This window comes from Klebsiella sp. GW_Kp181, assembly GCF_040062315.1.
GTDB classification, from domain to species: Bacteria; Pseudomonadota; Gammaproteobacteria; order Enterobacterales; family Enterobacteriaceae; genus Klebsiella; species Klebsiella oxytoca.
Genome location: NZ_JBEAFR010000042.1, coordinates 1 through 55,893, shown reverse-complemented (window position 1 = coordinate 55,893; position 55,893 = coordinate 1). Strand labels below are relative to the sequence as shown.

Sequence of the window (55,893 nt, the reverse complement as noted above, 5' to 3'; positions counted from 1 at the left end):
GCCGGTGAAGGGTTCGTCCAGCAGGATGACTTTTCCCTGCTGAGCGATAGCGCGGGCCAGAAAGACGCGTTTTTTCTGGCCGCCGGAGAGTTCGCCGATCTGACGATGGCGGTACTCGCTCATGCCGACCCGCGCCAGGGCGGCGTCGACAATCTCATGGTCACGCGGTTTGGCCCGCCGTAGCCAGCCCATATGGCCGTAGCGCCCCATCATTACCACATCCTCCACCAGTACCGGGAAGGACCAGTCCACCTCTTCCGCCTGCGGAACGTAGGCGACGAGGTTCTGCCGCAGAGCGCGATTAACCGGCTGACCGAGAATCGCAATATCGCCCTTTCCGACGCGCACAAAGCCCATCAGCGCTTTAAACAGCGTCGATTTTCCCGAGCCGTTCACGCCGACCAGCGCGGCGATAGAGCTGCGCGGGACGCAGAACGAGGCATCGCGCAGCGCGGTGTGGCCGTTGCGGTAGGTGACGCTGACGTTGTTGACCGCGAGGCCCGGCTGCTCATGGCTCATGCCTGTTTCCTTAGTCCGTCGTTGATGCCCTGGACGATGGTTTGGGTCGTAACGCGCAGCAGGTCGAGGTAGGTCGGCACCGGGCCATCGGCGGTACTCAGGGAGTCGACGTACAGGACGCCGCCGTAGTGGGCGCCGGCTTCCCGGGCCACCTGACGCGCCGGTTTATCGGAAATGGTGCTTTCGCTAAAAATGGTCGGGATACGCTCTTTCTTCATGGTGTCGATGGTTTTGCGCACCTGCTGCGGGGTACCCTGCTGGTCGGCGTTGATCGGCCACAGATAGCGCTCCTGCAGGCCGTTATCGCGGGCCAGGTAAGAAAACGCGCCCTCGCTGGTCACCAGCCAGCGCTTATCCTGCGGCAGCTTCGCCAGTTCCGCCTTCAGCGGCTCCATGGTCTGACGGATCTTCTCTTTGTAGGCTTCGGCGTTGTGGCGATAGGCGTTGGCGTTTGCAGGATCGTATTTCACCAGCGCGTCGCGAATATTATCGACATAGATCAGCGCGTTGTCCGCCGACATCCACGCGTGCGGGTTGGGTTTGCCGTTATACGGCCCTTCGCTGATGCCCATCGGCTGAATGCCGTTACTGACCACCACTTCCGGTACGCCGTTTAAGTGCTGATAGAAGCGGGCGAACCACAGTTCAAGATTCAGGCCGTTGGCGAGGATGAGCTGCGCGCCCTGCGCGCGTTTGATATCCCCGGGGGTCGGCTGATATTCATGGATCTCGGCCCCCGGTTTGGTGATGGAGCTGACGTCGGCGGCGTCGCCCGCGACGTTTTGCGCCATGTCGGCGATCACCGTGAAGGTGGTAATCACTTTAAATTTCTCTTTGGCCTGGACGGGGGCGACGGCCAGCAGCGCCAGAGTCGCGGCAAACATCAGATGCTTCAAAGGTGGCAGGTGCAGCATAAGGTCCCTCACAACGTTGCGGTTAATTAATCAGCATTTATAGCCATTGCTATGTTATATAGCATAAGCTATTTATAAATGAAAATAATTCTTATTTAGATGTGAGGCGAATGATTAGCGTGGAAACCAGCGGCGCGTGCGGAAAAGGCCCGGCCAAAGGGCCGGGCGCTAAAATCAGGAGAGATCGGCCACCGACTGGCGGGGGATCAGGCGGCCCGCCAGCGTGCGCCCTTCGGGGGAGAAAGCGGGGCGCTCATCAATCAAATTGCGGATACGCTGCAGGCAGTTCTCCATCAGCTGCTCCAGCGGCCAGGAGATACAGGTCAGCGGCGGATTCAGCAGCGAGGCGAGGGGAGAATCCTCCAGGCTCAGCAGCGAAACCTCCTGCGGTACGGCGATGTTGAATTCGCGCAGCAGGCGCATCGCTTCGGCGGCGTAGCGGTCGCGTTTCACGATAATCACCGAGTATTTGCTGAAGCTGTTGATCAGCGTCAGCAGCGCCTGTTCAACGTTGTCGTTGGCCGCCAGCATCAGCTGCCGGTTAAAAGGGATGGAGTAGTTTTGCAGGACGTTGCGATAGCCTTCGAGCATCTGGCGGCTGGCGTCATCGCTGTCGCTATCAATAAGCAGAGCGATATTGCGATGGCCTTTGCCGATCACGTAGCGGCAGGCGCTTTCGGTAGCAAAAGCGTAGTCATAGCCCTGATTATTGACCCCGGCAATGCTGAAACGGTCAAAAGAGATCACGTTGCGCGGCGCATCCGCCGGGACGGCGCCGAGTACCACTACCGCCACGCACTGACGCTGTAGATCATCGACGACCGCTGCCTGTTCCGCCGCATCCGTGACGTACTGAACAATCAGGTTCTTATTCAGCCCCTTCAGCGCTAATGAAAGCATCGGCAGCAGGCGCGCGCCGCTGCTTTCATCGTTTGCCGGGATCACCAGCCCCACGTGATTGGATGTTTGACTGGCGAGGTTTTGCGCGGCAAAGCTCGGGCGGTAGTTAAGTTCTTCTACCGCGCGCAGCACCGCTTCCCGGCTCTCTTCGCGCACGCCCCGGGTGCCGGTCAGCACGCGGGATACCGTCGCTCGGGAGACATTCGCTAATCTTGAAACATCATCAATGGTTGGCATGGCTTTTTCTGTCTGAATATTTTCGCCTAGCTTAGCATACCTGCTGAAAAAAGTGTCTACCGGCGGGGGCCTTCAGCAGCGGCCAGAACCGGCAGCCAGGCCGCGCCGCGCACGCCGCTGGCGTCGCCGAAGCGCGCCTTTTTGATCTGCGTTCGGCAGCTGTCGGAAAAGAGATACGGGACGATGGCCGACGGCAGCTGCTCGTAGATTTGCCCGACGTTGGAGAGCCCGCCGCCCAACACAATCACCTGCGGATCGAGGATATTGATTACCGAGGCCAGGCTGCGGGCGAAAGCGTCAATAAAATGCCGCCAGTGGGCCAGCGCCTGCGGTTCGCCGTTTTGCGCGGCGGCGATAATCGCTTCCGCAGGCGCCTGTTCGCCGTAGCGGCGGGCAAAGCCGGTGCCGGAAATAAAGCTTTCGATGCAGTTCTCTTTGCCACAGTAGCAGGGCTGCGCCGGACCGTCGCGCTCGGGGCAATAGCCCGGCAGAGGATTGTGTCCCCACTCGCCAACGATGGCGTTAGGCCCGCTGAGTAGCCGTTGGTTCACCGCGATGCCGCCGCCGCAGCCGGTACCGATAATAACGCCGAATACGGTCGTTGCCCCTGCGCCCGCGCCGTCCACCGCTTCAGAGAGGGTGAAGCAGTCGGCATCGTTCGCCATCCATACCGGTTGACCAAGTTCCCGCATCAGGTCATGACGCAGGTCGTGGCCGTTGAGCACCAGACAGTTACAGTTTTTAATCAGGCCGCTTTGCGGGTCGATAGCCCCCGGTAGGCCGATGCCGATAGTAAACGGCCGTTCGCTCCAGTCGCTGACGGTCGCAATCAGCCCGAGCAGCTGCTGCATAAACGCCTGATAGCTCTCTTTATGCGTCGGACGGCGCTGGCGATAGACGCATTCGCCCGCCGCGTTGAGCAGGACGGCTTCCATTTTGGTGCCGCCAATGTCTAAACCCAGATGTAGCATAGTTATCCTTAATCGTGGTCGACGGTTTCCCGGGCCGCGACGTTATCCGCGATGCCAGCCGGTTTTCTCCGGGAGGGCGCTACGCGTGCAGTCCGGGTAGCCCGGCTAAGCGCAGCGCGAGCCGGGAAGTCAGCCAGGTGACATGAGCATTTACCGTTTTCCCGGGTTGCGGCGTCAACGCCTTACCCGGGCTACGTCATCCGCGATGCAGGCCGATTTTCTTCTCTCCCCTGGAGAGGGGAGCCCTACGCGTGCAGCGGCCGCGAGCGGTAAATGGCGATCAGTTCGCCGATCAGCTCTTTCGCCAGAATCGAGGTCATCAGATGATCCTGAGCGTGAACCATCACCAGGGTCATTTTGGTTTTACCCTCGCCTTCGTCGGCTTCAATCAGCTGGGTCTGTACCCGATGCGCTTCGCGGGCAAAATGCGCCGCTTCTTTCATTTTTTCGTCGGCGGCGGCGAAGTCCCCCGCTTTAGCGCAGCTCAGCGCTTCGTAGCACAGGCTGCGCGACTGCCCGGCGTTGATGATAATACCCATCACCTGTTCTTCTAATTCCATGACAAACCTCTGAATAGTATGAATTATGCGGACTGCGGCGCGCCTTCAGCCTGGGCGGCGGCGTTAGCGTGCTCCTGCTCCAGCAGCTGTTTTTCGTAGGCTTTGAGGAACGGCAGATACATCACCATCGCCGTCGCTATACAAATCAGGCACATGATCACCGGGCTAAAGCTCCAGTTTGCCGCCCAGGAGGCGCCGATAGGGGCTGGCGTTGTCCACGGCGTCATCGACACCACGCGGCTGACCAGGTCCAGCTTCAGCGCAAAGTAGGCCAGGGTCGCGTTGACCATCGGCACCAGCACGAACGGCAGGAAGAACAGCGGGTTCATGATGATCGGCGCGCCGAACAGAATCGGTTCGTTGATGTTAAATACGCCCGGCACCACGCCCATCCGGCCAATCGTCCGCAGATGCACGGCCTTGCTGCGCAGCAGCATCAGCGCCAGCGGCAGGGTGGAGCCGACGCCGCCGATCAGCAGATAGTGATCCCAGAAGCCCTGGACATAGATATGTGGAATCGCGGTCCCTGCGGCCATCGCCGCCTGGTTGATCGACAGATTCGCCATCCAGAACGGATTCATAATCCCGGTGACGATCAGCGCCCCGTGAATGCCGGCAAACCACAGCACCTGGCACACCAGTACCGACAGCAGGATCGCCGGTAGGGTATCGGACGCCGCCACCAGCGGTTTCACCAGCGACATGATCGCTTCCGGAATGATCATGCCCAGCTGCGCTTCGATAAACAGGTTCAGCGGATGCAGCGTCAGCACGATCGCCAGCACCGGGATCAGGATCTCGAACGAGCGCGCCACGCCCGCCGGAACTTCAGGCGGTAGACGGATCGTAATGTTGTGGCGTTTGAGAAAGGCGTACAGCTCGGTAGAGTAAATCGCCACCAGAATTGCGGTAAAGATCCCCTGGCCGGAGAAGTAGGCGGTAGAGATCTGGCCATCTTTCAGCGGCGCGGCCACCAGCAGAAATGACATCAGCGACAGCATCCCGGCGGTCAGCGAGTCCAGGTTATGGTGCTTCGCCAGGCTGGCGGCGATCCCGACGGCGATAAACAGCGTCATCACCCCCATGCTGAAGTTAAACGGCAGCATCAGCGCATCGCGATGATCGAGCGAAAATTGCAGCCAGGCGCGGGCAAAGCCCCACGTCGTATCCGGGGAGAACGGCGGGAAGATAAACACCAGCAAAAACGAGCCAACGATCATAAAGGGCAGGGCGGTAATGAAACCGTCGCGGATGGAGGTGACGTATTTTTGCTGGCCGATCGCCCCCGCCATAGGCGTGATCTTCTGTTCAATCACGGCGATCAGCTTCGCGTACAGAGAGCTCATGATCTTTCCTTAGTTTTTGTTATCGATAAGGGAAAGCGCGAAATCCAGCACGACGCCGCCTTTCTGCATGCCGTAATCCATCATGTTGATGGGTTCCACGCGGATCCCGTATTTATCAGCCTGTTTTTGCAGATCTTTCTGCATGTATTTCACCTGCGGCCCCAGCAGGACCACCTGGTAATGGCCGACCTGTTGATCGAACTCCGCGACGCCAAAGGCGTTGATCTCTACCGGCAACCCGCGCTGCTCGGCCTCGGCGATCATTTTTTTCACCAGCAGGCTGGTGGACATGCCCGCGGAACAGCACAACATTATCTTTTTCATATATCGCTCCTGATGAGTGGGATGCGCCGACTATAGTCACAACGGATATAAAACGGAAAGCGCTTTCCGTTTGTGGATTTATTTATTGTGACCACGATCACCTATGACGGGCTTTTACTTTACACAGGAGTGCGCGATCATCCTGGCGACTACTCTCTTCTGAAAGGCAGGATTATGAACATTCAGTTAATGAATGTTGCCGTCGATATCATCGAGCAGCGGCTGGCGCCGCTGGCCAACGTTCTGACGCGCAATAACCACATTACGGCGATGCGCGACAGCTTTGCGCTGGCGATGCCGTTTGTGATCGTCGGAAGTTTGCTGGTGCCGATTTTGTTTCCGCCCGTTTCCATCGACGGCGCATCGGCCTTTGGCCAGTTCTATTTCCAGCTGCGGCCTATTCTGCTGCCGACTTTTGAACTGACTATCGGGCTGGTGGCGCTGATTGTGGCCTTCGGCGCCAGCGCCAGTCTTGCCAAGCAGTACCGGCTACCGGAGCGGCTCTGCGGGCTGACCGGCTGCCTGGCGTTTTTGCTGTTTATCGGCTTTCGCGACAACGGCGCGACCAATATTTTTCTTGGCGGAATGGGGATTTTTACCGCGCTGATATCGAGTACTTACTCCATTGAAATTGTACGCTTTTTCTATAAGAAAGGCTGGTGCATCCGCCTGCCTGAAGAGGTACCGGTGATGACCCGCAACGGCTTTCAGCTACTGATTCCGCTGCTGGTGGTGATGCTCTCTATTAGCGTCATTAACGCGCTGCTGTTGCAAAGCACCGGGCGCATTTTACCGGAGCTGATTAGCGAAGCGGTGCGGCCGCTGGTGGTGGCCTCCGATACCCTAACCGCGGTTTTAATATCGTTATTTATCTGCAACCTGCTTTGGTTTGTCGGTATTCACGGCGCGCTAATTATCACCGGGATTATGAACCCGTTCTGGATGACCTATCTGTTTGAAAACCAACAGGCGCTGGCCGCCGGTTCCGCCACGTTACCGCATATTTACCTGCAGGGATTCTGGGATTTCTACCTGCTAATCGGCGGTATCGGCTCGACCCTGCCGCTGGTTTTTATGGCGATGCGCAGCCGTTCCCGGCAGTTGAAAAGCGTCGGGAAAATTGGCCTGCTTCCCTCGCTGTTTAACATTAATGAGCCGATATTGTTCGGCTTTCCGATTATCATGAACCCGGTTTTTCTGCTGCCGTTTATTTTTGTGCCGCTGATAAATGCCTGTATCGCCTGGTATTTAACCCATTTGGGGATTCTCGACCGGGCGGTGGCGATGCTGCCGTGGTCGATGCCGGCGCCGCTCGGCGCGGCGTGGTCAGCCAACGGTAGCTGGAAAAACTTATGCATGTGCCTGTTCGCTATTTTTAACGCCTGGATGCTCTATCGCCCGTTCTTTAAGGTCTACGAACGCCAGCTTGCCGACGCTGAACGCTAAGCTTTTCGCCTGTCTGCCCCAGCCCGCCCTGCGCGGGCTTTTTTATTTCTGCCAGAATATGTGAACTCCATCACGAATATTTGCCCGCTATCGTTAAATTTGTGAACTCATCCGGCAATTACGGAAAGCGCTTTCCGTTTGTGGATGTACATTTCCTTTTTTGATCCGTAAATTTCCTCCCGTTCTCAGGCAGTGTTAATAAAAAAATAACCAAGGATAAAAAATGATCAGGCTAAATCATTCAATACCTCTGTCTTTACTTGCCCTTGCGGTGATGAGCGACTGCGCCAGCGCCGATCCGAAGTACGATTTTATGCTCCATGGCTATATCCGTTCAGGGATCCTCGCCAACGCCGACGGCAATCGCGCTGACTCCGTTGGCCTGATGCCGGACGGCAAGTGGCGTCTGGGCAACGAAGAAGATACCAAGATCGAACTGATCCCAACGGTGACGTTAACCTCGGACAGCGGCGTGGTGGCAAAAGTCCAGGCCAACATCACCCATCAGTCAAAATGTACCTCTGACTGGAACTGTCAGGACGACGACGGGCATGATGTGCAGTTCCGCGAAGGTTTTGCCGAACTGTCCAACCTCGACTTCGCCCCGGAGATGACCTTCTGGGCCGGAAAGCGCTACAGCAGCTCCAACACCTCCAGCCATCAGTTCGACTGGGAGTATATTCAGTACAACGGCACCGGCGGCGGCTTCGACAATATGGATCTTGGCTTCGCGCGCTTCGATGCCGGGGTTTACGCCTTCTCGCCGACGGACGAAACCAAAGCCTACCCGGTCGACAAAGGCGATCAGGGCTATCCGGATGACTACTCGCTCAACCTGTGGCTGAAAAAGATCGGCGGCACCGGCTTCGATCTTGAGCTGATTGGCCACCACATGAACCGCAACGAGAAGCACCCGACCTCGGCGGAAAAAGGCTACGGCGTGACCGGCGTTTACAACTTTGACGGCTTTTACGGCCTGACCGGCGGCTACTCTCGCGCGGTCTTCCAGTACGGGCGCGGCCTGGCGGCGGGAGACTCGCTGGGTAAAAACGGCTGGGGCTGGGCAAACCTCGACGATACCCAGTCCTGGCGCGTGGTGCTGGATAACATGGCCTCGCTCGGCGACTGGGAAATCTCCACGTTTGCCTACTATCAGAAAGACAAAAACTACCGCTGGTGGACGGAAGACGCCGAAGGCTGGGGGCGCACCAGCTGGGTGGCGGGGATCCGCCCGTATCAGCAGATCACCAAAAACTTCGCCATGCAGTACGAGCTGGGCTACGAATATCTCGACGATAAAAACTATAAAGGCGTGGACGGCAAGGGCAAAGGCGGCCTGACTAAAGTGACCATCGCGCCGACCCTGACCTTTGATTCCGGCTTCTGGACGCGCCCGCAGCTGCGCTTCTTCGTCACTTACGCGAAGTGGGATAAGGGGGTGTCCGACGCGCTGGACGGCAACTACGACTGGAGCACCAATACCCTTTCCGCCGGTAGCTACTCGCGCAGCGGCGATACCGACACGCTGAACTTCGGCGTGCAGGCCGAAGTCTGGTTCTAAGGAGAGATAACGATGATTAAGCCGGTGAAAAAACTGATGCTCGTCGCGCTGCTTTCGGCGCTGGGAAGCGCAGGCGCGATGGCCGCAGAACAGTCGCACTTTGAACACTTTATTACCCGCGACGGCGCAACGTTAAAAGATGGCGACAAGGTGTTCCGCTTTGCGGGCATTCATGCGCCGGAGCTGCATCGTATTGAAGACGACGCGCGCGGCACCTGTAAAGCCGACTCGCGCGGCTGGGGGCAATACTTCCGCTGGCCGACGGCGGAGGAACAGGAAAACTGGATTAAAGCGCTGGTGCAAACCGGCGCCAGGGCGCAGCGGGTATACGTGCTCTCGGTGCAGCAGACGTTTGACGAGGCCTGCGGTCGCGAAACCCATATTCTGGCCCCGGAAACCGCCGACGGCATGCCGCGCCTGAACGAAAAGGCGATGCGGGTGTACGACAACATGATCGCCGAGGCGGACAAACAGGGGCTGCGACTGATTCTACCGTTTATCGATCACTGGTGGTGGTGGGGCGGTCGCGAGCAGCTGGCGGCGTTCTACCACGAAAAGCCGGAGGATTTTTACCGTACCGATAGTAAAACCTTCAAGGCCTATCTGGACGTGATTCGTCAGGTTATCACCCGTACCAACAGCGTAACCGGGCGCCCTTACTATGACGAAAAAGCGATTATGGCCTGGGAGACCGGCAACGAGCTGGAGGATACCAATGCGGCGTTCCTTCAGCAGACCGCCGCATGGATCAAAAAGTGGGCGCCGCATCAGCTGGTGGTGGATGGCACCTATAAGAAAATTAATGCGTTTGCGCTTAACGATCCCCATGTCGATATCGTCAGCAACCACTACTACACCAATGCCGATAACAACCATCCCGATCAGGTGAAAAAAGACCTGACGGCGGCCGCGGGTAAGAAAGTCTACATGGTGGGCGAATTTGGCCTGCTGGATGCGCAGCAGCTTAACGCCATTATGCAGTCGATCGTCCATAGCGAAGTCAACGGCGCGCAGGCGGCGGGCGGTTTAATCTGGGGCTTCCGCGGTCATCGTCACGATGGCGGTTTCTACTGGCATAAAGAGTCCACCGGCCACTACAGCTACCATTTGCCGGGCTTTCCGGTCGACGGTAAAGCCAATCAGGAGATGGAGGTGGTCGATCTGGTGCGGACCGCCGCGGCGCAGATGAACGGGCAGGAGAAAGCGCCGCCGCTGCCGAAGCCGGATGCGCCGACGCTGCGGGCGACGGACTCACCGTTTGCGATCAACTGGCTGGGGGCGGCGGTAGGGCGCGCTTATGATGTCGAGCGCGCCGATTCGGCATCCGGACCGTGGAAGGTCGTGGGGCGCGATATTTCGGACGGAGTTAACGAGTGGAACCCGCAGACGATGGATCTGTTCCGCGATGACTATCGCAGTCTGCAACTGGGGAATACGTACTATTACCGCGTCATTGCTAAAAACGAGAGCGGCAGTTCATCGCCTTCGAACGTGATTAGCGTGAAGCACACCCAGGCGAATCAGACGCCGGAAGTCACGCTGGTGGAAACGCTCACCACCAGCCAGGACCAGGGCGTGCAGCTCAGCGCGAGCTGGCGCGATGACGGGCTGCCGGATGGCAACGTTAAGGTGAGCTGGAGCAACGGCGGCAACGCGCAGGCCCATATCTGCGCGACGGATAAAGCCGAAACCCGCGCCTGGTTTAGCGCCCCCGGTGAATACGCGCTGACCTTTAGCGCCGATGATGGTCTGCTCAAAAGCAGTAAAACCGTAAAGGTCACGGTGACAGAAGCCGTCGGGAAAGCGCCCGCTGATTACTGCCGTTTTAGCGCCGGGGTTGTGAACGTGACCGATGGCAAGATCGAGGCGGGGAAAAGCGAGAAAGACGCGCTGACGATTGACGAAGACGGCTTCCTCGGGCCGTTCGCCAACGATGGCGATAAGGTGAGCTGGCAGGTTGCCGCGCCGTGGGCCGGCAAGTATCAGCTGCAGGTGACGTTCAGCGGCAAATGGGGCGGCAAGAAAAACTCGTTTATCGTCAACGGCGGCGCGCCAATCGCGGTTGAATTCCCGCAAACCGATGAACAGGGCCAGCAGCTGCGGGTGCCGGTGGAGCTGAAGGCTGGCGATAACCGCATCGACTTCGGTAAATTCGCCGGCGACTGGGGCTACATGTTTATCAAATCGATTGAAGTGGTTGCAGAGTAGTGCTTATTGGCTGCGCCCGTTGGGCGCGGCCTTTTTTAACTTACAGGAGGCGTTATGACCCGGTATCAGTTTCCGGAAGGTTTTTTTTGGGGCGCGGCGGCATCCGGTCCGCAAACGGAAGGGATAAGCAACAAGCCGCATCGTTCTATTTGGGATAGCTGGTTTGCCGAACAGCCGGAACGTTTTTATCAGCAGATTGGGCCGCAAACGGTTTGCGACACTTACCATCAGTATCCCCAGGACGTGGCGTTGATGAAGCGGACCGGGTTCAACTCTTTTCGCACCTCGATTCAGTGGTCGCGTCTGATTGACGACTTCGAAACCGGCGCGCCCAATGCGGACGCGGTGCGTTTTTATCATGCCTACCTGGATGAGATGATTGAAAACGGCATCGAGCCGATGATCAACCTCTATCACTTTGACATGCCGGAAGCGCTGCAAAAGCAGTACGGCGGCTTTGAGTCGGCGCACGTGACCGATCTTTTCGCGCGTTTTGCCCGTACCGCTTTTGAGCTGTTTGGGCACAAAGTGAAATACTGGATCACCTTCAACGAGCCGATTGTGCCGGTTGAGGGCGGCTATCTGTATGACTTCCACTATCCCTGCAAGAAAGACGGCAGTCTGGCGGCGCAGGTGGCGTTTAACATTATGCTGGCCCACGCCAAAGCGGTGCGCGAGTTTCGCGCGCTGGCGCTGGAAAGCGAGATTGGCGTGGTGCTGAATCTGACGCCGTCCTATACCCGCAACGACAGCGCGGAAGACCAAAAAGCGGCGTGGTATGCGGATCTGTTCTTCAACCGCAGCTTCCTCGACCCGCTGGTGAAACATCAGTTCCCGAAAGCGCTGTGCGAAATTCTGGCCGCGCACGACTGTTTGCCGGAGGTGACAAAAGCCGACGTTGAGCTGATTACCGGATCGCGCGTCGATTTTCTCGGCGTTAACTATTACGTTCCGCGGCGGGTGAAAGCGCGCGAAAGCGACTATACGCTGGACTATTTCACCCCGGAGTTCTATTTCGAAAACTATGTGAATCCGCAAGGGCGTTTTAATCCTTATCGCGATAATAATGAGATTCTGCCGCAGGCGATTTATGACATTGCCGCCAATATTCGCGATAACTACGGCAATATAAAGTGGTTCCTCGCGGAAATTGGTATCGCGATGGATATCGAGTCGGAAGGCGAGCCGGGCGAGGACGGGGTGATTGACGATTCGTTCCGCATCGGCCTGATGGAAGAGCATCTGGTGCAGCTGCATCGCGCCATTGCCGACGGCGCGAACTGCTTTGGCGTGCATCAGTGGACCTTTATCGATAACTGGTCGTGGATTAACTCATTCAAGCGCCGCTACGGCTTCTGGCGGCTCGACCTGCAAACCGGAGAGCGGCTGATAAAGCGCAACGCGCTGTGGTTTGCCGAACTGGCGACCAGCAACGGCTTCAGTTCTGATAAATAGCCCGGCAAAATCCCCCCGGAGGCGGCGCTTGACGCGCCTGTCCGGGCTACCAAACCGCACGAACTTGTAGCCCGGACAGATGCGCAGCATCGCCTCCGGGAAGTCATCCCCACCGGGGCTTCAGATGCCCTCCCCGGTGGCGGCTGACGCCTTACCGGGGCTACGAGGCCCCCACCGTCTGTGGACAGGTAGCCCGGCTAAGGCGTCAGCCGCGAGCCGGGGATTATTGGCGCGATTTGTTCATTTCCGCCAGCGAAGCTATCCAGTTCATCGCCAGCTGCGGCCATTCGGCGGCGGGCAGGCCCCGGGTCCCGCGAATACCAAATCCGTGTTTCCCCTCGGCGAACAGATGCAGCTCGGTCGGCACCTGCTGCGCGCGCAGGGCGTTAAACATCACCAGCGCGTTATCCACCGGCACGGAAGGATCGTCTACCGCGTGGAAAATAAAGGTTGGCGGCGTCTGCGGCGTGACGTGCTGCTCCGGTGAATAGCGATGCTGCCGCTCCGCCGTCGGCGTTTCGCCAATCAATGCCTTGCGCGATCCGGGATGGGCAATCGCCGGATCCATCGAAATCACCGGATAGCCGAGCACCGCGAAGTCCGGCCGCGCGCTCTGCCGATCAACCGCGTCCACGGCGACGTAAGCCGGTTCGCTATACCGGGTCTCCAGGCTGGCCGCCACGTGCCCCCCGGCGGAAAAGCCCATAATGCCGATTTTATGCGGGTCGATATGCCACTCGGCGGCCCGCGCCCGCAGGGTACGCAGCGCGCGCTGCGCATCGGCCAACGGTGCCTCGCTGCCTTCCGCGTGACCGTCCGCCGGCATCCGGTAGGTCATGACAAACAGGGTATAGCCACGGGCGTTAAATACCGGCGCGAGATCGCTGCCCTCTTTATCCAATACCACTCGCTGGTAAGAGCCGCCCGGCGTCACCAGCAGCGCAATACCGTTGGGCTTCTCCGGTGCGTAAACGGTAATTGTCGGAGCACGAATCCCGGTGACCGCGCGATCGGGCAGCGAGGGATCTTTGCTGCGCTCTACCAGCGATTCGCTCGCCGGGCTGTTTTTCGCGCCGGGGGCTTCACCGTCGGGCCAGACAGAAAAGGTGGGGAGAGAGGAAAATGCCGCCGGAGAAGCCAAAAGCAAAGCGATGGCGGCGGCCAGAGGTAAACGCGTCATAAGCATCTCCATTAAGGAAAAAGCTTATTTATCATTCATCAGCAACGGGTAAAGCGAGTTGTCTCACAGAACGCTGTTTCATTAAAAATAAAATGAAACAGCGTTTTAAGGTTATGCCTACTGCAGCTGGTCTTTATTAATACCCAACCGTTTCATGCGCGAAAGCAGCGTCGTGCGCTTTAATCCCAGACGCTGGGCCGCGCCCTTCGGCCCGGCGACCACCCCGTTACTCTCTTTCAGCACCCGGACAATGAGCTGGTATTCGTCTTCGCCCTCTTCCGGCAGCACTTCTGCCGGCAGCGGCTCAGTCTCGAGGCTCATTTCCGGCAGTGAAAGCTGCAGCACGCTGCCGCGGGTCAGCAGCACCGCGCGTTCAATGACGTTCTCCAGTTCGCGCACGTTACCCGGCCACTCCATGCGGCTAAGCAGGCGCAGCGTCTCCGCCGGAATGCTGTCGATATTGCGTCCGAGACGGCGGGCGATTTTAAAGGTGAAGGCCTTCACCAGCAGAGGAATATCCTCCGGCCGTTCGCGCAGGGGCGGCAGATGGATCGGGAAGACGTTCAGCCGGTAGTAGAGATCGCTGCGAAACTCGCGATCGGCGACCATCTGTTTAAGATCGCGGTTGGTGGCGGCGATCAGGCGCACGTCGGTGTGAATCAGCTTATTGCTGCCGAGACGCTCGAACTCCTGCTCCTGCAACACGCGCAGCAGTTTCGGCTGTAGTTCAATCGGCATATCGCCCACTTCATCGAGAAACAGCGAGCTTTTGTCCGCCAGTTCGAAACGGCCGATACGCTGGGCGCTGGCGCCGGTGAAAGCGCCGCGCTCGTGGCCAAACAGGTCGCTTTCCAGCAGCCCGGCTGGCATCGCCGCGCAGTTCATTTTGACCATCCGGCGGCTATTGCGGCCGCTCAGGTTATGAATAGCGCGGGCAATCAGCTCCTTACCGGTGCCGGTTTCGCCTAGGATCAGCACCGTACTGTCGCTCTGCGCCACCATCTCCACCTGCTTGAGCACGCTGTTCATGGCCTCGCTGCGGCCAATGATTTCGCCAAACTCGCTCTCAACGTTGTTGAGCTGTTCGGTCAGGGCGAGGTTCTCATCGACCAGCCGCTCTTTCAGCCGCTGAATCTCGCGGTAGGCGAGGGCGTTGTCGATGGCGATCGAGACGCGCTCGGCGATTTGCCGCAGCAGCTTGAGGTTGGTGGTGGTGAAGACTTTTTCATCGCACTGCGCCAGCTTCAGCACCCCAAGCAAAGTATTACCGGACATCAACGGCAGCAGGCACAGGGTCTGGATTTTGTTATCCCACATCTCGAAAAGCATTTTTTCGTACGGCGCCAGCGGGTCGTGCTCGTGGAGATTGAGCAGCAGCATCTCTTTGCTTTTGAATACCCGCTCGGTCAGGGTACCGGCTTCGTCCACTTCGCTCTGGTCATGTACCGGATGGCTGGCGTCGAGGTAGTGGGTGGAGTAGATATTGAGCTTACCTTTGCGGTTGCTGCGCAGTACCACGCTGATGGCGTCGATGCGGAAGTAGCGGTGGATCTCTTTGGCCACTTCGCTGACCAGCTCATCGATATCCAGCCGCGAGAGCACCGCGTTGGTGATCGCCACCAGGATGCGGAAGTTATCGCGTTCCCGGCACAGCAGGTCGTAATCGACGTTGTTGCTGACCCGGCTTTGGATCTGTTCGGTGACCACGGCAACGATTTGCGTAAAGGTGTGCAGCCGCTGGTACTCTTTTTCGGTCCACGGCCGGTTGTCGTCGCGAATAAATTCGCAGCCGCCGAAGATACGCCCTTCCGCCGCCAGCGGCAGCAGGCAGTAATAGCCAAAGTTGGGGTAGAGTCCGCTTACGGCGAGCTGCGGCCAGGTTTCGGCAAAGGTGGCGCTATCGCAATGCAGCACATCCGGACGCGATAGCAGGCGTCGAACCGGGCCGTTGGCGAGGACGGTTTCATCTTCGTAGCTCACCGGCTGCCCCGCGTCGTCGCAGGCGTGCCGGATAGCGCGATGATTGCCGGAATGCCACAGAATAATCGCCGCCCGGTCGGCGAGCGCGGACTGCTGCACCAGGCCGGTCAGCGTCTCGCTCAGCGCGGCCAGGTCCGGCTGCTGTAATAAAATGCGGGTGATATCAAACAGACCCTGCTGCCCAAGATCGCCCATCGGTGTATACGACATTGCTTAAGTCCAAAAGCGCCGCAAAGCGGCGCAGAAGAAAGTGATGACACAAATAATAGTCTGTTAATAAAGCGGTTGTGACCGCCATTAACCCATCCGTGGGTGCCCGCTGGTTTGGGCTGGATAATCATACAGAGATCCTGATTTTTCCCCGGAGGCGATGCTGCGCATCTGTCCGGGCTACAGGTCCGTGCGATCCGGGTTAGGGTAGCCCGGACAGGCGCATCGCGCCGCCTCCGGGAAAGCGCCTGAATCTCGTTAACAAATTCTCGGCAGCGGCTCGGCGTGAGGAAGATCCAGCGTGCGTTTGACGCCGTACAGACCGACAGAGCGCACGCCCGCGCGCGGCACAACGTCGCCGATTATCGCCGCATCGCGGCCTAATGGATGAGACCGTAAATGCGCAAGTACGCTTTCCGCCGCCTCGCGGGCAACGGCGATCAACAGCTTACCCTCGTTGGCGAAATTAAGCGCGTCCAGCCCCAGCAGCTCGCACACGCCGCGTACGGTATCGTTAACCGGCAGCTTTTGTTCATGCAGCTCTATTCCGCAGCCGCTGGCGGCGGCGAATTCATGGGCCACCGCGTTAACGCCGCCGCGGGTGGCATCGCGCAGGGCTTTCACGCCAGCTACGTCGCGCAGCGTCTGAATCAAGGGCGTCAGCACCGCGCAGTCGCTGGACAGCGCGCCGTCCAGCCCCATCTGTTCGCGCAGGTTGAGGATCGTTGCCCCGTGATCGCCAAGCGTGCCGCTGACCAGCAGCACGTCTCCCGCGCTAATCTGTTGCGCTCCCCAGCGAATACCGGTGGGGATGACGCCGATCCCGGCGGTATTGATAAACAGCTTATCCGCCGCTCCGCGCGGCACCACTTTGGTATCGCCGGTCACAATGGCGATACCGGCTTCCCGCGCGGTCTGCGCCATGCTGCTCACCACCGCTTCGAGGGTGGCCATCTCCAGCCCCTCTTCGAGAATAAACCCGCAGGAGAGATAGCGCGGCAGCGCGCCGCTCACCGCCACATCGTTCGCCGTGCCGCAGACCGCCAGCTTGCCGATATTACCGCCGGGGAAAAACAGCGGATCGATAACGTAGCTGTCGGTGGAGAAGGCGAGCCTGTCGCCCTGCGCGCTAAGCTGAGCGAGATCGAGACGCGCCTGATCTTCCTGCTCCGCCAGCCAGGGGTTGGCGAAAGCCTGCATAAACAGGTCGCCGATCAGCTGCTGCATCGCCTGACCGCCGCTACCATGGGCTAACTGAACGCTTTTCATGCTTCGATTTCCTGACTGCGATATTGATACCAGGCGGCGCAGGCGCCTTCCGATGAGACCATCAGCGCGCCGAATGCGCTCTGCGGGTTGCAGGTATTGCCGAATAGCGGGCACTGGTGCGGTTTACAGCGACCGGTCAGCACCTCGCCGCAGCGGGCGCGCGGGTCGTCGCAGACCCGCTGCGGCGCCGGGCGGAAATGCGCTTCTGCGTCGAAACGCTGATACGCGGCCGTCAGGTGCACGCCGGAGTCGTTAATCACCCCCAGACCGCGCCACTCGCTATCGCCGCTGAGGCAAAACACGTCGGCGATGGCCGACTGCGCCAGCGGGTTGCCCTCATCGGGCACCACCCGGCGATACTGGTTCTCCACTTCGCTGTGCTGCGCTATTGTCTGCTCAACCAGCATCATCGCGCCTTGCAGTAGATCAAGCGGTTCGAATCCGGCCACCACTAATGGACGGTGATAGTCGCTGGCGATAAACCCGTAAGCATCGGTGCCAATCACCATGCTGACGTGACCGGGGGCGAGAAAAGCGTCGATACCGTTATCCGGCTGGTCGAGCAGGCTGCGCAGGGTCGGCAGCAGGGTGATGTGCTGGCAGAAAAAGTAAAAGTTCCCGACGCCGCGCTCCCGGGCCTGACGCAGGGTCAGGGCGGTGGCGGGCATCGTCGTTTCAAAGCCGAGACCGAAGAATACCACTTCTCGCTCGGGGTGCTGCTGCGCCAGTTTCAGGGCGTCCATCGGCGAATAGACGATGCGGACGTCGGCGCCGCGCGATTTTGCCTGCAGCAGCGAGCCGTTTTTTCCCGGTACGCGCATGGCGTCGCCAAAGGTGCAGAAAATCACCCCCGGACGGCTGGCGATATCGATACAGGCGTCGATACGCCCCATCGGCAGCACGCACACCGGGCAGCCGGGGCCGTGGATAAATTCAATATTTTCCGGCAGCAGCTGATCGAGGCCAAATTTAAAAATAGCGTGGGTATGGCCGCCGCACACTTCCATTATGCGCAGCGGACGTTCGGCGGTATGCGGCAGCAGGCGCGCGCGCAGCCGGAGATGTTCCACCAGCTGCATCACCTGTTCCGGAGCGCGGTATTCATCAACAAAACGCATTTACCGCTCCTCGCCGTACAGCAGCGCGCCGACATCCGGCTCGACTTCAAACATATTTTGCAGCGCATCGAGGGTGTCGCGGGCTTCGGCTTCGTTAATCACGCTCATGGCAAAACCCACGTGGACCAGCACCCACTGGCCGAGACGCGGCTGACCGCGCTCGTCAACCGCGCCCACCAGGGTCAGGTCGACTTCGCGTTGAATGCCGCACACTTCGACCTTCGCCAGATTGCCGTCAATAGCGCAGATTTGTCCGGGTATGCCTATGCACATTGCTGCGCCTCCAGCCAGCGAAGCCACTGGTCCATGCCTTCGCCGCTGGTGGCGGAAAGCAGAATAATGTCAATATCCGGGTTCACCTCGCGGGCGCAGGCCAGGCACTTCTCTACGTCAAAGTTGAGATACGGCAGCAGGTCAACCTTGTTAAGCAGCATCAGGCTGGCGGCGGCGAACATATGCGGATACTTCAGCGGTTTGTCTTCGCCTTCGGTTACCGACAGCACCGCCACTTTATGACGTTCGCCGAGGTCGAAACTTGCCGGACACACCAGGTTGCCGACGTTTTCGATAAACAGAATGCCGTGGTCCGCCAGCGGCAGGCGCGGCGCGGCGTCGGCGATCATCTGCGCGTCGAGATGGCAGCCTTTGCCGGTGTTGACCTGAATCGCCGGAGTACCGGTGGCGCGGATGCGCGCGGCGTCGTTCACCGTTTGCTGATCGCCTTCAATGACCGCGCAGGCGGTTTTCTCTTTCAGCCGCAGCAGGGTTTCCGTCAGCAGGGTGGTTTTGCCGGAGCCGGGGCTGGAGACCAGGTTCAGCACCAGCTGGCTCCTGGCGGCGAAGCGCGCGCGGTTGCGGGCGGCCAGACGGTTGTTTTTATCCAGGACGTCGATTTCCACTTCCAGCATCCGCCGCTGGCTCTGGCCCGGCGCATGGGTACCCGCTTCGCCATGACCGTAGTGCAGGTCGCCAGTCTCCGAGCGGGTGGGGGAAAAGTTATCGGTTTTCACGCCGGTAATGGTCATCATCTGGCGCGGGGCGGGCGCGAAGGGGGCGCTGCGAAACGCCGAATGCGGGTTATGCTCGTCGCCTTCTATATAAAGGTTGCCTTCACCGCAGCCGCAGGTTGTACACATAATCTTATTACTCCACTTCTAGTCGCTGAATCTGTAAGCCGTCATCCGCCACAATTTGCAGCCGGTCGCTCTGACACTGCGGGCAGCGGCGCACGTGCTGTGAGATGAGATGCACGTACTGCTGGCAGGATTCACACCAGCATTCAGCCTGTTGTTCGGCGATATGCAGCTCACAGCCTTCCGCCAGCGTGCCGCGACACACCAGCTCAAAGCAGAAGGTCAGCGCGCTGGCTTCCACGCAGGAAAATGCCCCCACTTTCAGCCACACGCCGGTGACCCGACGCGCGCCGGCCTGCTGCGCCTGCTGTTCGATAATTTCCAGCGCCCGCTGGCTAAGGGTGATTTCGTGCATGGTGCCTCCGTATCGCGATGGCTCATTAATGCAATAACGATGCCAGGTCATAAGTAATGTCATAAAAATGTCGATGACACCGCTCAGACATCGTCATCGACATGTCTTTCTTACAGGGTAAATTTATTAAACCCGTTAAAAATCAATTAATTAATTTTTGGCATGAAAAATGCTTAACCGGTGCATCTCATACAACGGGGGATCCGGGATGACTATTTGGGAATTAAGTGAAAAGGCGGACTACATCGCCGATCGTCACCGCCAGCATCAGGAGCAGTGGCATACCTACTGCAACTCGCTGGTACAGGGGATAACCCTGTCGAAAGCGCGTCTGCATCATGCGATGAGCTGCGCGCCGGATAAAGAGCTGTGCTTCGTATTGTTTGGCCATTTTCAGGTTTACGTGGCGCTGGCGGAGGGCTTTAACAGCCACACCATCGAGTATTACGTAGAGAGTAAAGACGGCGGCGACAGACGGCTGATTGCCCAGGCCACGCTGGGCTCAGACGGCATCATTGATGGCCGGATCAGCAACCGCGATCGCGAGCAGGTTCTGGAGCACTATCTGGCGACTATCGCCAGCGTTTATGACCGTCTCTACGAGGCTATCGAACAAGACCAGCCGGTGGATTTAAACCACCTGACGCTGGCCCGTTAATCGTCAGGTGTCGACAAGTGTCGAAGCTGACACCTGCGCAACCTGTTTTCGTCAAAAATGACTTTCACCTGAGGACGACCCGGTGAACCGTTTTGTAATTGCTGACTCCACCGTCTGTATCGGCTGTCGCACCTGCGAAGCCGCCTGCGCTGAGACTCACCGCCAGCAGGGCCTGCAAGTCATGCCCCGGCTACGGCTGATGCGCAATGAAAAAGAATCCGCGCCGCAGATGTGCCACCACTGTGAAGATGCGCCCTGCGCCGCCGTCTGCCCGGTTAATGCCATTAATCGCGTCGATGGCGCGGTGCAGCTCAATGAGAGCCTGTGCGTAAGCTGCAAGCTGTGCGGCATCGCCTGTCCGTTCGGCGCCATTGAGTTTTCCGGCAGCCGCCCGCTGGATATTCCGGCTAACGCCAATACGCCGCTGGCTCCCGCCGCGCCGCCGGCCCCGGCGCGCGTCAGCTCGCTGCTCGACTGGGTGCCGGGCGTACGCGCTATCGCCGTCAAATGCGACCTGTGCCACTTCGATGAGGAAGGCCCGGCGTGCGTGCGCACCTGCCCGACCAAAGCGCTGCTGCTGGTGGATATCCGCGATATCGCCCAGGCCAGCAAGCGTAAGCGGCAGCTGACTTTTAATACCGACCTCGGCGATCTGTCGCTGTTCCAGGCGCAACAAGGGGACGTGAAATGAGTGTGATTTCCTTAGTGAATCAGGCGGTGGCCTGGTACGCCGCCAGCGCGGTGCTGGCGTTTTTGTTCGCCCTGCGCAAACCGCTGAGCGGGGCGATTGCCGGGATTGGCGGCGCGGTCGCCAGCGCGATGCTGGTGCTGGCGGGCGGAACGGCGCTGCTGATGCCGGATCGCGTCAGCGCCGGCATGCTGCAAATGCTGCACCTGCCCCTGCGCGTTGGCGGCGTCAATGCGCTGTGGCTGCTGGCAATCGGCCTGTCGGCGCTGCCGATTTCGCTGTTCAATATCGCCTGGCATCGTCATCCGCAGGTTAAAGCCAACGGTCTGCTGGTGAATCTCCTGCTGGCCGCCGCCGTCTGCGCCGTGGTGGTGACGAACTTCGGCGCGCTGGTGGTGATGGCGGAGATTATGGCCCTTTGCGCCGCGTTTCTTACCGGCTGCGCGCAGTCCGGCAAGCTGTGGTTTGCGCTGGGACGCCTCGGTACGCTGCTGATGGCGTGGAGCTGCTGGCTGGTCTGGTCGACCTACGGCACCCTTGAGCTGGGGCAGATTACCCGGCTGGCGGTGGCGGCGCCGCAAAACGCGCTGCTGTGGCTGCCGGGGCTGATCGGATTTGCGCTGCTGGCCGGGGTCATTCCGCTGCACGGCTGGGCGCCGCAGGCCCACGCTGGCGCCAGCGCTCCGGCTGCCGCGCTGTTTTCTACGGTAGTGATGAAGGTCGGTCTGTACGGCATCCTGACGGTCTCGCTGGCCGGCAGCGTTCCGCCGCTGTGGTGGGGCGTGATGCTGCTGGTGCTGGGGATGATCACCGCCTTCGTCGGCGGGCTGTACGCCCTGATGGAGCACAATATTCAGCGCCTGCTGGCGTACCACACCCTGGAAAACATCGGCATTATCCTGCTCGGCCTCGGGGCATTCGTCACCGGCGTGGCGACCCATAACCCAACCCTGATGGTGCTGGGCTTTATCGGCGGCATGTATCACCTGATCAACCATAGCCTGTTTAAAACTACCCTGTTCCTCGGCGCGGGAGCGGTGTGGTTCCGCACCGGCCATCGCGATATCGAAAAGCTTGGCGGGATCGGCAAGAAAATGCCGCTGATTTCCCTTTCGATGCTGGTGGGTCTGATGGCGATGGCCGCGCTGCCGCCGCTGAACGGCTTCGCCGGAGAGTGGGTTATCTATCAGTCCTTCTTTAAGTTGAGCACCGGCGACGCGTTTGTTGGCCGCCTGCTTGGGCCGCTGCTGGCGGTGGGCCTGGCGATCACCGGCGCGCTGGCGGTGATGTGTATGGCGAAAGTCTACGGCGTCACCTTCCTCGGCGCGCCGCGAAGCAAAGAGGCGGAAAACGCCACCTGCGCGCCGGGGCTGATGACCTTTAGCGTGGTGCTGGCCGCCGTCTGCTGCGTGATTGGCGGGGTTGCCGCGCCGTGGCTGCTGCCGCTGGTGAGCGGGGCGTTTCCGGTGCAGGCGGAGGTCTCCAGCGTGGTGTCTCAGCCGCTGATCGCCATTCTGCTGATTGCCTGCCCGCTGCTGCCGCTGCTGCTGATGATCTTCTTTAAGGGCGATCGCCTGCCGGCGCGCTCGCGCGGCGCGGCCTGGGTCTGCGGCTATGACCATGAAAAATCCATGGTGGTGACCGCCCACGGTTTCGCCATGCCGGTGAAAGAGGCTTTTGCGCCAATTCTCAAGCTGCGCCACTGGCTGAACCCGGTGCGCCTGGTGCCCGGCTGGCAGAACGCTTCTGCGCCCGCGCTGTTTCGCGGCGTGGCGCTGGTGGAGCTGGCGGTACTGGTGGTGATTGTGATTTCCCGAGGAGCCTGAGAATGAGCGTATTAATTGCATTGTTGCAGGCGCTGGTGCTGTTCGCCGTCGCGCCGCTGTTGTCCGGGGTGACCCGCGTCGCCCGCGCGCGTCTGCATAATCGCCGCGGCCCGGGCGTACTGCAGGAGTACCGGGATATCCTGAAACTGCTGGGGCGCCAGAGCGTTGGCCCGGATGCCTCCGGCTGGGTCTTCCGCCTGACGCCGTACGTGATGGTCGGCGTGATGCTGACCATCGCTACCGCGCTGCCGGTGGTGACCGTTGATTCGCCGATGGCGGGGCTGGGCGACCTGATTACCCTGATCTACCTGTTCGCCATCGCCCGTTTCTTCTTCGCTATCTCCGGCCTCGATACCGGCAGCCCGTTTACCGCTATCGGGGCGAGCCGCGAAGCGATGCTCGGCGTGCTGGTGGAGCCTATCCTGCTGCTCGGCCTGTGGGTCGCGGCTCAGGTCGCCGGGTCCACCCATATCAGCAGTATCACCGACACCATTTATCACTGGCCTGTCGCCCGCACTCTTCCGCTGATTCTGGCGCTGTGCGCCTGCGCCTTCGCCACCTTTATCGAAATGGGCAAGCTGCCGTTCGACCTGGCGGAAGCGGAGCAGGAGCTTCAGGAAGGCCCGCTCTCGGAATACAGCGGTAGCGGCTTCGGCGTGCTGAAGTGGGGCATCAGCCTCAAGCAGCTGGTGGTCCTGCAAATGTTCGTCGGCGTATTTATCCCGTGGGGACAGATGACCAGCTTTAGCGTCGGCGGTCTGCTGCTGGCGCTGGTGGTTGCCGTCGCCAAGCTGGTGCTTGGCGTGCTGGTGATTGCGCTGTTCGAAAACAGCATGGCGCGTCTGCGCTTTTGCGCCACCTCCCGCGTCACCTGGGCCGGGTTTGGTTTTGCCTTTTTAGCCTTCGTCTCCTTGCTGGTGGCGTGATTTAAGAGAGTTTGAGCATGTCTGAAGAAAAAATCGGTCAACACTATCTCGCCGCGCTGCATCAGGCCTTTCCGGGCGTGGTGCTGGATGAAGCCTGGCAGACCAAAGACCAGTTGACGGTCACGGTAAAGGTCAACTATCTGCCGGAAGTGGTCGAGTTCCTGTACTACAAGCAGGGCGGCTGGCTGTCTGTGCTGTTTGGCAACGACGAACGCAAGCTCAACGGCCACTACGCCGTCTACTACGTGCTGTCGATGGAGCAGGGCACGAAATGCTGGATCACCGTGCGCGTGGAAGTGGACGCCAATAAACCGGAATATCCGTCGGTGACGCCGCGCGTGCCGGCGGCGGTGTGGGGCGAGCGCGAAGTGCGCGATATGTACGGCCTGGTGCCGGTGGGGCTGCCGGACGAGCGCCGGCTGGTGCTGCCGGACGACTGGCCGGATGAACTCTATCCGCTGCGAAAAGACAGCATGGACTACCGTCAACGCCCGGCACCGACCACCGATGCTGAAACCTACGAGTTTATCAACGAGCTGGGCAGCAAGAAAAACAACGTGGTGCCGATTGGCCCGCTGCACGTCACCTCCGACGAACCGGGCCACTTCCGCCTGTTCGTTGACGGCGAGAATATTATCGACGCCGACTACCGCCTGTTCTACGTCCATCGCGGGATGGAAAAGCTGGCGGAAACCCGGATGGGCTACAACGAAGTCACCTTCCTGTCGGACCGCGTGTGCGGTATCTGCGGTTTCGCCCACAGCACCGCCTACACCACTTCGGTAGAGAACGCGATGGGCATCGTAGTGCCGGAGCGCGCGCAGATGATCCGCGCCATTCTGCTGGAGGTGGAGCGCCTGCACTCGCACCTGCTGAACCTCGGCCTCGCCTGCCACTTTACCGGCTTCGACTCCGGGTTTATGCAGTTCTTCCGCGTGCGCGAAACCTCGATGAAGATGGCGGAAATTCTTACCGGGGCGCGTAAAACCTACGGTCTGAACCTGATTGGCGGCATTCGTCGCGATCTGCTGAAAGAGGACATGATCCAGACCCGCCAGCTGGCGCAGCAGATGCGTCGCGACGTGCAGGAGCTGGTGGATATGCTGCTCAGCACGCCGAATATGGAGCAGCGTACCGTGGGCATTGGCCGTCTCGACCCGCAAATCGCCCGCGACTTCAGCAACGTTGGCCCGATGGTGCGCGCCAGCGGGCACGCCCGCGATACCCGCGCCGATCACCCGTTTGTCGGCTACGGCCTGCTGCCGATGGAAGTGCACAGCGAACAGGGATGCGACGTCATCTCGCGTCTGAAGGTGCGCATCAACGAGGTCTACACCGCGTTGAACATGATCGACTTTGGCCTCGATAACCTGCCGGGCGGCCCGCTGATGGTGGAGGGCTTCACCTATATTCCGCACCGCTTCGCGCTCGGCTTCTCAGAAGCGCCGCGCGGGGATGATATCCACTGGAGTATGACCGGCGATAACCAGAAGCTGTACCGCTGGCGCTGCCGGGCGGCGACCTACGCCAACTGGCCGACTCTGCGCTATATGCTGCGCGGCAATACCGTCTCCGACGCGCCGCTGATCATCGGCAGCCTTGACCCGTGCTACTCCTGTACCGATCGCATGACGGTGGTCGACGTGCGCAAGAAGAAGAGCAAAGTGGTGCCGTACAAAGAGCTGGAGCGCTACAGCATCGAGCGTAAGAACTCGCCGCTGAAATAAGGAATCGCCATGTTTACCTTTATTAAAAAAGTCATCAAAACCGGCACCGCGACGCACTCATACCCGCTGGAGCCGATGCCGGTGGATAAAAATTTCCGCGGCAAACCGGAGCATAATCCGCAGCAGTGTATCGGCTGCGCCGCCTGCGTTAACGCCTGTCCGTCGAACGCCCTGACGGTAGAAACCGATCTCGCCACCAACCAGCTGGCGTGGCAGTTCAACCTCGGGCGCTGCATTTTCTGCGGACGCTGCGAAGAGGTCTGCCCGACGGCGGCGATTAAGCTCTCTCAGGAGTACGAGCTGGCGGTATGGAAGAAAGAGGATTTTCTCCAGCAATCGCGTTTTGCCATTTGCCACTGCCGGGTGTGTGAACGCCCATTCGCCGTACAGAAAGAGATCGACTATGCCATCGCGCTGCTCAAACACAACGGCGATAGCCGCGCCGAGCTGCATCGCGAAAGCTTCGAGACCTGCCCGGAGTGCAAACGCCAGAAGTGCCTGGTGCCGTCCGACCGTATTGAACTGACTCGCCATATGAGAGAGGCCAGCTGATGAGCAACTTATTAGGCCCGCGCGATGACAACGGCATTCCGGTGCCGATGACGGTGGATGAGTCCATCGCCAGCATGAAGGCATCGCTGCTGAAGAAAATTAAGCGTTCCGCCTACGTTTATCGGGTGGACTGCGGCGGCTGCAACGGCTGCGAGATCGAGATTTTCGCCACCCTGTCGCCGCTGTTCGACGCCGAGCGCTTTGGGATCAAAGTGGTGCCGTCGCCGCGTCACGCCGATATTCTGCTGTTTACCGGGGCGGTGACCCGGGCGATGCGTTCTCCCGCGCTGCGCGCGTGGCAGTCCGCGCCGGATCCGAAAATCTGCATCTCCTATGGCGCCTGCGGCAACAGCGGCGGCATCTTCCACGACCTTTATTGCGTGTGGGGCGGAACCGATAAAATCGTGCCGGTGGATGTCTATATTCCCGGCTGCCCGCCCACCCCGGCCGCGACGCTGTACGGCTTCGCGATGGCGCTGGGCCTGCTGGAACAGAAAATCCACGCCCGCGTGCCGGGCGAGCAGGACGAGCAGCCGACCGAACTTCTGCACCCGGATATGGTACAGCCGCTGCGGGTGCGCATCGATCGCGAAGCGCGCCGGCTGGCGGGCTATCGCTACGGCCGGCAGATTGCCGATGACTATATGCGCCTGCTGGGGCAGGGCGATAGCCAGGTGATGCGCTGGCTGGAGGCGGAAAAAGATCCGCGTCTGACCGAGATCGTCACCCATCTGAACCAGGTCGTAGAAGGAGCGCGTATCCGATGAGCGAGACGGTGGTGTTCAGTCAGCTGAGCCGTAAATTTATTGATGAGAACGACGCGACGCCTGACCAGGCGCAGCAGGTGGTCTATTACAGCCTGGCGATTGGCCACCACCTCGGCGTCATCGACTGCCTCGAGGCGGCGCTGAGCTGCCCGTGGCAGGCGTATCTGGCGTGGATTGCGACCCTCGAAGAGGGCAGCACCGCGCGGCGTAAAATGGAAGGCGTGCCGAAGTACGGCGAGATTGTTATCGACAGCAATCATGTGACGATGCTGGCTAACGCTTTTGATAAAGCGCTGGCGCGACAGACCCCCGAGCAGCAGGCGTGGAGCAAAACTATGCTCAGTATGCTGCATGATATTCACCAGGAAAGCGCCATCTATCTGATGGTGAGGAGACTCCGTGACTGACGTTTTACTCTGTGTCGGCAATAGCATGATGGGCGACGACGGCGCAGGCCCGCTGCTGGCGGAGATGTGCGCGGCTAATCCCGTCGGTGATTGGGTGGTGATTGACGGCGGCAGCGCGCCGGAAAACGATATCGTCGCCATTCGCGAGCTGCGCCCCGAGCGCCTGCTGATCGTCGATGCCACCGATATGGGTCTGAACCCCGGCGAGATCCGCATCGTCGATCCGGACGATATCGCCGAGATGTTTATGATGACTACCCACAATATGCCGCTCAACTATCTGATCGATCAGCTAAAAGAGGATATCGGCGAGGTGATTTTCTTGGGTATTCAGCCGGATATCGTCGGCTTTTATTACCCGATGACCCAGCCGATTAAGGACGCGGTCGAAGCGGTGTACGCGCGGCTTGATGGGTGGCAGGGGCAGGGTGGTTTTGCGGCACTTGAAGCCGCAGAGGAGCCGGCGTTCCCCGGCTAAGCGCAGCGCGAGCCGGGAGTTCGATCAGGGGGAGCAGGTTTACTTTTTCCCCGGGTCGCGGCGTAAACGCCTTACCCGGGCTACGACGACTTTTGTCACCCTGGCGTTTGCCATTCCCGGAGGCGATGCTGCGCATCTGTCCGGGCTACCGGTCCGCGGACGCTGATGAACCTGTAGCCCGGCTAAGCGCAGCGCGAGCCGGGAAAATTTCCGTGTTGCAGGTGTTTGTCAGGCTGAGTATCCCTCAGCCTGCGGGGCGCGCTACGCCAAATCTTCCCCGTTGCTGGCAATCACCTTCTTATACCACCAGAACGACTTTTTGCGCTTTCGCGCCAGCGTGCCGCAGCCGGCATCGTCGCGGTCAACGTAGACAAAGCCGTAGCGCTTGCTCATCTCACCGGTGGAGGCGGATACCAGGTCGATACAGCCCCAGCTGGTGTAGCCTATCACCGGAATGCCGTCCTCGATGGCGTCACCCATCGCTTTAATATGCTCGCGCAGATAGCTGATGCGATAGTCGTCGTTAATCTCGCCGTTAGCCTCCACCTCATCGCGCGCGCCGAGGCCATTTTCCACAAGGAACAGCGGTTTCTGGTAGCGGTCATACATCATATTCATGGTGATGCGCAGGCCGAGCGGGTCGATGCCCCAGCCCCATTCGCTGGCCTTGATGTGCGGGTTTTTCAGTGATTTAACGATATTGGCGGCGCTGGTGTTGCCGGCATTCATCTCCGCCGATGCGCAGCGCGAAGCGTAGTAGCTGAAGGAGACGAAATCGACGGTATGGCGCAGGATCTCATCATCGCCGGACTCTTTGGCGATAGTCACGCCTTTCTCGCGGAATACCCGCGCCGCCCACACCGGATACGCGCCGCGCGCCTGGACATCGATAAAGAACAAGTTTTCGCGATCTTTTTCCAGCGCCATCCACACGTCTTCCGGTTTACAGGAGTAAGGGTAGAAATTGCCGCCCGCCAGCATACAGCCGACCTGATTTTGCGGATTCACCTCGTGGGCGATTTTGGTCGCTAAGGCGCTGGCGACCAGTTCATGATGGGCGGCCTGGTATTTCACCTGCTCCTGATTTTCCCCCTCTTCAAACACCAGACCGGCGCCGGAGAACGGGCTATGCAGCATAATGTTGATTTCATTGAAGGTAAGCCAGTATTTCACCAAACCATCAAAAGCTTCAAAACAGGTACGGGCGTAGCGGGTGAAGAACTCCACCATTTTTCGATTGCGCCAGGAGCCGTATTCGGTAACCAGGTGCATCGGCACGTCGAAATGGCACAGCGTCACCAGCGGCTCGATGCGGTGCTTTTTGCACTCCTCGAACAGCGAGCGATAAAAGGCGATCCCTTCCGGGTTCGGTTCCAGCTCATCGCCCTCAGGAAAGAGGCGGCTCCAGGCGATAGAGGTGCGGAAGACGCTAAAGCCCATCTCGGCCATCAGGGCGATATCTTCTTTATAACGATGATAAAAATCGATCGCCTCGTGGCTCGGGTAGAACTCATCGTCGCGTAGCGCGAAGCGTTTCTCCTGCCCCAGCTTGACCGCGAGGCGGTGAGCCCCGTGAGGAATCATATCGACGGTGGTCAGCCCTTTGCCGCCCTCCAGATATGCCCCTTCGGACTGGTTGGCGGCCAGCGCGCCGCCCCATAAAAATCCCTGTGGAAAAGTCGCCATGCGTTACCTCGTTAACAAAATGGTGTTCAGGCGTGAGAAGCCTGGGTGCCGGCCTGACGCTGTCTGGCGTCGGCGGCGGCTTCTTCTTGCGGAATATCTTCAAAGCCGAGCATCAGCGTCAGGACAAACGACAGCACCACCGCCAGCGCCATGACGCCAAACACCCAGACGATGGTCATCGGATTGGCCGGGTCGAAAAACTGGACGCTGGTGAACAGGCCCGGCGCCGCCATTGAGTGGCTGGCGAGCCCGGCAATGCCGGCCACCGCGCCGCAGATAAAGCCGCTAATCAGGCTGGCGATCAGCGGTCGCTTCAGCCGCACCGCCACGCCGTACAGCGCCGGTTCGGAAATCCCCGCCAGAATTGCAGAAGCCGCGGCCGCCAGCGCCGTCTGGCGCAGCTCCGGGTTTTTGGTTTTCCACGCCACCGCCAGCGACGAGCCGCCCAGCGACAGATTAGCGCCGATTTCCGACGGCATCACCATGCCCTCTTTGCCGGTTTCGGCGATAGTCTGAATGATCGTTGGGGTAAAGACCCGGTGCATCCCGGTCATTACCAGCAGCGGCCACAGGGCGCCCATGATCGCCACCGACAGCCAGCCGAGATAGCTGTGGATCGTATAGACCAGCGCGGAAATGGCGCTACCGATCCAGATGCCGAGCGGGCCGATCAGCAGAATCGACAGCGGAGCGGCGATCAGTACGATCAGCATCGGTTTAAGGAAGTTTTTTGTCACCGCCGGGGTGATACGGTCGACCCAGCGTTCGATATAAGAGAGGCACCAGGTCATCACCAGCGCCGGGATCACGGTATAGGTGTATTTCACCGCCGTCACCGGAATAAAGGCAAACTCCACGTGCTCGCCCTGGGCGGCTTTGGCCATCAGTTCGATAAAGCTCGGGTGCACCAGCACCCCGGCAATGGCAATCGCCAGCGACATATTGGTTTTGAACTTCACCGCTGCGGAAGCGGCGACCATCAGCGGCAGGAAGAAGAACGCGCCGTCGCCGATCACCGTCAGAATAGTCAGCGTTGGCGCGCCTTTGGGCAGAGCGCCGGTCATCTCGAGGATCATTGCCAGCAGCTTAACCATCGATCCACCGATAATCGCCGGGATCAGCGGCGACATGGTGCCGATCAGCGCGTCGAGGATCCCGGCGCCGATGCGTTTCAGGGTAATAGGCGGTTTCCCCTGCGGTTCGGCCGGGCGCAGATCCCCCGGCAGCAGCGCGACCACTTCGCGATACGCCTGGGAGACGGTATTGCCCACGATCACCTGGCACTGGTTATCGCTACGCACCACGCCGAGCACGCCTTTCAGCCCTTTGAGGGTGGCGCTGTCGACCCGCTCGTTGTCTTTGACCACGAAACGCAGGCGGGTCATGCAGTGGGTGACGGCGGCAACGTTATCTGCGCCACCGATTGCCGCGATAATCTGCTGCGCCAGAGCTGCATAATTTTTAGACATCGGATTTTATCCTGTTTATCAATGGGGTACTGGCTTGTCACCGCGCCGGAAAGCGGAGCGGCATCATGCATACATAGGAAACCGGTTCCACAAAATCATGATTAGTTTCATGAATGCATACAAGAAATAAAAAAATAAGATCTCGATTTTGTGATTTCGATCGCTGTGTGCGCATCCGCGCGGGCGACGCGCAAATGCTGAAAAAGCGCAGCGCGTGCAGTACACTGCGGGCAACATTGGCAACAGGAATAACCACATGGCAACGATGCTGGAGGTAGCGAAGCGGGCGGGGGTGTCAAAGGCCACCGTTTCGCGGGTGCTGTCGGGGAACGGCTATGTCAGCCAGGAGACCAAAGATCGCGTCTTCCAGGCGGTGGCCGAAAGCGGCTACCGGCCGAATCTGCTGGCGCGCAACCTGGCGACGAAAAAGACGCAGACCCTCGGGCTGGTGGTGACCAACACCCTTTATCACGGCGTCTATTTCAGCGAACTGCTCTACCACGTCGCGCGGATGACCGAAGACAAAGGGCGGCAGCTGATCCTCGCCGACGGCAAGCACAGCGCGGAGGAGGAGCGCGAGGCGATTGAGTATCTGCTCGATCTGCGCTGCGATGCGATAATTATCTATCCGCGCTTTCTCAGCGTTGATGAGATGGATGAGATTATCGAAAATCATGAGCGGCCCATCATGGTGCTCAACCGCCGCCTGCGCCGCAACGCCAGCCACTGCGTCTGGTCCGATCAAAAAGCTTCGGCGATGATGGCGGTGGAAAAGCTTATCGCGCTGGGCCATCGGGAAATCGCGTTTATTACCGGTTCGCTGGATTCGCCAACCGGCGTTGAGCGTCTCTCGGGCTATAAAGACGCGCTGGCCCGCGGCGGCATTGCCCTGAATAACGATCTGATCGTCGAAGGCCGCTGGACGCCGGAAACCGGCGCGGCGGGGGTCGAAACGCTGCGCCAGCGCCGCGTCGGCTACAGCGCGCTGGTGGCGAGCAACGACGATATGGCGGTTGGCGCGATGAAACAGCTGCATCAGATCGGCGTCAAGGTTCCGGAGCAGGTCTCGGTCTTGGGGTTTGACGATATCGCGCTGGCGCCGTATATGGTTCCGGCGCTCTCCAGCGTCAAAGTTCCGGTGACGGAGATGATCAAAGAGAGCATCAACCGGCTGATCTTTATGCTCGACGGCGACGATTTTAAATTTCAGCAACTCTTCCCCGGCGAGCTGATTGAACGCGACTCGGTGGTCCCCGGCCCGCATGCCTGACGTCGTCAGCTGTCATCGTCACAACTGACGATGACAGTATCTTCCGTATTTATCTTGTTTAATATCAATTAGATAAAAGTTGGAACGTATTATGCATACTCCGGCGCGTAACCTTTTTACTGCTGGAGAAATGGATGAACCGTTTCATTATCGCCGACGCAAGCAAATGCATCGGCTGCCGCACCTGTGAAGTGGCCTGCGTGGTCTCTCATCAGGAAAATCAGGACTGCGCCGCGCTGACGCCAAAAAGCTTTTTACCGCGTATTCACGTGATCAAAGGCGTTAACGTGTCGACGGCCACCGCCTGTCGTCAATGCGAAGACGCGCCGTGCGCCAACGTCTGTCCGAACGGCGCGATCAGCCGCGACCAGGGCTTCGTCCACGTGATGCAGGAGCGCTGTATTGGCTGCAAAACCTGCGTGGTGGCCTGTCCGTACGGCGCCATGGAAGTGGTGGTGCGCCCGGTTATCCGCCACAGCGGCGCGGGGCTGAACGTGATGGCGGAAAAAGCCGAAGCCAACAAATGCGACCTTTGCCACCACCGTGAGGAAGGCCCGGCCTGTATGGATGCCTGTCCGACCCACGCGCTGATTTGCGTCGACCGCAACAAGCTCGAACAGATGAATATCGAAAAACGCCGCCGCACCGCGCTGGCCTGGTAAGCCGGTCGCGCAATGAACGGGGTGCAGATCCGCATTCGCGGTAAAGTGCAGGGGGTGGGATTCCGCCCCTTCGTCTGGCAGCTGGCGCAGCAGCTGGGGCTGCGCGGCGACGTGTGCAACGACGGCGACGGCGTGCTGGTGCGCCTTGTCGGCGGTGATGCGCCATTTCTCGCCGCGTTAACCCGGCGCTGCCCGCCCCTGGCGCGTATCGACAGCGCGGCAGCGGCGCCTTTTGTCTGGGACGCTGCGCCGCCAGGCTTTACCATTCGCCAAAGCGGGGCCGGAAGCATGCGCACGCAGATTGTGCCCGATGCCGCTACCTGCCCGGCATGCCTGGCGGAAATGAACAACCCGCAGGAGCGCCGCTACCGCTATCCGTTTATCAACTGCACCCACTGCGGGCCGCGTTTTACCATTATTCGCGCCATGCCCTACGACCGTCCACTGACCTCTATGTCGCCGTTTCCACTCTGCACCTCCTGTGCGGCGGAGTATGGCGACCCCGCCGATCGCCGTTTCCACGCGCAGCCGGTAGCCTGCGCCGAGTGCGGGCCACGGCTGGAGTGGCGCGGGCCGCAGGCGCATTCATTTGGCGAGGCGGCTCTTGAAGCGGCGACGGCTCGCCTGATGGCGGGCGATATAGTGGCGGTGAAAGGGCTGGGTGGTTTCCATCTGTTGTGCGATGCCGGAAATCCTGAGGCCGTCGCGAGGCTGCGGACGCGTAAGCATCGGCCGGCGAAACCGCTGGCGGTGATGCTGGCGACAACGGCGGGGCTCGATGAACCGGCGGTGACGCTGCTCACGTCCCCCGCCGCACCGATCGTGCTGCTGGATAAAACGCAGGTGGCCGGGCTGTGTGACCAGATTGCGCCAGGGCTTGCGGAAGTAGGGGGGATGCTGCCGTCTAATCCACTGCAGCATTTACTTTCGCAGGCGCTGGCGCGCCCATTAGTGATGACCTCCGGCAACCTTAGCGGTCGCCCGCCGGCGTTAACCAACGCAGAGGCGCTGGCGGATTTAGCCGGGATTGCCGACGGTTTTCTGCTGCATAACCGCGAGATTGTGCAGCGGATGGATGATTCCGTAGTGCGGAAAAGCGGCGAGATGCTGCGTCGCGCCCGCGGCTACGTGCCGGACGCGCTGGCACTGCCGCCGGGGTTTCACGATGCGCCTCCCCTGCTGGCCCTCGGCGCGGATATGAAAAATACGTTCTGCCTGCTGCGCGGCGACGAAGCGGTGCTCAGCCAGCATTTTGGCGATCTCGACGAGGAGGGCGTTGAGGCGCAGTGGCGGCAGGCGCTGCGCCTGATGCAGGAGATCTACGCTTTTACGCCGCAGCGGGTGGTTGCCGACGCCCATCCCGGCTACCGCGCTTCGCGGTGGGCGGCGTCGCTTATGCTGCCGGTGGAGCGGGTGTTGCATCATCATGCCCACGCTGCCGCGTGCCTGGCCGAGCATCGCTGGCCGCTGGAGGGCGGCGACGTGATTGCCCTGACGCTCGACGGCATCGGGATGGGGGAAAATGGCGAACTGTGGGGCGGCGAGTGCCTGCGGGTCAACTATCGCGAGTGTGAGCATCTCGGCGGTCTGCCGTCGGTGGCGCTGCCCGGCGGCGACCTCGCGGCGCGTCAGCCGTGGCGCAATCTGCTCGCCCACTGCCTGGCGTTTGTCCCTGAATGGCAGAATTATGCCGACACCGCCGCGCTGCGCCAGCAAAACTGGCCGCTGCTGGCGCGAGCAATCGAGCGTGGTATTAATGCGCCGCAGGCATCGTCGTGCGGCCGTCTGTTTGACGCCGTCGCCTGCGCGCTGGGCTGTGCGCCGCTAGCCCTGAGCTATGAGGGGGAGGCGGCATGCCGTCTGGAAGCGCTGGCGGCGACCTGCGAAGGCGTGGATCATCCGGTGACCCTGCCGTGGCGCGAAGGTAAACTGGACCTGGCGACGTTCTGGCGGCAGTGGCTGAGCTGGCAGGCGGGCCCGGCGCAAAAAGCGTGGGCCTTTCATGATGCGCTGGCCCGCGGGCTGGCGGCGATGATGCGCGATTGCGCGAACACGCGGAACATTCACACGCTGGCCTTCGGCGGCGGGGTACTGCACAACCGCCTGCTGACGGCGCGATTGACCTTTTATCTGGCCGATTTTACTCTGCTTTTTCCGCAGCAGCTGCCCGCAGGAGATGGTGCGATTGCCCTCGGCCAGGCGATCGTCGCTGCGGCCCGCCTGCAGGCTTAAAGGATACCCATATGATAGTGACGATTTTGCGTCAGCAGCCGCGCGCAGCGGCGCTGGTGCTGGCATTAATTGCCGCCAATTTGCTGGCCTGGGGCTGGGCTTTTGCGGCGTTCGGCGGCAGCGGCGCGCTGATGGCCGCCAGCCTGCTGGCCTGGGGATATGGTCTGCGCCACGCGGTGGACGCCGACCATATCGCGGCGATCGACAACGTGACCCGCAAAATGATGCAGCAGGGGAAGCGGCCTTTTGCCGTTGGCGCGTGGTTTTCTCTGGGACACTCGTCGATTGTGGTGCTGGCTTCGGCGGCGATTGCCGCGACCGCCACCGCGTTTGGCCAGCAGATGAGCTGGTTTCACGAGACCGGCAGCGTTATCGGCACCGCCGTATCGGCGCTATTCCTGCTGGTGATGGCTCTTATCAACCTGGTCATTTTGCGCAGCGTCTGGCGCAGCTTTCAGGCGTGGAAGCAGGGCGAAAAGGTGAGCGATGAGATTATGACCGGCGGCGGTATGATGAGCTGGCTGTTCGCGAAAACATTCCGCCTGATTAGCCGCAGCTGGCAGATGTATCTGGTGGGCTTTCTGTTTGGCCTCGGCTTTGATACGGCGACGGAGGTCGGCGTGCTGGGGATCTCCGCCGCCAGCGCGTCGAGCGGGGTATCGATTTGGTCGATTATGGTTTTTCCGGCGCTGTTCGCCAGCGGAATGGCGCTGGTGGATACGCTTGATAACGTGCTGATGGTCGGCGCCTACGGCTGGGCGTTCAGCAAGCCGCAGCGCAAGCTCTATTACAATATGACTATTACCGGCACCTCGGTGGTGGTGGCGCTATTTATCGGCGGCCTGGAGGCGCTGGGGCTGTTGATGGATAAGTTCTCTCTGAGCGGCGGCGTCTGGCGCTGGGTCGGCGCATTGAACGACCATCTCGGCGACGCCGGTTTTGCAGTGGTCGGGCTGTTCGTGGCCTGCTGGGTGCTGTCGGTGCTCAACTACCGCTGGCGCGGGTACGATAACCTGGCGCGGTAGGTTGGGCTTTCCCCGGCTTGCGCTGCGCTTAGCCGGGCTACAGGTTAACAGCCGTCTGCTGGCGGTAGCCCGGACAGATGTGCAAGCATCGCCTCCGGGAAATTATGCCACTCTGCGCGCTGCTCCCGGGGACGGCGCAAGGCGCCTGCCCGGGCTACTGCCGTCTGAGATCCGGTAGCCCGGGTAAGGCGTTTACGCCGCGACCCGGGAATAACCTCATTTCATCGAGGTTAACTCACCAGCTGCCTGAGCAGGGCAAAAGCATCTTTCATGCGATCTTCGCTAACCACAAACGCGCGCAGCCGGTTTTCGGCGTCAACGCCTTTCGCGACCAGGCCATCTTTGGCGGCAACGATATTCCACGTCAGATCCTCACGCCGGGTATCGCCCGCCAGATGCAGCGGTAAATCCGGCGTTTTGACCTTCACCAGCATCGGCGGCAGCTTGAGCTCGCCCTGCTGGGCCAACAGGTTTTTACCCAGACACATGGCGCTTAGCAGAATCGGCTGCAGAAAAGGCAGGACCATGCCGTTGATTTCCGCGCAATCGCCGAGGGCGTAAATCGCCGGATGGCTGGTTTGCAGCTGGCTGTTCACTACCACGCCACGGTGAGTTTTCAACCCCGCATGCCGCGCCAGCGCCGTTTCCGGGCGCAAACCGGCGGCCGCCACTACCGCATCCACCATCACCGTACGCTGGCGGTCGAGGGTGACGCGAATCCCGTCGGCGCTCTGCTCCAGGCTTTCCAGCTGAGTCTTCAGCATCAGATGCACGCCCATGTCGGTCAGACGATGCTGCAGTCGACTGCTGGCTTCCGGCGGCATCAGCGCCGACAGCACGCTGGCGGAGTTATCCACGACCGTCACCGCTTTGCCGGCGCGGCAGAAATCCATCGCCAGTTCGCAGCCAATCAGACCGCCGCCAACGATCAGCACTCTTTTTGCATCGCGCAGCTGGCTTTGCGCCGCGCCGTATTCACGCTGGCTGTTCAGGGTCAGCATCAGCTCGCGGCCCGGCACCGGCGGGATAAACGGCGTCGCGCCGGTGGCCAGTACCAGTTTGTCATAGCGCCACTCGCGGTCCTGGCTCTTCACCCGCTGATTATCAGCGTCGATATCGCTGACCCAGGTATGCGGAAACAGGCGCAGATTGTACTGCTCGGCAAACTCACCCGCCGTTTGCAGGGTCAGGTCGTCGGCGTTCTGGCCGCGGCTGACCACATGGCTGAGATCCGGCTTGTTGTACTCATCCATACTGTCGGCGGCAATCAGGGTCAGCGGGATGTTCGGGTCCTGCTTGCGGATATTTTTCACCAGCTGACGGGCCGCGAAGCCCGAGCCGATGATGACGATGCCATCACTCATTTTGCCTCCGATGCCAGAACATCAAACACATCTTTACCCAGTGAACACTCAGGACAGAGGAAGTTATCCGGCACATCGCTCCACGGCGTACCCGGCTGGACGTCCTGGTTCGGCTCGCCTTGTTCCGGGTCGTAAATCCACTGGCAAACGCTGCACTGCATTTTCGGGCCGAGATCGGCAGTGGCTGCTGCTGCGCAGGACGTTGCTTCTGGCGCAGCTTTGGCCTCACTGGTGACCGGCAGCGGGGAGAGTGCCCACTGGCGGGCGATTTCGCGACCGTGTTCACGGCACAGCTCCAGCGCGTCGAGATCCGGACGCCATTTGGCCTTCAGGCTCAGGGACATTTCAAAGCCCGCATCCTGTAAACGCGTGGACAGGCGATCAACCGCGCCGCCGCTCCAGCCGTGGGAGCCGAAGGCGCTGGCGTGCTTATTGCGAAAACGCAGGCCGGTCATCTCCTCCACCAGCCCGGCGATTTTCGGCATCATCACGTTATTCATGGTTGAGGTGCCGACCAGCACGCCTTTCGAGCGGAACACGTTGGTCAGAATGTCGTTTTTATCGCTGCGGGCGACGTTGAAGATTTTCACCGCCACGCGCGGATCCACGTCGGTAATGCCCTGAGCGATCGCATCGGCCATCATGCGGGTATTGTTGGACATGGTATCGTAGAAAATCGTGATGCGGTCTTCCTGATAATCCGCCGCCCACTCGAGATATTTTTCGACGATTTGCGTCGGATTATCGCGCCAGACCACGCCGTGGGAGGTGGCAATCATATCTACCGGCAGGTTAAAGCCGAGGATTTCGGTAATTTTCGGCGTCACCAGACGGCTGAACGGGGTCAGAATGTTGGCGTAGTAGCGCTGGCACTGCTCATAAAGCTCAACCTGGTCAACTTCATCATTAAACAGATGTTCATCGCAGTAGTGCTGGCCGAAGGCGTCGTTGCTGAATAGCACCGCGTCGCCGGTCATGTAGGTCATCATGCTATCCGGCCAGTGCAGCATCGGGGTTTCGACGAAAATCAGCTGCTTGCCGTTGCCGATATCCAGGCTGTCGCCGGTTTTCACCACGTTGAAATTCCACTCCGGGTGATGATGGTGTCCGGTGATGGAGTCGATGGCGTTGGCGGTGCAGTAAATCGGCGTGTCCGGAATTTGCGTCATCAGTTCGGTGAGCGCGCCGGCATGGTCCTCTTCCGCGTGGTTGATAATGATGTAATCGATATCGGCGAGGTCGATTTCGCCGCGCAGATTTTGCACGAATTCACGGCTGAATTTATGATCGACGGTATCGATCAGCACATTTTTTTCTTCCCGGATAAGATAGCTGTTGTAGCTGCTGCCGCGCAGCGTTTTGTATTCCGTCCCGTGGAAGTCACGCACTTCCCAGTCGCGTTGACCAACCCAATGAATGTTATTTTTAACCAGAATAGACATAGCAACCTCAATTAATTCAGCATTGTTCAAATAGGATGTTTTGCTTATATCAAGTTGCGTGCCAACTTTTTAATTTATTGAATTTAATAGTTTTTATATTTTTATTAAAATTCATTGATGTCAAAATGACAATGGTTAAAATAGTCGATATGACTATGTTAAATGTCAAAATGACTATGAGGCGAACATGAGTTTCTCCGTCGAGGCCCTGGCGAAAATCGCCATTGATTTACAAAGCGATCTCGGCCATGCCGACCGTTTCTCGCGTTTGATTACCACCCTGCGGCAGATACTCGGCTGCGATGCCTCGGCGCTGCTGCGCTATGAGGCGCACCAGTTTGTGCCGCTGGCGATTGATGGCCTGGCCCAGGACGTGCTTGGCCGGCGCTTTGCCCTTGAAGGCCACCCGCGGCTGGAGGCGATTGCCCGGGCGGGGGACGTGGTGCGGTTCCCGGCGGACAGCGATTTGCCGGACCCTTACGATGGGCTGATCCCCGGTCAGGAGAGCCTGAAGGTGCACGCCTGCGTCGGCCTGCCGCTGTTTGCCGGACAAACCCTGATCGGCGCGCTCACCCTCGACGGGATGGATGCGGACCGTTTTGACAGCTTTAGCGACGAGGAGCTGCGCCTGATAGCCGCTCTGGTCGCCGGAGCGCTCAATAACGCGCTGCTGATCGCCAGGCTGGAGAATCAAAACGTGCTGCCGGAACAGGCTATCGCGTATCCGGTATCCGAACGTCAGGAGATCATTGGCCTGTCGGCGCCGATGCTGCAGTTGAAGAAGGAGATCGACATCGTCGCGGCCTCTGACTTAAACGTGCTGATTAGCGGCGAGACCGGCACCGGCAAAGAGCTGGTGGCGAAAGCGGTGCATCAGGGGTCGCCGAGGGCGGCCAATCCGCTGGTCTATCTCAACTGCGCGGCCCTGCCGGAGAGCGTGGCGGAGAGCGAACTGTTTGGCCACGTCAAAGGGGCATTTACCGGGGCGATCAGCAACCGCAGCGGTAAGTTTGAAATGGCAGATAACGGAACGCTATTTCTCGATGAAATTGGCGAGCTTTCGCTGGCGCTCCAGGCCAAGCTGCTACGGGTACTGCAGTATGGCGATATTCAGCGCGTCGGCGACGACCGCAGCCTGCGGGTCGATGTGCGGGTGCTGGCGGCCACTAACCGCGATCTGCGTCAGGAGGTCGTGGAGGGGCGTTTTCGCGCCGATTTGTATCATCGGCTGAGCGTGTTTCCGCTGTCGGTTCCGGCGCTGCGCGAGCGGGACAATGACGTGGTGCTGCTGGCCGGTTATTTTTGCGAACAGTGCCGTGTGCGCATGGGGCTGGCGCAGGTGATTTTAAGCGAGGCGACGCGCGGCAGGCTGCTTGCGTGGTCATGGCCGGGCAACGTGCGCGAGCTGGAGCACGCTATTCATCGGGCGGTGGTGCTGGCGCGGGCGACGCAGGCGGGTAATGAAGTGGTGCTGGAGCCGCAGCATTTCCAGTTTGCCGAGGAAACGCCGGCCTTGCCGACCGTTACCCCGCAGCCGTCGGAGGGAGCGGTAAGCCTGCGCGAGGCGACAGAGGCGTTTCAGCGCGAAGCGATCGCCAGAGCGCTGGCGGATAACCGTCGAAACTGGGCCGCAGCCGCCCGCGCGCTGGAGCTCGACGTCGCCAACCTGCACCGGCTGGCGAAACGTCTGGGGCTTAAAGGATCCCGGCCTGATAAAAGTTTTGCAGGTTAATCGCGCCGACCAGCTGGCCGTTTTCATCCACTACCGGAGCGGCGCTGATTTTGTGCTTCATCAGGCGCTCCTTGGCTTCTATCGCGCGGCTTTCCGCTTGCAGAGTGACGCCGTTGCGGGTCATTGCCTGGCTGACGATATCCTGTAAGCTGCCGCCGCCCACCAGCCAGCGGCGCAGGTCGCCATCGGTAAAGACGCCCTGCACGTGATTGCGTTCATCGCAAACCGCCACCAGCCCCAGGCCGGTGCGGCTGAGTTCGAGCATCGCGTCCATGACGCTGGTGTCGTTAGCGACGCGCGGCACGTCGCCATCGCGGCGCATCAGATGATGGACTTTGTTCAGCAGCCGCGCGCCCAGCGCGCCCGCCGGGTGCGAACGGGCGAAATCTTCTTCGTTAAAGCCGCGGGCCTGCATGACCGCCATGGCCAGCGCGTCGCCGAGCATCAGGGTATTGACGGTGCTGGAGGTGGGCGCGAGGTGCATCGGGCAGGCTTCGCGCTCTACGGCGATATCGAGCACCGCTTTGGCCGCCAGCGCCAGCGGTGAAGTGGATTTACCGGTCATCGCCAGCAGCGGAATGGATTTTTCTTCCAGGCGCGGAACGATAAGATCCAGCTCTTTGGCGCTGCCGGAGTAAGAGATAAACAGCATCACGTCGCGGCTGTCGAGCATTCCGAGGTCGCCGTGCAGCGCTTCCGCCGGGTGAACAAAAAATGCCGGGGTGCCGGTGCTGGCGAAGGTGGCGGCCAGCTTTTTACCAATATGACCCGATTTACCGATACCGGAGACGACCAGTTTGCCCTCGCAGTGGATGATGGTTTCCGCCGCGCGGATGAAGTCGTCGCCCAGGCGTTCAGGCAGGCGGCTCGCCTCCTGAAGCTCCAGCATCAGGGTCTGGCGTCCGGCTTCTAACAGAAAGTTACTCATGATGTTCTCCAGTAATAATGACTTCGATGCCTTTGTCTTCCAGCGCCCGCTTAAATTCCGGGCTGATATCGGCATCGGTAATCAGTTTGTCCACGCTCTCCAGGCCGCAGACGATATTGGGACTTTTGCGGCCAAACTTCGACGAGTCGGCCATCAGGATAACTTCGCGGGCGGCATTGCACATCGCTTTGCTGACCGTATAAACCTCATTAAAGGTGGTGACGCCGGCGATTAAATCAATGCCGTCGGTGCCCATAAACAGTCGATCGAAGCTGAAGTGTTCGAAGGCGTTTTCCGCCAACTGGCCGTGAAAGGAGGCCGATTTTTTGCGAAACGTGCCGCCCGGCATCAGGATGGTTTGTTCGTTATCCAGTTCAGAGAGGGCGTTGACGATATGCAGGCTGTTGGTCATCACGGTAATGTTATTGAAGCGGCTGAGCATCGGTACCATTTGCAGCACCGTACTGCCGGCGTCAAGAATGATCGAGTCGCCATCGTGAATGAAGCTGACGGCGGCTTCGGCAATCCGCTCTTTTTTATGGGTGTTAATCAGCGTTTTGTGGTCGATGGGCGGATCGGCCTCGTCTTTATTTAACACCACGCCGCCGTAAGTACGGATAACGGTACCGGCATTCTCAAGGATCACCAGATCCTTACGGATGGTGGTACCGGTGGTGTCGAAGTGTTGCGCCAGCTCTTCGACCGAGCATTTGCCCTGCGATTGCAGGTGCTCGAGAATGGCTGCCTGGCGCTGACGTGGTTTCATAAGCGTTGTATCCTGCGTTTAAAGTTTCGAAATGATAATTTCGCAAGATATTAACGTTCACAACGAAATTATCCATGTTTCGGATTAAGCGCTAATGATAGTGCATTCTGACAAAGCGGATCATTGGGAAAGATCACATCAGGCTGCAATTCCTTAAGATGTTTACCGGTCAGGACGGGGATTTTTTGCGGCCTGCCGAAGACGGTGAGGCCTTTCATTAGCAGCGTATCGCAAATGCGGTCGTTTTCGTCGACGGCGATGGCGACGACGGCGCGCGGCTTGAACCGCCCCGAGGAACGGCCGACGCCGACGCGTCCCTGCTGGCACAGCCGATCGAACGCGCGATTGAACTGCCTGATTTGCCAGCCGCCAAAGGCGAGCTGGGTTATCCAGGCGATGGCGGCGACGGTGATAAGTGCGGTAACCATAAAGTCTCCTTAAGGCGTGTGCGATATTTCCCCGGAGGCGGCGCGTTGCGCCTGTCCGGGCTACCAGACAGCCGCATAATCGGTAGCCCGGACAGATGCGCAGCATCGCCTCCGGGGAAACAGTGCGCAACGTTTTAAAACATCACCTGCCCGCCGGTGACGTTGATGGACTGCCCGGTACAGTATGAAGCCTGCGGGCTGGCGTAAAACATCAGCACGTTAAGTACGTCCTGGTAATCGCAGCCGCGCTTTAGCGGGACTTTATCGATGTAATACTGCTCGACCTGCTCTTCGGGGATCCCCAGCTTGGTGGCGTACTGCGGCAGCAGCGACTGGAACATCGGCGACTTCAGCAGGTTGCCGAGCATCAGGGAGTGCACGGTAATACCGTACTCCGCGAGGTCCAGCGCCAGCGACTGCGTCAGCCCCACGCCGCCGAACTTCGCCGCGCTATAGCCGGAGTTATGTTTGCTGCCCACTTTGCCGGATTTAGAGTTAATCTGGATGATGCGACCTTTAATGCCGTCGCGGATCATCAGGCGGGAAAACTCGCGGGCGCAGAGGAAGTAGCCCACCAGATTCACCTGCAGAGAACGGTCGAAATCCCCCAGCGCGAAATCGCTAATAAAGGCCGCTTTAGCGATCCCGGCGCTATAGACCAGCAGATCGACGCGGGAAAATATTTCATCCACTCCGCGAGCAAGGGCGACCACGCTGGCTTCGCTGGTGGCGTCCGCGCCGAAGCCCCACGCAGTGCCTTCGCCATACTCCGCGTTGATGGCCTGGGCGACGCGGGTCGCTTTATCGCTCTGAATATCGACTACCGCCACGCGATAGCCTTCTGCGGCAAGCCCGCGGCACAAAAACTCTCCTAAGGTTTGTCCCCCACCGATGACAACAGCAACCTGATTCATAATTTTCTCCTTACAACTTAAGCAACAAATTTCAGTACGCAGCCGGTGGCGATGCCTTCCGGCACCGGGCCCGCCACGTGTACGGTCCCGGGGAATTCCGCTTCGCGGTGACCATCAAAGCGCAGCGTGATATGGCCCAGCTCGCGTAGGTTCTGTTCGGCAACGTCGCCGACGGCGGTGACCGGGTAGCGCAGCTCGCCAAGCAGCAGTTCCGCGCCCGGCGCCAGCGCGCCGGACAGCTCACCGTGGTTGTGAATAAAGCAGTACTCTTCGATATCGGCCGGGGCGCCTTCGCGGAAGGTGATCAGCATCTGCTCCTCCAGCGCCATCGTCGCGCTGGCGCCGATATGGGTAATCGTGGTCTGGTAAATCACGGTCATCTTCAGGCACCTCTTATTGATAAATAAATCCGGAAACGAACCAGGCGATGAGCACCGTTGGCGCTCCGGTCAGGAAACGGCTCACCAGCACCGACGGTACGCCGACGCGCACCGTATCCTGGCGAGCTTCCGCCAGCGACAGGCCAACCGGGATAAAGTCGCAGGCGGCCTGGGCGTTGATGGCGAACAGCGCGGGCAGGGCGAGATGCGGCGGAATATTGCCGAGGCCAATCTGCACGCCAATCAGCACGCCGATAACCTGGGCGATGACCGCGCCGGGGCCGAGAAACGGCGACAGCAGCGGGAAAGAGCAGATCAGCGCCAGGGTGACGAGGCCCAACGGATGGCTGGCGAGCGGCGCCAGGCCATGGGCTACCCAATCGCCGATGCCGGAGGCCATGATGATGCCGATCAGCGCCGCGACGAAGGCCATAAACGGCAGAATGGTTTTCAACACCGTATCGATGGTGTCGCGCCCGGCCTGGAACAGCACCGCCACGACGGAACCCATCCCCATGCCGACTTTGGCCAGCAGGCCGTCGCTCTGCTCGGTGATTTTCTTGCTGGTGTCATAGTCGCGGATCGCCGGCTGGGCTGGCGCGGCCTGCGGGGCCGGGGAAGGGCCATCTTCCAGGGCGAAAATGTTCTCTTCTTTGACGCCGGAAACGTAAATATCTTCGACGATATACTGCGCCAGCGGACCCGATTTGCCGGTCGCGTGAATATTAATGGTCGGGATGCGGCGCTTCGGGTAGATACCGCAGCGCAGGGTGCCGCCGCAGTCGATAATCGCCACGCCGATTTCCGCTTCCGGCGGCTCGCCCTCTTTGAAACCATCGACCGCCTGCCAGCCGGTGAGGTGGGCAATTTTATCGACGATCGCCGGACGGGTGCCCGCGGTGATATAGACAATTTTTTTACCGGCAACGGCGTCCAGTTCGAGCGGTCCGCCCCAGCCGCCGGTGCCTTTTTCAATGCGAATACGGGTCATGATGTCGCTCCTGACAGGTGGACTTTCTGCTCAAGCTGGATGGCCATTTTTTTCTCAAAAATCGACGTGGTCAGATCGGTTACCCAGCCGCGGAAGAAGTTCGTCACCAGACCCACCAGCAAATAGCTCACCGCCAGTGGCCCTAACGGCAGGCCGAGGGTGGTCAGCCCGTTGGCGATCCCCAGATAGACGAACAGTTCGCCGGGGTTGATATGCGGAAACAGGCCGTTCATTGAGTGGCAGCTGTAGGAGGCCGCCGCGTAGTAGCTCGGTTTGTATTTCTCGGGCATAAAGCGCCCAAGGCTCAGGGTCATCGGGTTACAGAAAACGAAGGTGCCGATGCAGGGCAGCAGCAGGTAGCGGGAGATCGGATTACCGGCGCAGCGCTGCGCCAGCTTTTCGATCCGCTGCTGACCGATAAAGTTGATCAGCGCATTCATGATCACCAGCAGGCTGATCAGCAAAGGCAGGATCCCGGTGACCATTCCGGTGAATACCTCGCCTCCCTTCTGAAACAGGCCGATAAACCACTCGGCGCCGTGGGTAACGACTTCAATCATTGTTCTCTCCTTCAGCGTGTTATTTTTCTTGCTAACTGGCGGCTAATTTTAATCATTTTAAAAGGTTTAAAAGTGTTAAACTGATCGCATAATGAAAGATAAATATTTTATTTTGAAAGTTTATAGCTGAAGTGAAAGAAAGATCCGGCGAGGCATAAGCAAAAACGGCAAGAAAAAAGAATTTACATCGTCGCCGCTTCCTTGTGAGCGGGCGCATGCTTTACCATAATTATCCCTTGCCGATTTGTTGAATGGATGTCCCATGTTGAAGCGTCGTTATCTGGCTTTACTCCCTCTTTGCGTTCTACTCGCTGCCTGCAGCAGCAAACCTCAAACCCCCGCGGAAAAGGAAATGGCGGGCGGCACGGGCGGTTTTTTACTTGAGCCGCAGCATAACGTGATGCAAATGAGCGGTGATTTCGCGAATAACCCGGCGGCGGAGCAGTTCATCGACAAGATGGTGAGCAAGCACGGCTTTGACCGACAGCAGCTGCATGAGATCCTCTCGCAGGCTAAACGTCTGGACTATGTTCTGCGTCTGATGGACCGCCAGGCGCCGACCGGGCTGCCGCCGTCAGGGCCAAACGGCGCCTGGCTGCGCTATAAAAAACAGTTTATTACCCCGGATAACGTGCAGAACGGCGTGGCGTTCTGGAACCAGTATCAGGATGCGCTCAACCGCGCGTACCAGGTTTACGGCGTGCCGCCGGAAATTATCGTCGGGATTATTGGCGTTGAGACCCGCTGGGGCAGGGTGATGGGTAAGACCCGTATCCTCGATGCGCTGGCGACGCTGTCGTTTAACTATCCGCGCCGCGCCGAATACTTCTCTGGCGAGCTGGAAACGTTCCTGCTGATGGCGCGCAGCGAACAGGATGACCCGCTCGATCTGAAAGGCTCCTTCGCCGGGGCAATGGGCTATGGTCAGTTTATGCCCTCTTCTTATAAGCAGTATGCCGTGGACTTTAACGGCGACGGGCATATCAATCTGTGGGATCCGGTCGATGCCATCGGCAGCGTGGCGAATTACTTCAAGCAGCACGGTTGGGTGAGCGGCGATCTGGTCGCGGTACAGGCGCTGGGCCAGGCTCCAGGCCTGAACAATGGGTTTAAAACTAAATACAGCGTCTCGCAGCTGGCGGCGGCAGGATTAACCCCGACCCAGCCGCTGGGTAACCATCAGCAGGCGAGCCTGCTGCGTCTGGATGTCGGTACCGGCTATCAGTACTGGTACGGCCTGCCGAACTTCTACACTATCACCCGCTATAACCACAGCACCCATTACGCGATGGCCGTCTGGCAGCTGGGCCTGGCGGTTTCTCAGGCCCGGATGCAGTAATCCCGCCTTCTGCGCTCCTCTCCGTCCGGAGAGGAGTCTGTAACATTTTGCAGCATTTCCTTTTGTTGACGCCAATTTACAATCTACGCTTCTTTTAATATTGTTATGTTATAACGTTTTATTGAGGCGTAAACATTGACTACCTTATTGATGACTTCAGGCATCGCCCGGCTGACGATGGCCTGCGTAGTGCTGGCCGCGCTGTGGCTGGCAACCTGGTGGGCGGTATCCCTGCCATGATTAAGCTCGACCACCTGGTGGCTGGCTATGAAGGGCTGGCGATCACACCGTCCCTTAGCGGCACGATTGCAACGGGGAGTATGACGGCGATTGTCGGCCTTAATGGCTGTGGGAAGTCGACGCTGCTCAAGACGCTGGCCGGCTTTATTCCACCGGTTAGCGGCCGTCTGAACTGGCGCGGTGAACGACCCGTTATCGGCTGGCTGGCGCAGCGTCATGCCCTGGAGTCGCAGTTTCCGTTGACGGTGCAGGATGTGGTCAGCCAGGGGGCCTGGCCCCGGGTATCGCTGTTGCGCGGGCTTAGGGGAGAGGGGCGTCAGCGTATCGTCGCATCCTTAGAGCGGGTGGGACTGTTAACGATGGCGAAAACGCCGATTGAGGCGCTCTCCGGCGGCCAGTTTCAGCGCATGCTCTTCGCAAGGGTCATGGTGCAACGCGCGCCGCTGGTAATGCTTGACGAACCGTTTACCGGCATCGACGAAGCTACCTGTCGTGAGCTGATGGCGCTGATCCTCGAAATGCACCAGCAGGGACAGACGATTCTGGCGGTGCTGCACGATAACCAACGGGTCGCCGACTATTTCCCGGAAACGCTGCTGCTAACGTCGCAGCACGCCCGCTGGGGCTGTACGCCTGATGTACTGCCCGCCTTTCACTCCGCGAGGCTGGCATGATCTGGCACACCTTTATTCAACCCTTTATCGAGTTTGGCTTTATGCGCCGCGCGCTGGTGGTGTGCCTGGCGCTCTCCCTGAGCACTACGATGCTCGGCGTTTTCTTACTTTTACGTCGCATGAGCCTGATGGGCGATGCGCTCTCGCATGCGATTTTGCCCGGCGTGGCGGCGGGCTACCTGCTTAACGGGATGTCGCTGCTGGCGATGACCGTCGGTGGTTTTATTGCCGGCATTGCGGTGGCGCTGGTGGCGGGATGGGTCAGCCGACGCACGCCTTTAAAAGAGGATGCCAGCTTCGCCGGGTTTTATCTCGGCTCCCTGGCGCTGGGCGTTACGCTGGTCTCGCTGCGCGGTTCTAACGTCGACCTGCTGCATCTGCTGTTTGGCTCGATTCTGGCGGTAGACCGCGATTCGGCGCTGTTTGTCTCCGCCGTTGCCAGCCTGACCCTGATTTGCATCGCGTTGTTTTATCGCGGCCTGGTCAGTGAAGCCTTCGATAGCGTCTGGCTTCAGGTGAACTCGCGAAGATTGCCGGCGCTGCTCCACGGCCTGTTTCTCGCCCTGCTGGTGCTCAACCTGGTGGCCGGGTTTCAGGTTCTCGGCACGCTGATGGCGGTAGGCGTCATGATGCTGCCTGCCGTCGCGGCGCGCTGCTGGGCGCGAACGCTGCCGGGCATTCTGCTGCTGGCGGCGTCGATCGGCAGTTTTTGCGCGTGGATGGGGCTGAGCCTGTCGTGGGCGGCGAATTTGCCTGCCGGACCCGCGATCGTGCTGACCGCCAGCGGCATCTTTTTTGTATCGGTATTTTTTGGCACGCGCAGCCGGCTGGTTGTCGGCTGGCGTAAATTAATGGGGTAAGGAAAATGAAGCAACGTACCGGGATATGGCTGGCGCTGGCGCTGGGGCTCGCATCGCACGGGGTGATGGCGAAAACGCTGAATGTCGTGAGTAGTTTTTCCGTTTTAGGCGATATGGTGCAGCAGATTGGCGGCGAACACGTGCATGTCAACACGCTGGTGGGGCCGGATGGCGATCCGCATACCTTTGAGCCTTCGCCGAAAGATAGCGCGCTGCTGAGTAAAGCGGATGTCGTGGTGGTCAACGGTCTGGGGTTGGAAGGCTGGCTGGACCGCTTAATTAAGGCATCCGGTTTCAAAGGTGAGCTGGTGGTAGCTTCCCGCGGAGTCAAAACTCACACGCTTGAAGAAGATGGCGCAACGGTAACCGATCCGCATGCGTGGAACAGCGCCGCCAACGGCGCCCTGTATGCGCAGAATATCCTTAACGGCCTGGTAAAAGCGGACCCGGATGATAAGGCTGCGCTGGAGATTTCCGGTCAGCGCTATATCAGCCAGCTCAACGATATCGATCGCTGGGCAAAAAGCCAGTTCAGCGCCATTGCGCTGGAGAAACGCAAAGTGCTCACCAGCCATGACGCTTTCGGCTATTTTGGCCGCGCCTATGGTGTGACCTTCCTCGCGCCGCAGGGATTATCGTCGGAGAGTGAAGCCAGCGCGGCGCAGGTAGCGGCTTTAATTCAACAAATTAAAGCCGACGGCGTGCATACCTGGTTTATGGAAAACCAGCTCGACCCAAGGCTGGTCAAGCAGATCGCCAGCGCAACGGGCGCGCAGCCGGGCGGTGAACTCTATCCTGAAGCGCTCTCTAAACCCGGCGGCGTGGCGGACAGTTATGTGAAAATGCTGCGTCACAACGTCGAGCTGATTGCGGCCAGTATGCGATAGTTTCTGCCGGCCCGCAGGGGGCCGGTTTTTATCCGGGCTGCCCGGTGAGTATCTGCTTGATTCTTTTGCTTAAAGTAAATCCATAGATCACGCAGCCGACGCCCAATAAGAGCTGCACGCCTTCACACAGGGGATTGAAGGAGCGGGTGAAAATATGCAGAAGCGCGGTGAACAGTGAAAATAAGCCGCATAAGAACAGGCAAAGGCGCACCTGACGGATTTTTTGCAGACTCTGCTCTGCGGTAAAGGGGGCTTTGGCCATTCCAGATAACCTCGAATTTAACTCTTCCTTTAATGTGCGGTGAATTGTGACACCGGTGACATCAGGCTGCTATCCGAAAGTGCTGCGACAGCGTGGGCGATGATTTTCGCAAGCCTCCTCGTAAATTCGCCACCCCGTCCCCATATCTTCGCTGGAAGTGCTATCTTTGATGGCCTGTTTATAGAGCTTACGTGGGGCGACGAATGACAGATTCGGAATTAATGCAGCTGAGCGAGCAGGTGGGGCAGGCGCTGAAAGCGCGCGGCGCGACGGTGACCACGGCGGAGTCCTGCACTGGCGGCTGGGTCGCCAAAACCCTGACCGATATTGCCGGCAGCTCGGCGTGGTTTGAGCGCGGTTTTGTGACTTACAGTAATGAAGCCAAGTCGCAGATGATTGGCGTCAGCGAAGCGACGCTGCTTGACCATGGCGCGGTGAGCGAACCGGTGGTCGTGGAGATGGCGATTGGCGCCCTGCGCGCGGCTCGCGCGGACTACGCGATTTCGGTCAGCGGCATCGCCGGGCCGGATGGCGGCAGCGCGGAAAAGCCGGTGGGCACCGTCTGGTTTGGCGTGGCGAGCGCCAGCGGACAGGGCGTAACCCAGCGCGAATGCTTTGCCGGAGACCGGGAGGCGGTGCGCCGCCAGGCCACGGCCTATGCGCTAAATCTCCTCTGGCAACAATTTCTACAAAATACTTGATACTGTATGACTATACAGTATAATTGCTTCAACAGAACAGAATTGACTACCCGGTTACACCCGGCATGAGAGGAGTAATAATGGCTATCGACGAAAACAAACAGAAAGCGTTGGCGGCAGCACTGGGCCAGATCGAAAAACAATTCGGTAAAGGCTCCATCATGCGCCTGGGTGAAGACCGCTCCATGGATGTGGAAACAATCTCCACCGGCTCGCTTTCCCTGGATATCGCCCTGGGCGCAGGCGGCCTGCCGATGGGCCGTATCGTCGAGATTTACGGGCCTGAATCTTCCGGTAAAACCACGCTGACGCTGCAGGTTATCGCCGCCGCGCAGCGTGAAGGTAAAACCTGTGCGTTTATCGATGCGGAACACGCGCTGGATCCGGTTTATGCTCGCAAGCTGGGCGTCGATATCGACAACCTGCTGTGCTCCCAGCCGGACACCGGCGAGCAGGCTCTGGAAATCTGTGACGCGCTGGCGCGTTCCGGTGCGGTAGACGTTATCGTCGTCGACTCCGTTGCGGCGCTGACGCCGAAAGCGGAAATCGAAGGTGAAATCGGCGACTCTCACATGGGCCTCGCGGCGCGTATGATGAGCCAGGCGATGCGTAAACTGGCGGGTAACCTGAAGCAGTCCAACACGCTGCTGATCTTTATCAACCAGATTCGTATGAAAATTGGCGTCATGTTCGGTAACCCGGAAACCACTACCGGTGGTAACGCGCTGAAATTCTACGCCTCCGTGCGTCTGGATATCCGCCGTATCGGTGCGGTGAAAGAGGGTGACAACGTTGTCGGCAGCGAAACCCGCGTTAAAGTGGTGAAAAACAAAATTGCCGCGCCGTTTAAACAGGCCGAATTCCAGATTCTCTACGGCGAAGGTATCAACTTCTTCGGTGAGCTGGTCGATCTCGGCGTGAAAGAGAAGCTGATTGAGAAAGCGGGCGCCTGGTACAGCTACAACGGCGATAAAATTGGTCAGGGTAAAGCGAACGCGATCTCCTGGCTGAAAGAGAACCCGGCTGCAGCAAAAGAGATCGAGAAGAAAGTTCGTGAACTGCTGCTGAGCAATCAGGACTCCACGCCGGACTTCGCGGTTGATGGCAACAGCGAAGCAGAAACCGAACAAGATTTCTGATATCGTCTGAACAGACTAACAAGGGGCCGCTTATGCGGCCCTTTTGCTTTTTTGATTAGCGAGGTTGCCCGTGACTGAAACTTCATCCCGCCGCTCTGACTATGCCCGTCTGCTGGATCGCGCGATTCGCATTCTGGCAATGCGCGACCATAGCGAACAGGAGCTCAGGCGCAAACTGGCTGCGCCGGTGATGAGCAAGAACGGCCCTGAAGCGCTAAACGTGACGCCGGAAGAGGTCGATAACGTTGTCGAATGGTGTATTGAGAACCGCTATCTGGACGACGATCGCTTTGTCGGCCAGTTTATTGCCAGCCGCAGCCGCAAGGGATACGGCCCGGCGCGCGTCCGCCAGGAGCTAAAGCAGAAGGGGATTTCCCGCGAGACGATAGAGTCAGCCATGCGTGACTGCGAAATCGACTGGGCACAGCTTGCTAAAGAGCAGGCGCAGAGAAAATATGGCGAACCCTTGCCCACCGTATTTGCAGAAAAAGTCAAAATTCAGCGCTTTTTGCTCTACCGCGGCTATCTGATGGAAGATATCCAGGAAATCTGGCGAAATTTTGCAGATTGACCCATCCGGGATTTTACTTCCCCGTAAAGAAAACTTATCTTATTCCCACTTTATTTTCGTGAGTAGCCTGCCGGTCGATACTGGGTAGTGGCTGCCAGCGACATTTCGTTAGCTTGATTTCAGGATAATTATGAGCAAGAGCACCGCTGAGATCCGTCAGGCGTTTCTCGACTTTTTCCATAGTAAAGGACATCAGGTAGTTGCGAGCAGCTCCCTGGTGCCGCATAACGACCCGACCCTGCTGTTTACCAACGCCGGGATGAACCAGTTCAAGGATGTTTTCCTTGGTCTCGACAAACGTAATTATTCGCGCGCAACCACCGCGCAGCGTTGCGTTCGTGCGGGTGGTAAGCACAACGATCTGGAAAACGTCGGTTACACCGCGCGTCACCACACCTTCTTTGAAATGCTGGGTAACTTCAGCTTCGGCGACTACTTCAAACAGGACGCTATCAAATACGCATGGGAACTGCTGACCGGTGAGAACTGGTTCGCCCTGCCGAAAGAAAAACTGTGGGTGACCGTCTACGAAACCGATGACGAGGCGTTCGACATCTGGGCAAATGAAGTTGGCGTACCGCGCGAGCGTATTATTCGCATCGGCGACAATAAAGGCGCGCCTTTTGCTTCCGATAACTTCTGGCAGATGGGCGACACCGGGCCGTGCGGTCCATGCACCGAAATCTTCTTCGACCATGGCGACCATATCTGGGGCGGCCCTCCGGGAACGCCGGAAGAAGACGGCGATCGCTATATTGAGATCTGGAATATCGTCTTTATGCAGTTCAACCGTCAGGCTGACGGGACAATGGAGCCGCTGCCTAAGCCGTCCGTGGATACCGGTATGGGCCTCGAACGTATTGCCGCCGTACTGCAGCACGTTAACTCCAACTACGATATCGATCTGTTCCGCGATCTGATTAAGAGCGTAGCTGACGTCACCGGCGCGACCGATCTCTCTAACAAGTCCCTGCGCGTTATCGCTGACCACATTCGTTCCTGCGCTTTCCTGATTGCTGATGGCGTTATCCCGTCGAATGAAAACCGCGGCTACGTGCTGCGCCGCATCATTCGTCGCGCAATCCGTCATGGCAACATGCTGGGTGCGAAGGAGACCTTCTTCTGGAAACTGGTCGCCCCGCTGATTGACGTGATGGGCTCCGCCGGCGAAGAGCTGAAACAGCAGCAGGCTCAGGTTGAGCAGGTGCTGAAAACCGAAGAAGAGCAGTTTGCCCGTACTCTCGAGCGCGGACTGGCGCTGCTGGATGAAGAGCTGGCTAAACTACAGGGCGACACGCTGGACGGCGAAACCGCTTTCCGCCTGTACGATACCTACGGTTTCCCGGTTGACCTGACCGCCGACGTTTGCCGCGAACGCAACATCAAGGTTGACGAAGCCGGCTTTGAAGCCGCAATGGAAGAGCAGCGCCGTCGCGCGCGCGAATCCAGCGGTTTTGGCGCGGACTACAACGCGATGATCCGCGTTGACGGCGCCTCTGAGTTTAAAGGCTATGACAGCCTGGAACTGAACGGCAAAGTGACTGCCCTGTTTATCGATGGTAAAGCGGTAAATGCGGTGAACGCCGGTCAGGAAGCCGTAGTGATCCTCGACCAGACGCCGTTCTACGCTGAATCCGGCGGCCAGGTGGGGGATAAAGGCGAGCTGAAGGGCGCCGGTTTCTCCTTCCAGGTCAGCGATACACAGAAATACGGTCAGGCAATTGGTCATATTGGTAAACTGAATGGCGGTTCGCTGAAGGTCGGCGACGCCGTACAGGCAGATGTGGATCAGGCTCGCCGCCAGCGTATCCGCCTGAACCACTCCGCGACGCACCTGATGCACGCGGCGCTGCGTCAGGTTCTCGGTACGCACGTTGCGCAGAAAGGCTCCCTGGTCAACGACAAAGCGCTGCGCTTCGACTTCTCGCATTTTGAGGCGATGAAGCCGGAGGAGATCCGCGCGGTTGAAGATCTGGTGAACGCGCAAATCCGTCGCAACCTGCCAATCGAAACCAATATCATGGATATTGACGCTGCTCGTGAATCAGGCGCAATGGCGCTGTTTGGCGAGAAGTATGACGATCGCGTTCGCGTGCTGCGAATGGGCGATTTTTCCACCGAGCTGTGCGGCGGAACTCACGCCTCGCGTACCGGTGATATCGGCCTGTTCCGCATCACCTCTGAGTCTGGCACCGCCGCAGGCGTGCGCCGTATCGAAGCGGTCACCGGCGAAGGCGCGATGGCGCTACTGCATGCGCAAAGCGATCTGCTGGGCGATATTGCGCAGCTGCTGAAAGGGGATACCCACAGCCTCGGCGAGAAGGTACGCGCCGCGCTGGAGCGTAGCCGTCAGCTGGAAAAAGAGCTGCAGCAGCTGAAAGAGCAGGCTGCCGCGCAGGAGAGCGCAAACCTCTCCAGCAAAGCCGAAGAGATTAACGGCGTTAAGCTGCTGGTCAGCGAGCTGGCCGGCGTTGAGCCGAAAATGCTGCGTACTATGGTTGACGATCTGAAAAATCAGCTGGGTTCAACGGTTGTTGTGTTAGCTACGGTCGCAGAAGGTAAGGTTTCTCTGATTGCGGGTGTGTCTAAGGATGTGACAGACCGCGTGAAAGCAGGGGAACTGGTTGGTATGGTCGCCCAGCAGGTGGGCGGTAAAGGGGGCGGTCGTCCGGATATGGCGCAGGCCGGCGGTACCGATGCGTCTGCTCTCCCTGCTGCGTTGGCCAGTGTGAAAGGCTGGGTAAGCGCAAAACTGTAATAACTATAATCGCATAGATGCTGTGGTTCTCGGACTACAGCATCTTGCGCGAGAAGCACTGATAACGATAAAGTCGGGTTGAAGTTGTGTATATCGGCTAAACTTAGGTTTAACAGAATGTGATGCCGTGACTGCTTACACCGTAGGGTGTTTGTCATCGCTTACTTTTTGGCGTTATATGATGGATAATGCCGGGATACGAGAGACCCGACTCTTTTAATCTTTCAAGGAGCAAAGAATGCTGATTCTGACTCGTCGAGTTGGTGAGACCCTCATGATTGGAGATGAGGTCACTGTGACAGTTTTAGGGGTGAAGGGTAACCAGGTTCGTATTGGCGTAAATGCCCCTAAAGAAGTCTCTGTGCATCGTGAAGAGATCTACCAGCGTATCCAGGCTGAAAAATCCCAGCAGTCCAGTTACTAAGGTTTTCGCGCCTCGCTGTTTGGTGAGGCGCATCCCTCCCAGGTTCGTTTTTTCCACTTTTCTTCTCCGACAGCCTCTCTTTTTTGTCGTTTACGCGGATTCCGCTCCCGTTATCTTTTGCGTTAGCAGCAGCAAAATCAGCAATTTCTTGTTGATAAAATACTCTTTTTGCCGTTTTCACAGGCTAATTGCGCGGGAAGTGTGCAAACGAAAAAAAGGTCTCGAAAAAAGGTTTGACTTATAAGTACCAGAAAGTAATATGTGCGCCATCGCAGCGACGAAGAGCAGAAACAAGTTCTTCGAAGCACTCGTAAGAGGCGTGTGGTGAGGTGGCCGAGAGGCTGAAGGCGCTCCCCTGCTAAGGGAGTATGCGGTCAAAAGCTGCATCCGGGGTTCGAATCCCCGCCTCACCGCCATTTTGCATCCGTAGCTCAGCTGGATAGAGTACTCGGCTACGAACCGAGCGGTCGGAGG

The 55,893-nt window shown here is 59.2% G+C and carries 53 protein-coding genes and 1 tRNA gene (1 of these 54 only partly in view); 28 read left to right on the top strand and 26 right to left on the bottom strand.

Annotated elements, in window-relative coordinates:
• The 7 genes from ABLV11_RS07330 to ABLV11_RS07300 all read right to left on the bottom strand — a co-directional run.
• Positions 1 to 519: the 5' portion of a manganese/iron ABC transporter ATP-binding protein gene (locus ABLV11_RS07330; RefSeq protein WP_004104877.1), read on the bottom strand. It extends 303 nt beyond the left edge of the window; the window shows 519 of its 822 coding nt (coding positions 1-519); it begins with the start codon at positions 517 to 519; the stop codon falls past the left edge of the window.
• Positions 516 to 1,433, bottom strand: a complete 918-nt coding sequence (locus ABLV11_RS07325; protein WP_224330186.1) for a metal ABC transporter substrate-binding protein — start codon at positions 1,431 to 1,433, stop codon at positions 516 to 518. Before ABLV11_RS07325 ends, ABLV11_RS07330 begins: the two co-directional genes overlap by 4 nt.
• Before the next feature lie 174 nt (positions 1,434 to 1,607).
• Positions 1,608 to 2,570 carry a LacI family DNA-binding transcriptional regulator gene (locus ABLV11_RS07320; RefSeq protein ID WP_004104875.1) on the bottom strand — a complete coding sequence of 321 codons (963 nt, stop codon included), beginning with the start codon at positions 2,568 to 2,570 and terminating at the stop codon, positions 1,608 to 1,610.
• A gap of 56 nt (positions 2,571 to 2,626) precedes the next feature.
• A complete protein-coding gene (locus tag ABLV11_RS07315) occupies positions 2,627 to 3,541 on the bottom strand; it encodes an ROK family protein (protein WP_047720728.1) in 915 nt (304 codons plus the stop codon).
• 245 nt (positions 3,542 to 3,786) lie between these two features.
• A complete protein-coding gene (locus ABLV11_RS07310; protein WP_004104873.1) occupies positions 3,787 to 4,101 on the bottom strand; it encodes a PTS lactose/cellobiose transporter subunit IIA in 315 nt (104 codons plus the stop codon).
• A gap of 23 nt (positions 4,102 to 4,124) precedes the next feature.
• Positions 4,125 to 5,447: a PTS cellobiose transporter subunit IIC gene (locus tag ABLV11_RS07305; protein ID WP_016809475.1), complete on the bottom strand. Its 1,323-nt coding sequence runs from the start codon at positions 5,445 to 5,447 to the stop codon at positions 4,125 to 4,127.
• A 9-nt stretch (positions 5,448 to 5,456) separates the two neighbouring features.
• A complete protein-coding gene (locus ABLV11_RS07300; RefSeq protein WP_348855251.1) occupies positions 5,457 to 5,771 on the bottom strand; it encodes a PTS sugar transporter subunit IIB in 315 nt (104 codons plus the stop codon).
• Positions 5,772 to 5,945: 174 nt separating this feature from the next.
• Between ABLV11_RS07300 and ABLV11_RS07295 the strand changes: the two genes are divergently transcribed.
• The 4 genes from ABLV11_RS07295 (at position 5,946) to ABLV11_RS07280 (ending at position 12,441) form a co-directional block, all read left to right on the top strand.
• Positions 5,946 to 7,217 carry a PTS cellobiose transporter subunit IIC gene (locus ABLV11_RS07295; protein WP_016809474.1) on the top strand — a complete coding sequence of 424 codons (1,272 nt, stop codon included), beginning with the start codon at positions 5,946 to 5,948 and terminating at the stop codon, positions 7,215 to 7,217.
• Between the two features lie 223 nt (positions 7,218 to 7,440).
• Entirely contained in the window at positions 7,441 to 8,778 is a 1,338-nt protein-coding gene (locus ABLV11_RS07290) for a carbohydrate porin (protein ID WP_224299397.1), read from the top strand.
• Positions 8,779 to 8,793: 15 nt separating this feature from the next.
• Positions 8,794 to 10,986 (top strand): CBM35 domain-containing protein, encoded by a 2,193-nt coding sequence (locus tag ABLV11_RS07285; RefSeq protein ID WP_348855265.1) that lies wholly within the window; start codon positions 8,794 to 8,796, stop codon positions 10,984 to 10,986.
• Between the two features lie 54 nt (positions 10,987 to 11,040).
• Complete coding sequence (locus tag ABLV11_RS07280; RefSeq protein ID WP_004104867.1) at positions 11,041 to 12,441, top strand: glycoside hydrolase family 1 protein; 1,401 nt, start codon at positions 11,041 to 11,043, stop codon at positions 12,439 to 12,441.
• A gap of 223 nt (positions 12,442 to 12,664) precedes the next feature.
• On the opposite strand, the gene ABLV11_RS07275 is transcribed toward ABLV11_RS07280, so the two are convergent.
• The 7 genes from ABLV11_RS07275 to hypA all read right to left on the bottom strand — a co-directional run bounded on the left by ABLV11_RS07275 (position 12,665) and on the right by hypA (position 19,686).
• Positions 12,665 to 13,621 (bottom strand): alpha/beta hydrolase, encoded by a 957-nt coding sequence (locus ABLV11_RS07275; protein ID WP_348855250.1) that lies wholly within the window; start codon positions 13,619 to 13,621, stop codon positions 12,665 to 12,667.
• A 117-nt stretch (positions 13,622 to 13,738) separates the two neighbouring features.
• Positions 13,739 to 15,811, bottom strand: a complete 2,073-nt coding sequence (gene flhA / locus ABLV11_RS07270) for a formate hydrogenlyase transcriptional activator FlhA (protein ID WP_348855249.1) — start codon at positions 15,809 to 15,811, stop codon at positions 13,739 to 13,741.
• A gap of 258 nt (positions 15,812 to 16,069) precedes the next feature.
• On the bottom strand, positions 16,070 to 17,080 hold the full coding sequence (gene hypE, locus ABLV11_RS07265) for a hydrogenase expression/formation protein HypE (RefSeq protein ID WP_016809470.1): 1,011 nt from the start codon (positions 17,078 to 17,080) through the stop codon (positions 16,070 to 16,072).
• Positions 17,077 to 18,198, bottom strand: coding sequence for a hydrogenase formation protein HypD (gene hypD / locus ABLV11_RS07260; protein WP_004104862.1), 1,122 nt, complete (start codon positions 18,196 to 18,198; stop codon positions 17,077 to 17,079). The genes hypE and hypD overlap by 4 nt, the downstream gene beginning before the upstream one ends.
• A complete protein-coding gene (locus ABLV11_RS07255; RefSeq protein WP_348855248.1) occupies positions 18,199 to 18,471 on the bottom strand; it encodes a HypC/HybG/HupF family hydrogenase formation chaperone in 273 nt (90 codons plus the stop codon).
• A complete protein-coding gene (gene hypB, locus ABLV11_RS07250; RefSeq protein WP_004104860.1) occupies positions 18,462 to 19,334 on the bottom strand; it encodes a hydrogenase nickel incorporation protein HypB in 873 nt (290 codons plus the stop codon). The genes ABLV11_RS07255 and hypB overlap by 10 nt, the downstream gene beginning before the upstream one ends.
• 7 nt (positions 19,335 to 19,341) lie before the next feature.
• Positions 19,342 to 19,686 carry a hydrogenase maturation nickel metallochaperone HypA gene (hypA, locus tag ABLV11_RS07245; protein ID WP_004104859.1) on the bottom strand — a complete coding sequence of 115 codons (345 nt, stop codon included), beginning with the start codon at positions 19,684 to 19,686 and terminating at the stop codon, positions 19,342 to 19,344.
• A 208-nt stretch (positions 19,687 to 19,894) separates the two neighbouring features.
• On the opposite strand from hypA, the gene hycA reads away from it, so the two are divergent.
• The 9 genes from hycA to hycI all read left to right on the top strand — a co-directional run bounded on the left by hycA (position 19,895) and on the right by hycI (position 27,715).
• A complete protein-coding gene (hycA, locus tag ABLV11_RS07240) occupies positions 19,895 to 20,344 on the top strand; it encodes a formate hydrogenlyase regulator HycA (RefSeq protein WP_064370239.1) in 450 nt (149 codons plus the stop codon).
• Between the two features lie 82 nt (positions 20,345 to 20,426).
• Complete coding sequence (locus ABLV11_RS07235; protein WP_134883905.1) at positions 20,427 to 21,035, top strand: 4Fe-4S dicluster domain-containing protein; 609 nt, start codon at positions 20,427 to 20,429, stop codon at positions 21,033 to 21,035.
• The gene (hycC, locus tag ABLV11_RS07230; protein ID WP_049594157.1) at positions 21,032 to 22,858 is read left to right on the top strand and encodes a formate hydrogenlyase subunit 3; all 1,827 of its coding nucleotides are present in this window, start codon (positions 21,032 to 21,034) and stop codon (positions 22,856 to 22,858) included. The genes ABLV11_RS07235 and hycC overlap by 4 nt, the downstream gene beginning before the upstream one ends.
• Positions 22,859 to 22,860: 2 nt before the next feature.
• Entirely contained in the window at positions 22,861 to 23,784 is a 924-nt protein-coding gene (locus ABLV11_RS07225) for a respiratory chain complex I subunit 1 family protein (protein ID WP_004114747.1), read from the top strand.
• Positions 23,785 to 23,801: 17 nt separating this feature from the next.
• On the top strand, positions 23,802 to 25,511 hold the full coding sequence (gene hycE, locus ABLV11_RS07220; RefSeq protein WP_014839316.1) for a formate hydrogenlyase subunit HycE: 1,710 nt from the start codon (positions 23,802 to 23,804) through the stop codon (positions 25,509 to 25,511).
• A 9-nt stretch (positions 25,512 to 25,520) separates the two neighbouring features.
• Positions 25,521 to 26,063, top strand: a complete 543-nt coding sequence (locus tag ABLV11_RS07215; protein ID WP_004104848.1) for a formate hydrogenlyase complex iron-sulfur subunit — start codon at positions 25,521 to 25,523, stop codon at positions 26,061 to 26,063.
• The gene (locus ABLV11_RS07210) at positions 26,063 to 26,830 is read left to right on the top strand and encodes an NADH-quinone oxidoreductase subunit B family protein (RefSeq protein WP_004104846.1); all 768 of its coding nucleotides are present in this window, start codon (positions 26,063 to 26,065) and stop codon (positions 26,828 to 26,830) included. Before ABLV11_RS07215 ends, ABLV11_RS07210 begins: the two co-directional genes overlap by 1 nt.
• Positions 26,827 to 27,237 (top strand): formate hydrogenlyase maturation HycH family protein, encoded by a 411-nt coding sequence (locus ABLV11_RS07205; protein WP_004104844.1) that lies wholly within the window; start codon positions 26,827 to 26,829, stop codon positions 27,235 to 27,237. Before ABLV11_RS07210 ends, ABLV11_RS07205 begins: the two co-directional genes overlap by 4 nt.
• Positions 27,230 to 27,715, top strand: a complete 486-nt coding sequence (hycI, locus tag ABLV11_RS07200; protein WP_004104842.1) for a hydrogenase maturation peptidase HycI — start codon at positions 27,230 to 27,232, stop codon at positions 27,713 to 27,715. The genes ABLV11_RS07205 and hycI overlap by 8 nt, the downstream gene beginning before the upstream one ends.
• A gap of 261 nt (positions 27,716 to 27,976) precedes the next feature.
• Here hycI and ABLV11_RS07195 read toward each other — a convergent pair whose 3' ends face one another.
• Both ABLV11_RS07195 and ascF read right to left on the bottom strand, forming a co-directional pair.
• On the bottom strand, positions 27,977 to 29,401 hold the full coding sequence (locus tag ABLV11_RS07195) for a 6-phospho-beta-glucosidase (RefSeq protein WP_004114741.1): 1,425 nt from the start codon (positions 29,399 to 29,401) through the stop codon (positions 27,977 to 27,979).
• A gap of 26 nt (positions 29,402 to 29,427) precedes the next feature.
• Positions 29,428 to 30,870, bottom strand: coding sequence for a PTS cellobiose/arbutin/salicin transporter subunit IIBC (gene ascF / locus ABLV11_RS07190; protein ID WP_004104835.1), 1,443 nt, complete (start codon positions 30,868 to 30,870; stop codon positions 29,428 to 29,430).
• Positions 30,871 to 31,126: 256 nt separating this feature from the next.
• Between ascF and ABLV11_RS07185 the strand changes: the two genes are divergently transcribed.
• From ABLV11_RS07185 to ABLV11_RS07170, 4 genes are all read left to right on the top strand, one after another.
• A complete protein-coding gene (locus tag ABLV11_RS07185; protein ID WP_224330182.1) occupies positions 31,127 to 32,140 on the top strand; it encodes a LacI family DNA-binding transcriptional regulator in 1,014 nt (337 codons plus the stop codon).
• Positions 32,141 to 32,274: 134 nt separating this feature from the next.
• Entirely contained in the window at positions 32,275 to 32,802 is a 528-nt protein-coding gene (gene hydN / locus ABLV11_RS07180) for an electron transport protein HydN (protein ID WP_004104833.1), read from the top strand.
• A gap of 12 nt (positions 32,803 to 32,814) precedes the next feature.
• Entirely contained in the window at positions 32,815 to 35,034 is a 2,220-nt protein-coding gene (gene hypF, locus ABLV11_RS07175) for a carbamoyltransferase HypF (protein WP_126489454.1), read from the top strand.
• Between the two features lie 11 nt (positions 35,035 to 35,045).
• On the top strand, positions 35,046 to 36,059 hold the full coding sequence (locus tag ABLV11_RS07170) for a HoxN/HupN/NixA family nickel/cobalt transporter (RefSeq protein WP_004104831.1): 1,014 nt from the start codon (positions 35,046 to 35,048) through the stop codon (positions 36,057 to 36,059).
• Positions 36,060 to 36,289: 230 nt separating this feature from the next.
• Here the strand turns inward: ABLV11_RS07170 and norW are convergent, their stop codons facing one another.
• Positions 36,290 to 37,423 (bottom strand): NADH:flavorubredoxin reductase NorW, encoded by a 1,134-nt coding sequence (gene norW, locus ABLV11_RS07165; RefSeq protein ID WP_023321494.1) that lies wholly within the window; start codon positions 37,421 to 37,423, stop codon positions 36,290 to 36,292.
• Complete coding sequence (norV, locus tag ABLV11_RS07160; protein WP_004104829.1) at positions 37,420 to 38,865, bottom strand: anaerobic nitric oxide reductase flavorubredoxin; 1,446 nt, start codon at positions 38,863 to 38,865, stop codon at positions 37,420 to 37,422. The genes norW and norV overlap by 4 nt, the downstream gene beginning before the upstream one ends.
• A 187-nt stretch (positions 38,866 to 39,052) precedes the next feature.
• Here norV and norR point away from each other — a divergent pair, with 187 nt between their 5' ends.
• Entirely contained in the window at positions 39,053 to 40,597 is a 1,545-nt protein-coding gene (norR, locus tag ABLV11_RS07155; RefSeq protein ID WP_064397937.1) for a nitric oxide reductase transcriptional regulator NorR, read from the top strand.
• Here norR and gutQ read toward each other — a convergent pair.
• The 7 genes from gutQ to srlA form a co-directional block, all read right to left on the bottom strand.
• Complete coding sequence (gene gutQ, locus ABLV11_RS07150) at positions 40,560 to 41,525, bottom strand: arabinose-5-phosphate isomerase GutQ (protein ID WP_004104827.1); 966 nt, start codon at positions 41,523 to 41,525, stop codon at positions 40,560 to 40,562. The genes norR and gutQ overlap by 38 nt on opposite strands.
• Complete coding sequence (locus tag ABLV11_RS07145) at positions 41,518 to 42,291, bottom strand: DNA-binding transcriptional repressor (RefSeq protein ID WP_004104826.1); 774 nt, start codon at positions 42,289 to 42,291, stop codon at positions 41,518 to 41,520. Before ABLV11_RS07145 ends, gutQ begins: the two co-directional genes overlap by 8 nt.
• Before the next feature lie 68 nt (positions 42,292 to 42,359).
• Positions 42,360 to 42,719, bottom strand: a complete 360-nt coding sequence (gutM, locus tag ABLV11_RS07140; protein ID WP_004104825.1) for a transcriptional regulator GutM — start codon at positions 42,717 to 42,719, stop codon at positions 42,360 to 42,362.
• A 134-nt stretch (positions 42,720 to 42,853) separates the two neighbouring features.
• Positions 42,854 to 43,633, bottom strand: a complete 780-nt coding sequence (gene srlD / locus ABLV11_RS07135; protein ID WP_004104822.1) for a sorbitol-6-phosphate dehydrogenase — start codon at positions 43,631 to 43,633, stop codon at positions 42,854 to 42,856.
• A 17-nt stretch (positions 43,634 to 43,650) separates the two neighbouring features.
• The gene (gene srlB, locus ABLV11_RS07130; RefSeq protein WP_023321492.1) at positions 43,651 to 44,013 is read right to left on the bottom strand and encodes a PTS glucitol/sorbitol transporter subunit IIA; all 363 of its coding nucleotides are present in this window, start codon (positions 44,011 to 44,013) and stop codon (positions 43,651 to 43,653) included.
• A 13-nt stretch (positions 44,014 to 44,026) separates the two neighbouring features.
• A complete protein-coding gene (locus ABLV11_RS07125; RefSeq protein ID WP_016809459.1) occupies positions 44,027 to 45,004 on the bottom strand; it encodes a PTS glucitol/sorbitol transporter subunit IIB in 978 nt (325 codons plus the stop codon).
• The gene (gene srlA, locus ABLV11_RS07120; protein ID WP_004104818.1) at positions 45,001 to 45,564 is read right to left on the bottom strand and encodes a PTS glucitol/sorbitol transporter subunit IIC; all 564 of its coding nucleotides are present in this window, start codon (positions 45,562 to 45,564) and stop codon (positions 45,001 to 45,003) included. Before srlA ends, ABLV11_RS07125 begins: the two co-directional genes overlap by 4 nt.
• A gap of 262 nt (positions 45,565 to 45,826) precedes the next feature.
• Between srlA and mltB the strand changes: the two genes are divergently transcribed.
• The 4 genes from mltB to ABLV11_RS07100 all read left to right on the top strand — a co-directional run bounded on the left by mltB (position 45,827) and on the right by ABLV11_RS07100 (position 49,564).
• The gene (gene mltB, locus ABLV11_RS07115; protein WP_004104816.1) at positions 45,827 to 46,903 is read left to right on the top strand and encodes a lytic murein transglycosylase B; all 1,077 of its coding nucleotides are present in this window, start codon (positions 45,827 to 45,829) and stop codon (positions 46,901 to 46,903) included.
• Positions 46,904 to 47,106: 203 nt separating this feature from the next.
• A complete protein-coding gene (locus ABLV11_RS07110) occupies positions 47,107 to 47,817 on the top strand; it encodes an ATP-binding cassette domain-containing protein (protein ID WP_160886661.1) in 711 nt (236 codons plus the stop codon).
• Complete coding sequence (locus tag ABLV11_RS07105; RefSeq protein ID WP_004104814.1) at positions 47,814 to 48,677, top strand: metal ABC transporter permease; 864 nt, start codon at positions 47,814 to 47,816, stop codon at positions 48,675 to 48,677. The genes ABLV11_RS07110 and ABLV11_RS07105 overlap by 4 nt, the downstream gene beginning before the upstream one ends.
• Positions 48,678 to 48,682: 5 nt before the next feature.
• Complete coding sequence (locus tag ABLV11_RS07100) at positions 48,683 to 49,564, top strand: metal ABC transporter substrate-binding protein (protein ID WP_017145510.1); 882 nt, start codon at positions 48,683 to 48,685, stop codon at positions 49,562 to 49,564.
• A 28-nt stretch (positions 49,565 to 49,592) separates the two neighbouring features.
• Here ABLV11_RS07100 and ABLV11_RS07095 read toward each other — a convergent pair whose 3' ends face one another.
• Positions 49,593 to 49,826 carry a hypothetical protein gene (locus ABLV11_RS07095; protein ID WP_004104812.1) on the bottom strand — a complete coding sequence of 78 codons (234 nt, stop codon included), beginning with the start codon at positions 49,824 to 49,826 and terminating at the stop codon, positions 49,593 to 49,595.
• Positions 49,827 to 50,029: 203 nt separating this feature from the next.
• On the opposite strand from ABLV11_RS07095, the gene pncC reads away from it, so the two are divergent.
• From pncC to ABLV11_RS07065, 6 genes are all read left to right on the top strand, one after another.
• On the top strand, positions 50,030 to 50,527 hold the full coding sequence (gene pncC / locus ABLV11_RS07090) for a nicotinamide-nucleotide amidase (protein WP_016809455.1): 498 nt from the start codon (positions 50,030 to 50,032) through the stop codon (positions 50,525 to 50,527).
• Positions 50,528 to 50,607: 80 nt separating this feature from the next.
• The gene (gene recA / locus ABLV11_RS07085; protein ID WP_004104808.1) at positions 50,608 to 51,666 is read left to right on the top strand and encodes a recombinase RecA; all 1,059 of its coding nucleotides are present in this window, start codon (positions 50,608 to 50,610) and stop codon (positions 51,664 to 51,666) included.
• Between the two features lie 70 nt (positions 51,667 to 51,736).
• Positions 51,737 to 52,237 (top strand): recombination regulator RecX, encoded by a 501-nt coding sequence (gene recX, locus ABLV11_RS07080; protein ID WP_032728975.1) that lies wholly within the window; start codon positions 51,737 to 51,739, stop codon positions 52,235 to 52,237.
• Between the two features lie 130 nt (positions 52,238 to 52,367).
• Complete coding sequence (gene alaS, locus ABLV11_RS07075; protein WP_004114720.1) at positions 52,368 to 54,995, top strand: alanine--tRNA ligase; 2,628 nt, start codon at positions 52,368 to 52,370, stop codon at positions 54,993 to 54,995.
• 238 nt (positions 54,996 to 55,233) lie between these two features.
• Complete coding sequence (gene csrA / locus ABLV11_RS07070) at positions 55,234 to 55,419, top strand: carbon storage regulator CsrA (protein WP_000906486.1); 186 nt, start codon at positions 55,234 to 55,236, stop codon at positions 55,417 to 55,419.
• A gap of 323 nt (positions 55,420 to 55,742) precedes the next feature.
• Positions 55,743 to 55,835 (top strand) — tRNA-Ser (locus ABLV11_RS07065).
• Positions 55,836 to 55,893 lie beyond the last annotated feature (58 nt).

What these genes read in the sequence shown, in the direction of transcription:
- ABLV11_RS07255 (WP_348855248.1), bottom strand. Translation starts at nt 18,471, where the DNA reads ATGTGCATAGGCATACCCGGACAAATCTGCGCTATTGACGGCAATCTG.
- ABLV11_RS07100 (WP_017145510.1), top strand. Translation starts at nt 48,683, where the DNA reads ATGAAGCAACGTACCGGGATATGGCTGGCGCTGGCGCTGGGGCTCGCA.
- ABLV11_RS07210 (WP_004104846.1), top strand. Translation starts at nt 26,063, where the DNA reads ATGAGCAACTTATTAGGCCCGCGCGATGACAACGGCATTCCGGTGCCG.
- ABLV11_RS07310 (WP_004104873.1), bottom strand. Translation starts at nt 4,101, where the DNA reads ATGGAATTAGAAGAACAGGTGATGGGTATTATCATCAACGCCGGGCAG.
- srlD (WP_004104822.1), bottom strand. Translation starts at nt 43,633, where the DNA reads ATGAATCAGGTTGCTGTTGTCATCGGTGGGGGACAAACCTTAGGAGAG.
- alaS (WP_004114720.1), top strand. Translation starts at nt 52,368, where the DNA reads ATGAGCAAGAGCACCGCTGAGATCCGTCAGGCGTTTCTCGACTTTTTC.
- ABLV11_RS07145 (WP_004104826.1), bottom strand. Translation starts at nt 42,291, where the DNA reads ATGAAACCACGTCAGCGCCAGGCAGCCATTCTCGAGCACCTGCAATCG.
- ABLV11_RS07305 (WP_016809475.1), bottom strand. Translation starts at nt 5,447, where the DNA reads ATGAGCTCTCTGTACGCGAAGCTGATCGCCGTGATTGAACAGAAGATC.
- hypB (WP_004104860.1), bottom strand. Translation starts at nt 19,334, where the DNA reads ATGTGTACAACCTGCGGCTGCGGTGAAGGCAACCTTTATATAGAAGGC.
- ABLV11_RS07185 (WP_224330182.1), top strand. Translation starts at nt 31,127, where the DNA reads ATGGCAACGATGCTGGAGGTAGCGAAGCGGGCGGGGGTGTCAAAGGCC.
- hypD (WP_004104862.1), bottom strand. Translation starts at nt 18,198, where the DNA reads ATGCGTTTTGTTGATGAATACCGCGCTCCGGAACAGGTGATGCAGCTG.
- srlB (WP_023321492.1), bottom strand. Translation starts at nt 44,013, where the DNA reads ATGACCGTGATTTACCAGACCACGATTACCCATATCGGCGCCAGCGCG.
- ABLV11_RS07195 (WP_004114741.1), bottom strand. Translation starts at nt 29,401, where the DNA reads ATGGCGACTTTTCCACAGGGATTTTTATGGGGCGGCGCGCTGGCCGCC.
- hycA (WP_064370239.1), top strand. Translation starts at nt 19,895, where the DNA reads ATGACTATTTGGGAATTAAGTGAAAAGGCGGACTACATCGCCGATCGT.
- recA (WP_004104808.1), top strand. Translation starts at nt 50,608, where the DNA reads ATGGCTATCGACGAAAACAAACAGAAAGCGTTGGCGGCAGCACTGGGC.
- ABLV11_RS07095 (WP_004104812.1), bottom strand. Translation starts at nt 49,826, where the DNA reads ATGGCCAAAGCCCCCTTTACCGCAGAGCAGAGTCTGCAAAAAATCCGT.
- srlA (WP_004104818.1), bottom strand. Translation starts at nt 45,564, where the DNA reads ATGATTGAAGTCGTTACCCACGGCGCCGAGTGGTTTATCGGCCTGTTT.
- norW (WP_023321494.1), bottom strand. Translation starts at nt 37,423, where the DNA reads ATGAGTGATGGCATCGTCATCATCGGCTCGGGCTTCGCGGCCCGTCAG.
- ABLV11_RS07325 (WP_224330186.1), bottom strand. Translation starts at nt 1,433, where the DNA reads ATGCTGCACCTGCCACCTTTGAAGCATCTGATGTTTGCCGCGACTCTG.
- ascF (WP_004104835.1), bottom strand. Translation starts at nt 30,870, where the DNA reads ATGTCTAAAAATTATGCAGCTCTGGCGCAGCAGATTATCGCGGCAATC.
- ABLV11_RS07300 (WP_348855251.1), bottom strand. Translation starts at nt 5,771, where the DNA reads ATGAAAAAGATAATGTTGTGCTGTTCCGCGGGCATGTCCACCAGCCTG.
- gutM (WP_004104825.1), bottom strand. Translation starts at nt 42,719, where the DNA reads ATGGTTACCGCACTTATCACCGTCGCCGCCATCGCCTGGATAACCCAG.
- gutQ (WP_004104827.1), bottom strand. Translation starts at nt 41,525, where the DNA reads ATGAGTAACTTTCTGTTAGAAGCCGGACGCCAGACCCTGATGCTGGAG.
- hypA (WP_004104859.1), bottom strand. Translation starts at nt 19,686, where the DNA reads ATGCACGAAATCACCCTTAGCCAGCGGGCGCTGGAAATTATCGAACAG.
- ABLV11_RS07320 (WP_004104875.1), bottom strand. Translation starts at nt 2,570, where the DNA reads ATGCCAACCATTGATGATGTTTCAAGATTAGCGAATGTCTCCCGAGCG.
- ABLV11_RS07215 (WP_004104848.1), top strand. Translation starts at nt 25,521, where the DNA reads ATGTTTACCTTTATTAAAAAAGTCATCAAAACCGGCACCGCGACGCAC.
- ABLV11_RS07125 (WP_016809459.1), bottom strand. Translation starts at nt 45,004, where the DNA reads ATGACCCGTATTCGCATTGAAAAAGGCACCGGCGGCTGGGGCGGACCG.
- ABLV11_RS07205 (WP_004104844.1), top strand. Translation starts at nt 26,827, where the DNA reads ATGAGCGAGACGGTGGTGTTCAGTCAGCTGAGCCGTAAATTTATTGAT.
- ABLV11_RS07315 (WP_047720728.1), bottom strand. Translation starts at nt 3,541, where the DNA reads ATGCTACATCTGGGTTTAGACATTGGCGGCACCAAAATGGAAGCCGTC.
- ABLV11_RS07275 (WP_348855250.1), bottom strand. Translation starts at nt 13,621, where the DNA reads ATGACGCGTTTACCTCTGGCCGCCGCCATCGCTTTGCTTTTGGCTTCT.
- ABLV11_RS07295 (WP_016809474.1), top strand. Translation starts at nt 5,946, where the DNA reads ATGAACATTCAGTTAATGAATGTTGCCGTCGATATCATCGAGCAGCGG.
- ABLV11_RS07290 (WP_224299397.1), top strand. Translation starts at nt 7,441, where the DNA reads ATGATCAGGCTAAATCATTCAATACCTCTGTCTTTACTTGCCCTTGCG.
- pncC (WP_016809455.1), top strand. Translation starts at nt 50,030, where the DNA reads ATGACAGATTCGGAATTAATGCAGCTGAGCGAGCAGGTGGGGCAGGCG.
- flhA (WP_348855249.1), bottom strand. Translation starts at nt 15,811, where the DNA reads ATGTCGTATACACCGATGGGCGATCTTGGGCAGCAGGGTCTGTTTGAT.
- norR (WP_064397937.1), top strand. Translation starts at nt 39,053, where the DNA reads ATGAGTTTCTCCGTCGAGGCCCTGGCGAAAATCGCCATTGATTTACAA.
- hypF (WP_126489454.1), top strand. Translation starts at nt 32,815, where the DNA reads ATGAACGGGGTGCAGATCCGCATTCGCGGTAAAGTGCAGGGGGTGGGA.
- norV (WP_004104829.1), bottom strand. Translation starts at nt 38,865, where the DNA reads ATGTCTATTCTGGTTAAAAATAACATTCATTGGGTTGGTCAACGCGAC.
- ABLV11_RS07280 (WP_004104867.1), top strand. Translation starts at nt 11,041, where the DNA reads ATGACCCGGTATCAGTTTCCGGAAGGTTTTTTTTGGGGCGCGGCGGCA.
- ABLV11_RS07170 (WP_004104831.1), top strand. Translation starts at nt 35,046, where the DNA reads ATGATAGTGACGATTTTGCGTCAGCAGCCGCGCGCAGCGGCGCTGGTG.
- ABLV11_RS07105 (WP_004104814.1), top strand. Translation starts at nt 47,814, where the DNA reads ATGATCTGGCACACCTTTATTCAACCCTTTATCGAGTTTGGCTTTATG.
- ABLV11_RS07225 (WP_004114747.1), top strand. Translation starts at nt 22,861, where the DNA reads ATGAGCGTATTAATTGCATTGTTGCAGGCGCTGGTGCTGTTCGCCGTC.
- mltB (WP_004104816.1), top strand. Translation starts at nt 45,827, where the DNA reads ATGTTGAAGCGTCGTTATCTGGCTTTACTCCCTCTTTGCGTTCTACTC.
- csrA (WP_000906486.1), top strand. Translation starts at nt 55,234, where the DNA reads ATGCTGATTCTGACTCGTCGAGTTGGTGAGACCCTCATGATTGGAGAT.
- hypE (WP_016809470.1), bottom strand. Translation starts at nt 17,080, where the DNA reads ATGAAAAGCGTTCAGTTAGCCCATGGTAGCGGCGGTCAGGCGATGCAG.
- hycC (WP_049594157.1), top strand. Translation starts at nt 21,032, where the DNA reads ATGAGTGTGATTTCCTTAGTGAATCAGGCGGTGGCCTGGTACGCCGCC.
- hydN (WP_004104833.1), top strand. Translation starts at nt 32,275, where the DNA reads ATGAACCGTTTCATTATCGCCGACGCAAGCAAATGCATCGGCTGCCGC.
- hycE (WP_014839316.1), top strand. Translation starts at nt 23,802, where the DNA reads ATGTCTGAAGAAAAAATCGGTCAACACTATCTCGCCGCGCTGCATCAG.